The 52,426-nt window shown below is 42.8% G+C and carries 39 protein-coding genes (1 of these 39 cut by a window edge); 25 read left to right on the forward strand and 14 right to left on the reverse strand.

The genetic code is table 11. From position 1 onward, the window contains the following. From AS141_RS18320 to porN, 8 genes are all read left to right on the forward strand, one after another. Positions 1-208, forward strand: the 3' end of a protein-coding gene (locus AS141_RS18320; RefSeq protein WP_198293580.1) for a POTRA domain-containing protein. The gene continues 1,481 nt to the left of window position 1, outside the view; only the last 208 of its 1,689 coding nucleotides appear in the window; its start codon lies beyond the left edge, outside the window; its stop codon occupies positions 206-208. 2 nt (positions 209-210) lie between these two features. Next, on the forward strand, positions 211-1,332 hold the full coding sequence (locus tag AS141_RS18325) for a DUF4271 domain-containing protein (protein WP_057939147.1): 1,122 nt from the start codon (positions 211-213) through the stop codon (positions 1,330-1,332). Between the two features lie 32 nt (positions 1,333-1,364). Then, on the forward strand, positions 1,365-2,138 hold the full coding sequence (locus AS141_RS18330) for a uroporphyrinogen-III synthase (protein WP_057939148.1): 774 nt from the start codon (positions 1,365-1,367) through the stop codon (positions 2,136-2,138). Positions 2,139-2,215: 77 nt separating this feature from the next. Continuing rightward, the gene (locus tag AS141_RS18335) at positions 2,216-3,196 is read left to right on the forward strand and encodes a PorP/SprF family type IX secretion system membrane protein (protein ID WP_057939188.1); all 981 of its coding nucleotides are present in this window, start codon (positions 2,216-2,218) and stop codon (positions 3,194-3,196) included. A gap of 169 nt (positions 3,197-3,365) precedes the next feature. Continuing rightward, entirely contained in the window at positions 3,366-4,460 is a 1,095-nt protein-coding gene (porK, locus tag AS141_RS18340; protein WP_057939149.1) for a T9SS ring complex lipoprotein PorK/GldK, read from the forward strand. Positions 4,461-4,518: 58 nt separating this feature from the next. Beyond that, positions 4,519-5,322 (forward strand): type IX secretion system motor protein PorL/GldL, encoded by an 804-nt coding sequence (gene porL, locus AS141_RS18345; RefSeq protein WP_057939150.1) that lies wholly within the window; start codon positions 4,519-4,521, stop codon positions 5,320-5,322. Positions 5,323-5,363: 41 nt separating this feature from the next. Continuing rightward, a complete protein-coding gene (gene porM, locus AS141_RS18350; RefSeq protein ID WP_057939151.1) occupies positions 5,364-6,977 on the forward strand; it encodes a type IX secretion system motor protein PorM/GldM in 1,614 nt (537 codons plus the stop codon). A 33-nt stretch (positions 6,978-7,010) separates the two neighbouring features. Continuing rightward, positions 7,011-7,829 carry a type IX secretion system ring subunit PorN/GldN gene (gene porN, locus AS141_RS18355; protein WP_082632356.1) on the forward strand — a complete coding sequence of 273 codons (819 nt, stop codon included), beginning with the start codon at positions 7,011-7,013 and terminating at the stop codon, positions 7,827-7,829. 15 nt (positions 7,830-7,844) lie between these two features. Here the strand turns inward: porN and uvrC are convergent, their stop codons facing one another. From uvrC to porW, 3 genes are all read right to left on the reverse strand, one after another. After that, positions 7,845-9,650: an excinuclease ABC subunit UvrC gene (gene uvrC, locus AS141_RS18360; protein ID WP_057939152.1), complete on the reverse strand. Its 1,806-nt coding sequence runs from the start codon at positions 9,648-9,650 to the stop codon at positions 7,845-7,847. A 61-nt stretch (positions 9,651-9,711) separates the two neighbouring features. After that, positions 9,712-12,018: a penicillin-binding protein 1A gene (locus AS141_RS18365; RefSeq protein WP_057939153.1), complete on the reverse strand. Its 2,307-nt coding sequence runs from the start codon at positions 12,016-12,018 to the stop codon at positions 9,712-9,714. Between the two features lie 3 nt (positions 12,019-12,021). Next, positions 12,022-14,643, reverse strand: a complete 2,622-nt coding sequence (porW, locus tag AS141_RS18370) for a type IX secretion system periplasmic lipoprotein PorW/SprE (protein ID WP_057939154.1) — start codon at positions 14,641-14,643, stop codon at positions 12,022-12,024. Between the two features lie 147 nt (positions 14,644-14,790). Here porW and AS141_RS18375 point away from each other — a divergent pair, with 147 nt between their 5' ends. The 13 genes from AS141_RS18375 (at position 14,791) to AS141_RS18440 (ending at position 33,031) form a co-directional block, all read left to right on the forward strand. After that, positions 14,791-15,021, forward strand: a complete 231-nt coding sequence (locus AS141_RS18375; protein WP_057939155.1) for an AtpZ/AtpI family protein — start codon at positions 14,791-14,793, stop codon at positions 15,019-15,021. Positions 15,022-15,466: 445 nt separating this feature from the next. Further along, positions 15,467-16,492 (forward strand): F0F1 ATP synthase subunit A, encoded by a 1,026-nt coding sequence (atpB, locus tag AS141_RS18385; protein WP_057939157.1) that lies wholly within the window; start codon positions 15,467-15,469, stop codon positions 16,490-16,492. 39 nt (positions 16,493-16,531) lie between these two features. Further along, positions 16,532-16,789, forward strand: coding sequence for an ATP synthase F0 subunit C (atpE, locus tag AS141_RS18390; RefSeq protein WP_057939158.1), 258 nt, complete (start codon positions 16,532-16,534; stop codon positions 16,787-16,789). A gap of 79 nt (positions 16,790-16,868) precedes the next feature. Then, the gene (locus AS141_RS18395; protein ID WP_057939159.1) at positions 16,869-17,363 is read left to right on the forward strand and encodes a F0F1 ATP synthase subunit B; all 495 of its coding nucleotides are present in this window, start codon (positions 16,869-16,871) and stop codon (positions 17,361-17,363) included. A gap of 9 nt (positions 17,364-17,372) precedes the next feature. Next, entirely contained in the window at positions 17,373-17,933 is a 561-nt protein-coding gene (atpH, locus tag AS141_RS18400; protein WP_057939160.1) for an ATP synthase F1 subunit delta, read from the forward strand. Positions 17,934-17,956: 23 nt separating this feature from the next. Further along, positions 17,957-19,534, forward strand: coding sequence for a F0F1 ATP synthase subunit alpha (atpA, locus tag AS141_RS18405; RefSeq protein ID WP_057939161.1), 1,578 nt, complete (start codon positions 17,957-17,959; stop codon positions 19,532-19,534). 65 nt (positions 19,535-19,599) lie between these two features. Continuing rightward, positions 19,600-20,472 carry an ATP synthase F1 subunit gamma gene (atpG, locus tag AS141_RS18410; RefSeq protein ID WP_057939162.1) on the forward strand — a complete coding sequence of 291 codons (873 nt, stop codon included), beginning with the start codon at positions 19,600-19,602 and terminating at the stop codon, positions 20,470-20,472. A gap of 647 nt (positions 20,473-21,119) precedes the next feature. Continuing rightward, the gene (locus tag AS141_RS18415; protein WP_057939163.1) at positions 21,120-22,931 is read left to right on the forward strand and encodes an MSCRAMM family protein; all 1,812 of its coding nucleotides are present in this window, start codon (positions 21,120-21,122) and stop codon (positions 22,929-22,931) included. A gap of 34 nt (positions 22,932-22,965) precedes the next feature. Then, positions 22,966-24,396, forward strand: coding sequence for a glycoside hydrolase family 76 protein (locus AS141_RS18420; protein WP_232424959.1), 1,431 nt, complete (start codon positions 22,966-22,968; stop codon positions 24,394-24,396). Positions 24,397-24,493: 97 nt separating this feature from the next. Continuing rightward, positions 24,494-27,733, forward strand: a complete 3,240-nt coding sequence (locus AS141_RS18425) for a SusC/RagA family TonB-linked outer membrane protein (protein ID WP_057939165.1) — start codon at positions 24,494-24,496, stop codon at positions 27,731-27,733. A gap of 43 nt (positions 27,734-27,776) precedes the next feature. Continuing rightward, the gene (locus AS141_RS18430) at positions 27,777-29,834 is read left to right on the forward strand and encodes a RagB/SusD family nutrient uptake outer membrane protein (protein ID WP_057939190.1); all 2,058 of its coding nucleotides are present in this window, start codon (positions 27,777-27,779) and stop codon (positions 29,832-29,834) included. 30 nt (positions 29,835-29,864) lie between these two features. Next, complete coding sequence (locus AS141_RS18435) at positions 29,865-30,680, forward strand: DUF3823 domain-containing protein (RefSeq protein ID WP_057939166.1); 816 nt, start codon at positions 29,865-29,867, stop codon at positions 30,678-30,680. 146 nt (positions 30,681-30,826) lie between these two features. Further along, positions 30,827-33,031, forward strand: coding sequence for a hypothetical protein (locus tag AS141_RS18440; protein WP_057939191.1), 2,205 nt, complete (start codon positions 30,827-30,829; stop codon positions 33,029-33,031). 62 nt (positions 33,032-33,093) lie between these two features. Here the strand turns inward: AS141_RS18440 and AS141_RS18445 are convergent, their stop codons facing one another. Both AS141_RS18445 and AS141_RS18450 read right to left on the reverse strand, forming a co-directional pair. Then, entirely contained in the window at positions 33,094-35,601 is a 2,508-nt protein-coding gene (locus AS141_RS18445) for a Kelch repeat-containing protein (protein ID WP_057939167.1), read from the reverse strand. A 689-nt stretch (positions 35,602-36,290) separates the two neighbouring features. Further along, the gene (locus tag AS141_RS18450) at positions 36,291-36,929 is read right to left on the reverse strand and encodes a GDSL-type esterase/lipase family protein (RefSeq protein ID WP_057939168.1); all 639 of its coding nucleotides are present in this window, start codon (positions 36,927-36,929) and stop codon (positions 36,291-36,293) included. A gap of 117 nt (positions 36,930-37,046) precedes the next feature. On the opposite strand from AS141_RS18450, the gene AS141_RS18455 reads away from it, so the two are divergent. After that, entirely contained in the window at positions 37,047-37,886 is an 840-nt protein-coding gene (locus AS141_RS18455) for a hypothetical protein (protein ID WP_157243529.1), read from the forward strand. Here AS141_RS18455 and AS141_RS18460 read toward each other — a convergent pair. Next, positions 37,883-39,241 carry an acyl-CoA dehydrogenase family protein gene (locus tag AS141_RS18460; RefSeq protein ID WP_057939170.1) on the reverse strand — a complete coding sequence of 453 codons (1,359 nt, stop codon included), beginning with the start codon at positions 39,239-39,241 and terminating at the stop codon, positions 37,883-37,885. The genes AS141_RS18455 and AS141_RS18460 overlap by 4 nt on opposite strands. A 39-nt stretch (positions 39,242-39,280) precedes the next feature. Here AS141_RS18460 and AS141_RS18465 point away from each other — a divergent pair, with 39 nt between their 5' ends. Continuing rightward, positions 39,281-39,874, forward strand: a complete 594-nt coding sequence (locus AS141_RS18465) for a class I SAM-dependent methyltransferase (RefSeq protein WP_057939171.1) — start codon at positions 39,281-39,283, stop codon at positions 39,872-39,874. Here the strand turns inward: AS141_RS18465 and AS141_RS18470 are convergent. From AS141_RS18470 to AS141_RS18505, 8 genes are all read right to left on the reverse strand, one after another. After that, on the reverse strand, positions 39,866-40,756 hold the full coding sequence (locus AS141_RS18470) for an AraC family transcriptional regulator (protein ID WP_057939172.1): 891 nt from the start codon (positions 40,754-40,756) through the stop codon (positions 39,866-39,868). The two genes, AS141_RS18465 and AS141_RS18470, sit on opposite strands and share 9 nt — an antisense overlap. Before the next feature lie 62 nt (positions 40,757-40,818). Continuing rightward, on the reverse strand, positions 40,819-41,205 hold the full coding sequence (locus tag AS141_RS18475; protein ID WP_232424960.1) for a DUF983 domain-containing protein: 387 nt from the start codon (positions 41,203-41,205) through the stop codon (positions 40,819-40,821). Positions 41,206-41,288: 83 nt separating this feature from the next. Continuing rightward, positions 41,289-42,638, reverse strand: coding sequence for a neutral/alkaline non-lysosomal ceramidase N-terminal domain-containing protein (locus AS141_RS18480; RefSeq protein ID WP_057939173.1), 1,350 nt, complete (start codon positions 42,636-42,638; stop codon positions 41,289-41,291). Positions 42,639-42,644: 6 nt separating this feature from the next. Beyond that, positions 42,645-43,808, reverse strand: coding sequence for an AIR synthase related protein (locus tag AS141_RS18485; protein ID WP_057939174.1), 1,164 nt, complete (start codon positions 43,806-43,808; stop codon positions 42,645-42,647). Positions 43,809-44,101: 293 nt separating this feature from the next. Then, a complete protein-coding gene (gene hemH / locus AS141_RS18490; RefSeq protein ID WP_057939193.1) occupies positions 44,102-45,130 on the reverse strand; it encodes a ferrochelatase in 1,029 nt (342 codons plus the stop codon). A 157-nt stretch (positions 45,131-45,287) separates the two neighbouring features. Beyond that, entirely contained in the window at positions 45,288-45,782 is a 495-nt protein-coding gene (locus AS141_RS18495; protein ID WP_057939175.1) for a DUF4168 domain-containing protein, read from the reverse strand. A 303-nt stretch (positions 45,783-46,085) separates the two neighbouring features. Beyond that, entirely contained in the window at positions 46,086-47,321 is a 1,236-nt protein-coding gene (locus tag AS141_RS18500; protein ID WP_057939176.1) for a cation:proton antiporter, read from the reverse strand. A 6-nt stretch (positions 47,322-47,327) separates the two neighbouring features. Beyond that, positions 47,328-48,158 (reverse strand): universal stress protein, encoded by an 831-nt coding sequence (locus tag AS141_RS18505; protein WP_057939177.1) that lies wholly within the window; start codon positions 48,156-48,158, stop codon positions 47,328-47,330. Positions 48,159-48,460: 302 nt separating this feature from the next. Here AS141_RS18505 and AS141_RS18510 point away from each other — a divergent pair, with 302 nt between their 5' ends. Further along, a complete protein-coding gene (locus AS141_RS18510; RefSeq protein ID WP_057939178.1) occupies positions 48,461-50,068 on the forward strand; it encodes a M14 family metallopeptidase in 1,608 nt (535 codons plus the stop codon). A gap of 3 nt (positions 50,069-50,071) precedes the next feature. Beyond that, on the forward strand, positions 50,072-51,814 hold the full coding sequence (locus AS141_RS18515) for a M14 family metallopeptidase (RefSeq protein WP_082632358.1): 1,743 nt from the start codon (positions 50,072-50,074) through the stop codon (positions 51,812-51,814). Positions 51,815-52,426 lie beyond the last annotated feature (612 nt).

Raw genomic sequence — 52,426 nt, forward strand, 5'->3', positions numbered from 1 at the left:
ATTTCTCATGGGGTTTCTTGACTTTGGGATTCTGGAAAACCCGTACTTTGCAGCAGCTATTGATAAGCCCGTCTCTTTTGGCGCGGGAATCAATCTGGATACAGGCTCGGGAGTGTTTCGGTTTATCTACGGAGTCGGAAAATCTAATTTGCAACCTTTACAATTCTCCTATTCTAGGATACATTTTGGCTACCTAGCCAGATTTTGAATATGAAAAAATTGATCAGCAAGTCAATAATTACCCTATTTCTACTAGTTGGCCTCTGTCAGCCTGCCTTTTCTCAGGTTTTGGAAGATTATAATCCAAATTGGCAAGAGGGAGAGCGGGAGACATGGTTCAGCTCCAATGACCGACTGATGCTTGACTTAGATCTTGAAACGTTTCCATTGGCTTATTTTTCATTTAAGTTCCCAGATCATTCGGTCGTGTTTGTGGGGGAAAAGCTCTGGTTTTTCACTGACCAGGATACCGCATTTGTAGAGCGGGTGGAGGATTTCAAAAAAGAATTTTCAGGTGATAAGACGAATCTTACAGTTTTTAAAAATGGGATTTCTGCAGATCAGGCAGGGGTGAGGAAAATTTTGCAGGCTGAGTCCTCAGACAACAGTACAGGTGAGGTGGGATTCCCTATGGAAAAGCGGAAGTTTGACAGGCAAACTATCCGTGATTTCTTTGGGGTTGGATTGCTGATTTCCCTATTGCTAATAGGACTCTACAAACTGGCTTATCCTTTCATTTTCTCTATGATGATAAAGCCTATTTCGCTGCTGACTGCAGAAGATTTTTCTGAAATAGGGAGCTTGCAGAAGTTTTTTTCCGTAGATATTTTGTTTTATGTGTTTATAGTAAATATGCTTTTGTCGCTATCGCTGGTAACTGGTATGGTAGTCTTCCGCCAAGAATGGCTGGTATCAAGGATAGAGCTTAGCTTTACTGCGTTAATGGCATTATGGTTAGGGGGTGCTTTTTTTCTTTTATTGCTCACTATTCTCAAATTTACGGCTATTAAAATTTTGTCCTTCTTATTTGATTTGGGGAAATTAGAATTCCCTCATTTCTTTTATTTGCTACGCCTGGTTGCAATTGCAACTATTGGATTGATATTGGTATCCGCGTTTTTTTTGCTAAATGATTTCTACGCTATTAAAACGGCGTTAGAATTCTCATTTACAGCTTTTTTCTGGGTGTATATCCTAGGGGTTCTTGGGCTGTTTTTGATTATGGTGAATAAACTGGGTTTTAAGAAATACCATTTATTTACTTACCTTTGCATCGCGGAATTAGTGCCCTTTTTAATCTTGGCCAAATTGGTGCTTGATGTGGGGTATTAATCTCGGTAATCACCAAAAGGAATAATAGAAGCATGAGCACAGCTACCAAAGACAGGTTTAGACCAGTAAAAAGTATTCTAGTATCCCAGCCGGCCCCCGCGGGTGCCAATTCTCCCTACATCCAACTGGCAGAGAAATATAACCTGAAGATAGATTTTCGTCAGTTTATAAAGGTAGAACCAGTTGTGCCAAAGGAATTTCGCAAACAAAAGATCGATATTTTGAAGCATACTGCTGTGATTTTTACAAGCCGAAATGCTATTGATCACTTCTTTGCTATCTGCAAAGATTTCAAAATAGAGATGCCCGCTGATATGAAGTATTTTTGTATTTCAGATCAAACTGCCCATTATCTTCAGAAGTATATTGTAATCCGAAAGCGTAAATTATTCGTAGGTCAAAAGACTGCACAGGATTTATTTGACTATTTCAAAAAACATAAATCAGAAAAGTATTTATTTCCGTGCTCGGATATCCGTAAAGACGATATTCCTGAATATATGGAAAAGAATGGAATAGCCTTTACTGAAGCGATAATTTACCATACCTTGGAGGCAGACCTTTCTGATTTGGCTGATGTGAAATATGATATATTGGCATTTTTCAGCCCATCAGGAATCAAATCTCTTAAAATTAATTTTCCGAATTTTGAACAAGGAAATACAAGGATTGCCGCATTTGGACCTACTACAGCACAGGCGGTAAGGGATTTGAATTTGATTTTGGACATTGAGGCACCGATGCCAAATGCCCCAAGTATGACTGGTGCATTGGAACTTTATATTAAAAAAGCGAATAATTTGTAAAACAGAGAATCTAAATCTGTGGTTTTTCAGTTTAAAATTCTTAGAATAGTTTTTATGTTAGACGAAACCATTGTATGATGATTCAAAGAGGTCATTCGAAATACTTTTTGAGATGTTCTATTCTCATGCTTTTCTTTTTTGAGGTTTCTTCGCTGATGGCCCAGCAGGATCCTCAATTTACCCAATATATGTATAATGGCATGTATTATAATCCTGCGTTTGCCGGCAAGGATGACGGATTCAGGTTTTCTGCTTTGCACCGCTCCCAATGGTTAAATTATACTACTAATTCAGGGCAGGGTGGGGCACCGGTTACTCAGTTGTTAACCGCCCAAGGAAGACTTGAAGGAAAAAATATAGGCTACGGTCTTACGATTGTCAATGACCAGATAGGTGCTACAGGAAATTTGGAAATCAATCTTCAAGGCGCATACCACAAAAAGATCAACAGATCCACATTAAGCTTTGGTGGGTATGTGGGGATGTTTTCCAGCTCTTTGGATTATGGAGAACTAATTGTGGTGAATCCTGAACCTAATCTCCCGAATTCAGGTAAGGAGGGCCAGATTAATTTCAACGTAGGAGCAGGCCTATTGCTGGATGCAGGTAGTTACTATATAGGGCTCAGTAGTCGTCATATTAACGAGCCAAACTTTGATTTTGGAGATGGATCTTATTCAAATCAGCTGAAAAACCACTCCTATTTGCTGGTTGGATATAGGTTTAGACCGGTAGGTCAACTGGCGATCGAACCTAGTTTGCTTTTAAAATCAGTTTCTTTTAATAATTTTTCTTATGAAGCCAGCGTTATTGCTACGCATCAGAATAAGATAAGTGGAGGGATAGGTTTTAGAGGTGAAGAATCAGTGTCGCTTATTCTTGGATACAGCCTTTTAAAAGACAATTCTCTAAACTTAGGATATGCATTTGATCTGGTGTTTAGTGGCGTTGAGGCCAAATCTCCTACCAGTCATGAACTGATGCTCCGCTATACGCTGTCAAATGTGAGCAGAGAGGTGCAGCGCGTAATTCAAAGAACACCAAGATTTAGATTTTGAAATTCGCTGAAATAGTGGAGTTTTGCATATACGGAGTTTTAACTAGATGTTAACATTGCCCTTTAATTTGGCAGGTTATTTGCATTATTGAGCCAAATTCAGCTAAATTTCGAATCTTTGAAAATACTTTACACAGCGTAATTATTTGATGAACGAAAAAACGTCATTTATGTATAGAAAAATTAATGTCCGCTTTATGCCCCTTGCCTTAGGTTTGGCATTAGTGACACTTTTGCCGAGTTGCGGTCTTTTTAATAAAAAGGGTGCGGCTAGCGAAAAGATGAATAGAAGAGGAGAAGTGACGGGGGTTCCGAAGCGTTCAAATTGGCAGCAAAATCTTCCCTATGATATGGTGCCGGTTAAAGCAGGGACTTTTTGGATGGGGCAGGCTGATGAAGATATAGCTCATACCCAATCAGCTTTGAATAAGCAGATTACGATATCAGAATTTTTTATGGACAAATATGAAGTGTCTAATAACAAGTACCGTCAATTTTTAGAAGCTGTGAAAAGTGGGACCTATGAAACCGGCACACCTACCACATTGAAAGATCCTCCGCAATTGAATTATGATGAACTCAAGCCAGATACCACAGTTTGGTCGACGAGTTTTGCCTATCATTATGGGGATCCATTGATGGAATTTTATTTTGACCATCCTGCATTTGATAATTATCCTGTCGTTGGGGTTTCTTGGGATCAGGCAAAAAAATATTGTGAGTGGAGAACCTACCACATGAGGGCAAATGATGATAGCGAATTTGATGGGCCGGCATTTGAGCTTCCTTCAGAAGCTGAGTGGGAATATGCAGCCAAAGGAGGAAAAGATGTTGCCAAGTACCCTTGGGGTGGTCCATACCTGAAAAATAAGAGAGGTTGTCTAATGGCAAACTTTAAGCCTGGAAGAGGTAATTATATTGATGATGGATTTGCGTACACAGCACCCGTAGATGTGTTTGCACCAAATGGCTATGGATTATATAATATGTCCGGAAATGTAGCTGAATGGGTGCTTGATGCCTACGCGGCTACTTCTAGCACGATTATGTGGGATTTAAATCCGGTGTATGACGACCCAAATGAGCCAAGAAAAGTAGTAAGGGGTGGTAGCTGGAAGGATATCGCGCATTACCTTGAGACGAGTACAAGAACCTACGAATACGAAGATGTAGCTCAGGCCCACATCGGATTCAGAACAAAACTGACTTTCATTGGACGCTCTGGTTCTATGGATGTTAATAGTTCAACAAGAAGAAGAAGATAAGTAATCTCATACCAACACTAAAGAAAATCACCTTAAAACTTTAATTTCAATTTTACACATGGCTAGTAACAGCAACTCTTTCTCAGCTAAATTTTATTCTAGCATAATGCCAAAAATTTATGGTATTGGTGCGGCCGTCGTTATTCTGGGTGCGATGTTCAAGATTCTGGATTGGACGGGTGCCAATTGGATGATTGGTATTGGGCTTAGTACAGAGGCATTTATATTTTTCCTTTCTGCATTCGAGCCTCGCAATGAGGAGGTGGATTGGTCAAAAGTATATCCAGAACTTGCAGGTGATGCACCAGCAGCTCCAAGAGCCCAAAGAGTAGTGGCTGGAGGGGATCAGGTTTCCCAGAAACTTGATGAGATGCTTGCCAACGCCAAAGTAGGACCGGAATTAATTGAAAGCCTTGGAAAAGGAATGCAAAACCTGGCAACCTCCGCTGAGAAAATGGGAAACCTTTCTGATGCAGCTGTTGCTACAAATGAATATGCTACCAATGTAAAATCTGCCGCTAAGACGCTGGTAGATATGAACGCTTCCTACAGTAAAACTGCCGCTGCTCTTACCGAAATGTCTTCTGCATCGCAGGATGCCAAAGCTTATCACAATCAGGTAGTTACTGTTACAAAAAATCTTTCTGCTTTGAATTCAGTTTATGAGATGGAACTTCAGGACGCCAACAGCCACGTGAAGACATTGAATAAGTTTTATGCTAATATGACTGCTGCGATGGAAGGACTATCTGAAGCGGGCAAAGAAACCCAGGCATTTAAAACAGAATTATCAAAATTGAATCAGAACGTTAGTTCATTGAATAAAATCTATGGTGGAATGCTATCCGCTATGAAAGGTTAATTTCTCTTCAATTCATTTAAAAATTCCATTAAAACTTAAAAATGGCAGGAACTAAAGAGACACCTAGGCAGCGGATGATTGGTATGATGTACCTGGTTTTAACGGCCCTACTGGCCCTCCAGGTAAGTAATCAAATCCTCCAAAAATTTGTATTGATTAACGATGGGATGGAGCGAACCTCCAGAAACTTCATCAATAAGAACCAAAAAACCGTTGAATCTATCGCCTATACCGTAGAGCAACAAGGGAATAAAGAAGTGGATGTTCCTAAAGTGGAGGCAGCTAATCAAATCAGAGAGGCAACTAAAGAAACTTACGATTACCTAGAGCAGCTTAAGCAGGATTTGATTACCCAATCCAACGCAAAAAATGACGAAGGTAACTTTGTGAACGCCCAACTTAAGAATACAGAAATAACAGGAAACCTATTTGCCAACAATGGTAGAGGTGAGGAGATGAAGACAAGGCTAAATGCATATCCTGCTAAAATTTCCGAAATCTTGACTTCGGTTGGTCTTTCTGATATGACTTTTGGCGATATAGCGAAGGACGCTGCGGACATCGAGCTTTTTGCTAATGACAGAGAAGCTAGAAATAAAGATTTCGTTGCGTTGAACTTTGTCAAGTCTCCGGTTGGAGCGGTGATGGCTTTGATTTCCCAATACCAGAATGAGGTGTTGAATATTGAAAGTGAATCGTTAACTGCTGTGCAGAACACCATCGGTTCCTTCTTTTTCAAGGCGGACGTGACTGAAGCCAGGATAGCTGCGTTATCAAATGTAGTAGCTGCCGGTACGAAGTTTGAAGCGGATATGTTTATTGCATCCAGTTCTACATCTTCAGTACCTACAATGACCATAGATGGTCGTTCAGTGCCTGTAGATGCCAGTGGCTTTGGTAAAATCGAATTTAATGTGACTCCAGCTTCCGAGTACGATGATCGAGGATTGGCCAGAAGAGTGATCAATGGGGAGATTATAACCAATGTGGGTGGGGAGGATAAAGTACTTCCTGTGGAATATGAATATTTCGTAGCCCAGCCAGTCATTAAGGTTTCTTCTGAAGTAGTTCAGCAGCTTTATGCAGATTGTGCCAATGAACTGTTGATTGAAGTTCCTGCTTTGGGAAATACCTATTCTCCGGAGTTTGCAGTGAGCAATGGACAGTCTATTAAAGGAAGTAAGCCGGGCCAGTTGACTGTGATTCCAGGTGCTTCAGGAAAAGTAAATATTGGAGTTAGTAGTGGCGGGAATAAAATCGGTACTGTTGATTATGACATCAAGCCAGTGCCGGCACCTTCTTTAGTTGCGGCAACTTCAAACGGTTCAGAGCTGGATTTGAGCCAGGCTCACGCAATCAGTTCTCTGATGGGGCTGAAAATGCTTGCAAAGGCAGAGCCTACTTTTGCAAGAACTATGGCCAAGGATGCCAATTTCGAGGTGACCGGTGGTGAAATGAGATTGCTGAGAAATGAGGTGCCAAGACAAACAGTTCAGATCTCAAATGGTAATAGTCTGGCAATGCGTTCGTTATTAGAAAGCGCGAGAGCTGGAGATGTTGTGGTATTTGAAATCCGGCAAGTAACCAGGACAAATTTCAGAGGAAATAAGATTCCTTCAGAATTACGACAAGTTGTCCCTATTCGCGTTAAGTAACAAGTAATTAGGGATTAAGATAAACGAATGATTATGAAAAAGTTTCTTCCAAAATTAATCTTGTCCCTGCTTATTGCAGCAGGCATTGCACCTTTTACAAGTGAGGCGCAAATAGCCCCTACAAGTGTAAGCCCTTCGGGGTATGGTGATCGCCAGTTTGATATGGATACTGTTTTCTCTGCCAAAAGGATCAGAGAGGACGATAAAATGTATCAAATCGGAGTATGGAGAAGAATTGACCTTCGTGAAAAGTACAATAAACCGCTATATGGGGCAGGGGACACCAAAGAAAATGGCATTGTAAATCATATCTACAAAGCTATTGTAGAAGAGAATGCATTGGAGGTTTTCGCTGATGAAGAATTTACCCAACCGCTTTCTATTGCGGAATTTCAGGATAATTTCTGGCTAAATGCCACTGGTGACAGTATCTTTGCGAAGCAGCTTTATTACCTTGATTTTAGAGAGGATTTTGTTTTTGACAAGCATCATTCTGATATGGTATTTGATATCAAGTACCTTGAATTGGTTATGCCTTCAGAGACGAATTCAAATGCTGGTCAGAAAACAATCGCCTTCATCAGGTACAAGGATTTCTATGAGTACTTTAAAGATCATCCCGAAGCTAGATGGATTAATTTCCAAAACCTTTCCAAAAGCTTAACTTACGATGAGGCATTTGAGACGAGATTATTTAGGTCAGTTGTCAGGAAATTCACAAATTCGGAGGAGGCATTGATCGCAGATCTTGTGGCACTTGATCATCCGAATCCCGAGATGCAAGCCTACGTGGATGCACTGGAATTTGAATACAAACTATTAGAATACGAAAACTCCCTTTGGGAGTGGTAATACTAAAAGGGGCTTTTAAGCCCCTTTATTTTTTTGCTTCCATGCTATCAATTTCTTGGCTCGGCTTGCGCCTATTACCTCAGCTATTTCCTGCTCACTGGCCTCGCTTATTTTTTTCACTGATTTAAAGTGGCTCAGTAAACTGTCAGCTGTGTTTTTTCCTATTCCAGGAATTGCTGTCAGCTGGGTTCCAAAAGCATTTTTACTCCTTACGTTTCTATGGAATGTGATAGCAAAGCGGTGCGCTTCATCCCGGATTCTCTGTAATAGCCGGAGGCTCTCAGATTTCTTGTCAATGTGGACGGGATAGGAGTCTCCAGGAAAGTAGATTTCCTCCAGTCGTTTTGCAATACCAATAATCGGCATCTGTCCATAGACGCCCAGCTCTTTTAGAGCTTCCACGGCTGAGGATAGCTGTCCCTTACCTCCATCAATTACAATCAACTTAGGCATTGGTTTGCCCTCATCAAGCAAGCGCCTGTATCTCCTGCCCACTACCTCTTTCATACTGGCGTAGTCATCTGGTCCTACCACACTTTTGATATGATAGTGACGATATTCTTTCACTGCTGGTTTGCCGTTGAGGAAGCATACCATGCTGGCCACAGGATTTGTGCCTTGAATATTTGAATTATCGAAGCATTCGATATGATCTGGAATATCAGGTAAGTTTAAATCATGCTGTAACTGACGGATTACCCGATCTTTTTTATCCTGATTGACACCTTGAAGCAGTGCCTTCTCCTTTTTATAATAGTACGCATTTTTGAGGGAGAGCTCGATTAGTTTTTTCTTGTCTCCGATTTTTGGCATGAATACATTCAAACCTTCTATAGGTTCTGTCAATTCAATATTTAACAGAACCTCTTCAGCGTCGCTTTGGAATTGATCCTGAAGCCGGATCAGTGCAGTTAAAAGTAATTGCTCGTCAGATTCATCCAATTTCTTTTTTAGCTCCACATTCTTGGATGTGATCAGCGAACCGTTTTTTACTCGCATGTAATTAACATAGGAATTTTTCTCATCAGAGACGATGGTACACACATCAAGGTTATTAATCGAAGGACTTGCTACGAGCGATTTGGCCTGATAATTCTCCAGGGAAGCAAGTTTTTCTTTCATCCGCTGTGCCTTTTCAAACTCCAGATTCTCTGCATGATTTTGCATCTCTTGCTTGAAATGCGCCTTAGCTACACCTAGGTTTCCTTTTAAAATGTGTTTTGCCTGCTCTAAATCCTTCAGGTAGTCAGCTTCATGTTGATGGCCGACACAAGGTCCCTGGCAGTTCCCTATATGGTATTCTAAGCATACTTTGTATTTTCCCTCAGCTATTTGGTACGGTGATAGATCAAGCTTGCAAGTCCGGATGGTAAATAGTTCACGAATCAGATCGAGTACGGTATTCATCGCTCTTACACTTGCAAAAGGACCATAGTAGGTGCCTTTTCTGGGGATCATTTTTCTTGTAGGAAAAATTCGGGGAAAATTCTCTTTTGTTAACAAAAGGTAAGGATAGGTCTTGTCATCACGGAGAAGAATATTATACTTGGGATGAGACTTTTTTATAAGATTATTCTCAAGCAAAAGCGCATCAAATTCGCTGTCCACTAAAGTGATCTCTATTCTCCGGATCTCAGTGACCATTTTTCTGGTCTTCCGGTTGATACCGGAACTTTTATTAAAATAGCTGCTGACTCTTTTTTTGAGGCTTTTAGCCTTGCCTACATAGATCAATTCATTTTCCTCATTGAAATACTTATACACTCCTGGATGATCAGGGAGCGTAAGATGGTCAGTAGGTAAAAAGGAGGATGACTGCATGGGCTAAAATTAAAAAAACAGCCTTGGATTTGGGCTGTTTTTTAAGCTGAATTATGTTTTTCTAGAAATCGTTTTTCTTTGCATCGAAATCAAAATCAGCAAATCGCTGACTCTCTTTTTCATAGACATCGCAATCAATTTCTATGCTCAGCGGACGGTCAGGTCTTGGGAACGGGCCTTTGGTGTAGCCTAAGCTTTCATCGGCATATACTTTGGCCATATAATCTACCCAAATAGGTCTGGCAGTGCGTCCGCCCTGTCCTGCGACCCAACTTCTAAAGTGGATGGCTCTATCATCGCCTCCAACCCAAGTGCCGCTTACAAGGTCTTTGCTGATACCGATATACCATCCATCGGAAGCGTTTTGCGTAGTACCGGTCTTTCCTCCCAACTCATTCCCTTCACGTAAGGAATAGGGCACTCCCTGGCTGGTTCCTCCTCCTTCTTCAAAGCCACCTCGCAGCATGTAGGTCATCAGGTAGGCATGTTCTTCACTCATGGCCGGCCTTTTCTTTGCAGTGAATTGCTGGATAACATTGCCATTTTTATCCTCTATTCTATCTATATAGAAAGGGGTGGTATGCTCACCTTTATTCACAAAAGTCCCAAAGGCTCCTACCATCTCGAAAATCGATACATCATTTACCCCCAAAGCCAAAGATGGCACTTCCTCAAGGTCACTGGTTATGCCCAATCTTCGTGCAGTTTCCACTACTATTTTGGGACTCAATTTCTTCATCATATAGGCAGTGACGGAGTTAACTGACTGAGCCATAGCCTGACGAATAGTCATTTTTTCATAGGTGAATTTGCCGTCAGCATTGGAAGGACTCCAGGCCGGCTGGCCTGGGATATAGACTTCCACCGGCTGATCAATGACACTATAGCAGGGGCTATACCCATTTTCAATAGCGGCGGCATAGACAAAAGGTTTGAACGTTGAGCCTGGCTGTCTTTTTCCTCTCATCACGTGATCAAATTTAAAGTACTTATGATCCAGTCCCCCTACCCAAGCTTTGATCTGACCGGTATGGGGATCCATACTCATAAAACCTGCCTGAAGGAGCTTCTTATAATACCTAAGGGAATCCATCGAACTCATAAGTGTATCAACTTCTCCTTGTTCCCAGGAAAAAACCTTCATTTTCTTCTTCTCATTCAACTTAATATCGATGGAGTCTGTATCATCTCCATACCGCACTTTAAGCAATCGGTACGCTTCGGTCCTTCGTACCGCATCTTCGATGAAATTAGGAATGACCTGATTGTTTCCATCCACCCAGGGATCTCTAGTTCCCATCTCTTTATAAAAAAGAGATTGTAGACCTTTCATGTGATCAGCCACCGCTTCTTCTGCATAGCGCTGCATTCTGCTGTCAATGGTGGCATAAATCCTCAACCCATCACCGTACAAATCATAGGAGCTTCCATCTGATTTTAGATTTTCTTTAGTCCATTTTATCAAATCTGCTTTAACAATTTCCCGGAAATAGGTCGCCAGACCCTTATTCTGGTTTGCTACGCTATAGTTCAATTCAATAGGCAAACTGGACAGGGAGTCAAATTCTTCTCTTGTCAGGTAATCATTTCTCATCATTTGGGCAAGCACCGTGTTTCTTCTTCTTAAAGAATTATCAGGATTATACACCGGGCTATAGTAAGTAGGAGCTTTGAAAAGACCCACCAATACAGCCGCTTCCTGAGTGGCCAACTCAGAAGGTTTTTTATTGAAGAAAGTTTCTGAGGCTGTTTTAATCCCAAAGGCATTGGAACCGAAATCTGATGTATTTAAATACAGGGTAAGGATTTCATTTTTTGTGTAAGCCTTTTCCAATTGTGTAGCCACAATCCATTCTTTGGTTTTAATGATAAGCATCCTGAGGCCTGGCACAGAACTGAGAAGGCCATTACTGGCATCGGTTCTTGTCTTAAACAAATTTTTGGCTGTTTGCTGGCTAAGTGTCGATCCTCCTCCGGCATCTTGGCCGAGCAGAATGGATTTGACAAAAACCCGAATCATTGCCTTCATGTCAATTCCTGAATGATCTGCGAAGCGGACATCTTCGGTAGCTATGAGTGCTTCTACCAGCGTAGGGGAGAGTTCTTCAAAGGAGACTGGACTTCTGTTTTCCCGAATATATCTTCCCAATAGAAGCCCATCAGAGGAATAGAGCTCAGATGCTATTTGAGAGTCCGGGTTTTCTAAGGCTTTAAAATCCGGAAGTGACCCGAAAAGCCCCAGAAAATTGATACTAATCATCCAAACGAATAGAATGAAACCTAAAAAACAGGCGATAAATGCAATCCAAAGGAACTTAATAGTCTTGGATACCCAACTGGCTGTTTGGGGGGCTGCTTTGTTACTCATAGTTTACTTATATGCGGACTTAAAGTAAGTCCTGTATTCTTCTAAATTTTTGCTTTTGTTCAGCATCTGAAAGTTCTCAAGAGAGATCACAAATGAATCGGACTTTATTTCATCAGGGAGTCCATCGGAATTGAATTCTTTCTGAAACTTACTATAGTACTCTTTTGCCTTTTCGGCATTTTGAAAAGGGCTAATGATGTAAATCACATTTTCCCTATTCAAAGTCATATCCCCTATTCTTAGCCTTTGTTTGGAGAAATTTGCAGTGTGAAAATTATCCAAGTCTGCCAGAAGATTTTTCGCAGTTTCAGACTGCTTAGGATCCATTGCGATTACAAAGATATGTGTTGCGCTTTCACTGTATTTATAAGGAGAATCTGCCAAGGTCTCATTTCCTCCATTTTCCGCTGATTCACTGCTGTCAACCAGGGTGGAATCGGTTTGGTTTACCTCTTTCGGATTGAGTTCTGCAAGTTCGGCCTGGGATAGCATAGGTTTCAGCATATTCCTTGCCAATTCTACCAAATTCTTGTCTTGAGAATTCAGGATATAATTCTCAAGGCGTTCCCGGTATCTGGCACGGCTTTCAGTTTTCCCGGTAATCATGATATCCAGCAGTAGTAGCCGCTCAGTATTGCGTGTAAGCGGATATTCTTCCAATGCAGATTTTATGATAGTTTTACTTAATTGATATTGTCCTTCATAATATGCATTATAGGCCTGTTCGTATTTTTTTGAAGATTCCACATAAGCCAAATTGCCAGAAGCGGCGTCAGGATTGTTTACAGAAAATGTGTATTGGGACTCAGGAAACTCCCGGTTAAGGCGACTGACATACTGCTGTGAATTTCCTCCTAAGTCTTTTTGAGCCAAATACAATAAATAGTACGCTTCTGGCTTTCTGGCTGAAGTAGGATACTCACGGACTAATGTTTCTAGATTATCTACACTCTGCTCCGTTTCTTTTAGATCAAAATACAGCAGCTTGCCAAGCTCAAAGTAAGATTCTTCCAGTTCAAGGTTTAATGTTTGTACTTGCTCCGGGGAACTTGGGATTTCTGCCAATAACCCCTCCAGTGTTGGCAATTGGCTAACTACGCTTTCTGTTTCTGAAGCGGTGGAATCATTTTCTGAAGACTCAGAAATGGTCGGTTCGGTGCTTTGGAAACTCACATCACTTCTTCTCCAGTTGTCTTGCAATGGGCGGTTTCCCCAAGTCCGCCTGAAATCAATAGCACCTTGTTGCATCGCCACACTATTGTCAAAGTAAAACGAGGAACCGGAGCCTCTGTCGCTGAAGGCTAACAGATTGTCGAATATACTGGTGCTTTCGGGTTTTTGAAGCGCCGCTGCTTCCCGCATCAGTCTTTCTTCTTCCGATTTGATGTAATTTTCAGCGACTGATTTTTGTTCATCAGGAGTTAATCCTGCCAATGTCAGTAAGCTGTCATTGCTTTTGATTCGCTCAAAATGGAACACATACTGGTCGAGAGATTCTTTTTGGCTAGTGATATCCAGGGCGGCAGGATCTCTTTCATTTATGAATGTCAGTGCAGAATCCAGGTAGTACTTTGTGGCCCGGTAATCTTTAAATTCCCCAAGATTTATTTCTGCCAGTTTCTGATAAATGTAACCTTTCACCCTTGGATTACTGCCGGGCTCTTTTGCTGCCTGATGTAATAAATCGAGCGTAAGCACTGTATCTCCCTGTTTTTCCTCGAAAAGCGCACGTTCATAGATGACTACATCTTTTAAGTCTCTGTTTTTAGGATCCTCATAGAGATCGTCATAATACTTTCTTACTTTCTTCAGATCTTTTGAGGCATTAAGTTCTGCAACTTGCTGTGCATATAGTTGTGCGTAAAAGCTCCGCTCGTAAGGGGGATTTCCTTCTAAGGATTTTTCATAATATTCAAAGGCGAGTGCATCAAAACCTTCACGCTGGTACCGCTGTGCGAGAATGAAATTGATCCGGGAAGCTTCTTTTTTGTCCTGGGAATATTCTATCGCTTTGTCCAAAGCTCCGATTACCCCGCTTCTGTCTCCTCTTTTTTCGTAATAATACGCAAGGGTCCTATATAAATCGTACCGATTTTCCTTTGAAATCCCCGTCTCTTTAGAAAGATAGTCTATGGTGAAATTCGCGTTTTCGAATTCCGCTAGATCTACATAAAGGCGAAGCAAAGTGATCAGGGTTTGATGTCTCAGGTCTGCACTTTTTGAATTCACGTTGACATATTTGAAGGTATTCTGTGCATCGTCAAAGTGCGACTGGTAATAGTCGAGTTTACCTAGGATGTAGTAGCTGTCATCTACCCAATTGCTGATCTTGTGCCATTCGATTGCTTTGGAAGCCAATTCTCTGGAGGATTGGAGCTTTTCAGCATTAGCCTGAATAGTTGCAGAATCAAATGGGATAAAAACCGGAAGAATCTGTGTGTAATCTTCTTTGTAATTCTGAAAAACCTCAGTTTCTACCTCCTTCAATCTCACATCAGCAAGATAGTAAGCATTGAAATGCGCAGTGACATTATGGAATGTCCTGTTAGTAAAGGTGTTGCGCTCAGAAGAACACGCTCCGCTAAAAAGTAAAACGACTAACGCTAGTCTGGAAATTCTCCTCATGTGTTACATTGCCCAATTTCAAGTAGCAAAATAGGTTTTTTGGTTTACTTAGTGAACGAATTCGATGGTCTATTATTTGTATCAGGTGAACTCAGCATAGGTTCTCTAAGAAAAATTTTAATAAATTAAGGCTTTACACTTGTAATTATGATCCCAGAACGTAAAGATACCAAACCTAAGAGTACCCCAGTCTATGTGAAGTACATTGGCCTTTCCTTTCAGCTTTTTGGGATCATAGGTGCGGGAACTTGGTTTGGTTGGTGGCTTCAGCAGAAGAGCGACATGAAGTTCCCTGTATGGTTACTGCTGTTTTGCTTTCTTTCGATTATCCTTGCTTTCTATCAACTATGGATGTCCATGAAGCAGGATAGTAAATGAGTTAAAATAATGAGGTAATTTTGCAGGCAAAAGTCAAAAACTATGCGCTTGCCTAAAAATATGCACCTTCAATTCCTGCTTTTCTCAGCTGCTGTTGCGGGGTTGATCAGTTTATTTTGTGTTTTATTACCGGATATTGTACACGAAAAGATCTGGAGCATTTATTTTTTCATGATGATTCTGTCTTTTTTGATCAGCTTATTGAACAGGTTTCTCCTCAAATCATTTGCAGAAAATTTCTTCAATATCATGGTTTTAGCCATGATTCTCAGATTTATAGCCACAATTGTATTTATTGGAATAGCAGTCTGGCCAGGAATGGAGAATATTATTCTGTTTATAGCGGATTTCTTCGTGATTTTTTTGTTCTACTTAGTTTTTGATATCTACGCCTTTCTGTCTAACTTGCGCCCGATTTCAAAGTAGCCCTCAAAAAATAGAGTTAATGAAGCGTAAAATACTGGCCCTAAGTCTTTTAATTTCAGCATTTTTGCTTGTTTTTAATAGCAGCACTTTTGCCGCAGAGCAAGAAGAAGATAAGACTAGCTTCATCATGCACCACGTGAAGGATTCACATGAGTGGCATTTGGTTACGCTGGGACATACTCATGTAACGCTCCCTTTGCCGGTAATAGTTTATTCTGGGGACAGGGGTTTGGAGTTTTTTACATCAACGGATTTTCAAGACCACGAAACGCATCAATTTGGTGAGCAGTACGCTCATGAAGGGTATTATATAGATGAGCATGATCATTTGGGAAGAGTAGATCACGGTAGCTTTATCGAGTTTTCGATTACCAAAAACGTGGTGATGCTGTTTATCGTGTTGATCGTCGTTGCCTGGATGGCTCTTTCTGCGGCTTCATTCTATAAGAAAAACGGTGCTGTTGCCCCCAAGGGAGCTGCTGCTATCATTGAGCCTATTGTGATCTTTGTAAGAGACGATATTGCAAAAGAGGCTATCGGTCCTCAGTACAAGCGATTTGTGCCGTATTTGATTACACTTTTCCTTTTTGTATGGTTTGGCAACCTGCTTGGACTTATCCCCGGGGCTGCGAACATGACTGGGAATATTGCAGTAACCTTGGTGTTGGCAGTGTTGACCTTTATTATTACCAACGTGAATGGAAATAAGGATTACTGGAAGCACGTCTTTATGACACCGGGAGTTCCTCCTTTGATGTTGTTGATCATCGTTCCTGTAGAGATTATCGGTTTGTTTACCAAGCCTTTTGCTTTGATGGTTCGACTTTTTGTGGCGATCACAGCAGGACACATCGTAATCCTTGGCTTTATAGCTTTAGCCTTCATCTTCGAATCGTATACTATCGGTGTGGCAAGTACACTGATGGTTACCTTTATAAATCTAATTGAGTTGTTGGTCGCCACGATCCAGGCTTATGTATTCACGTTGTTCTCAGCGATGTATATAGGTTCTGCGGTAGCTGAGCATACGCATGCAGATCATTAATTTTAGTAATTTCTTTGTTCAATTTATAAATTCAAACTTATGTTAACTATTATCTTGTTGACTGCTGGTTATGCTCTAATGGGAGCTGGTATCGGTGCAGGTATTGTTGCGATTGGCGCAGGCCTAGGTATCGGTCGTATTGGTGGTCAGGCGATGGAAGCTATTGCTCGTCAGCCTGAAGCTGCTGGTAAAATCCAAGGTGCAATGTTGATTATTGCAGCTTTGATTGAGGTGGTTTCCCTGTTCGCAGCGGTAATCTGTTTGTTGATCGCGCTAAACATCGCGGGCATCAGCTAATCAAATTTTGAAAGGGGATTGGCGTTAGGCCTTTCCCTTTTCTTTATTATATTGAACAATTTGAAATAAAACATATCCCATGGATTTAATCACACCAGGTACCGGTCTTATTTTCTGGCAATTATTCGGCTTTCTAGGCTTGCTTTTCATTCTGATCAAGTTTGCATGGAAGCCTATGCTAGCTGCTTTGGATGAAAGGGAAAGCAGCATCGAAAATGCGTTGAAAGCTGCAGAAACTGCCAGAAATGAAATGGCAAATCTGAAAGCCGAGAATGAGAAACTTCTTGCTGATGCCAGACTTGAAAGAGATACTATCTTAAAGAAAGCGCAAGATGCTTCTGTAAAAATGGTCGATGATGCAAAAGCAGATGCTGCAAAAGTAGGTGCTCAAATGATAGAGAATGCAAAAGCAGTGATCGAAACTGAGAAGAAAGCTGCTTTGGCAGATGTGAAAAACCAGGTTGCGACACTTTCTTTGGAGATTACAGAGAAATTATTGAGAGCAAATCTATCAGATACCAAGTCCCAGAAAGATTTGGTGGAAGGATTTGTCAACGATTTAAAGCTTAACTAATACACCTCCATGTCAAACCAGAGAGTAGCATCCCGCTATGCCAAGTCAATCATGGAACTTTCTTTGGAAAAAGGAAGACTCGAGGAGGTGCACACAGATTTTCTAAGACTGGCTGCTTTGGCAGCTAGTGAACACGAATTGGAAGTGGTTCTTAGGAATCCAGTCATCAATTCCGATAAAAAGCTGAATATACTTAAGGCACTTTTTGCTAAAGAATCTGATCCACTTACGATGACTTTCTTTGAGATCGTCTCCCGTAAGAATAGGGAGGGGATTCTTCTTGATGTAGCAAAAGAGTTTGAAAACCAATACAATCTACACGAGTCTATTCAGGTAGCTGAAGTGACTACTACTTTCCCTATCGATGACAAACTTCGCAAGCAGTTTGCTGATGTAGTGAAAGAGATTTCCGGAAAGGAGAAGGTACAGTTGGTAGAGAAAATTAATCCAGACTTGATAGGTGGATATATTTTGACAGTAAATGATCGTCAGCTTGACGATTCATTGAGTAGCAAACTGAGACAATTGAAAACTCAGTTTACCCAAAATCATTACGAAAGTAAAATCTAACAAAAAGCATTAATCTATATATCATGGCAGAAGTAAGACCTGATGAAGTTTCGGCAATTTTAAGAGAACAACTCTCTGGTGCAAGAACCGAGGCGGAACTCGAAGAAGTGGGTACAGTCCTTCAAGTGGGGGATGGTGTAGCTCGTATCTATGGACTTTCTAAGGCTCAGTCCGGGGAATTGCTGGAATTTGACAATGGTCTGAAAGCAATGGTACTTAACCTTGAGGAAGACAATGTAGGAGCGGTACTTTTCGGTGATTCCAAGTCTGTAAAAGAGGGAGATACTGTAAAGAGAACGAAGAGAATTGCTTCTATCCAGGTAGGTGAAGGAATGCTTGGCCGTGTGGTGGATACCTTGGGTAATCCTATCGACGGTAAAGGCCCGATTGCCGGTGACTTGTATGAGATGCCTTTGGAGCGCAAAGCGCCAGGTGTAATCTATCGTCAGCCAGTAACTGAGCCACTTCAGACAGGTATTAAGTCTATCGATGCGATGATTCCAATCGGTAGAGGTCAGAGAGAATTGGTAATCGGTGACCGTCAAACTGGTAAAACAGCGGTAGTGATCGATGCTATCTTGAACCAAAAGGAATTTTACGATAAAGGTGAGCCGGTTTTCTGTATTTATGTTGCAATCGGACAGAAAGCATCTACCGTAGCGGGTGTAGTGGCAGCTTTGGAAAAAGGTGGCGCACTTCCTTATACAGTAATAGTTGCAGCTCCAGCATCTGAACCTGCACCAATGCAGTTCTTTGCGCCATTTACCGGTGCATCCATTGGCGAATTCTTCCGTGATACAGGCCGTCCTGCCCTGGTAGTATATGATGATCTTTCTAAGCAAGCTGTAGCTTACCGTGAAGTCTCTCTTCTATTGAGAAGACCTCCGGGACGTGAAGCATATCCAGGTGATGTATTCTACCTTCACTCAAGATTGCTTGAAAGAGCTGCGAAAATCAATAAATCTGATAAAATCGCCCAGGAGATGAACGATTTGCCAGATTCTATCAAGCATCTGGTAAAAGGAGGCGGGTCTTTGACTGCACTTCCGATTATCGAAACCCAAGCCGGTGACGTTTCTGCATATATCCCTACCAATGTAATTTCAATTACTGACGGTCAGATCTTCTTGGAAACCAACCTTTTCAACTCTGGTATCCGTCCCGCGATTAACGTAGGTATCTCAGTATCACGCGTAGGTGGTAACGCACAGATCAAATCAATGAAGAAAATTGCCGGTACCTTGAAATTGGATCAGGCAGCTTTTCGGGAATTGGAAGCATTCTCTAAGTTTGGTTCTGACCTGGATGCGACTACTAAGCGTACGATCGAAAGAGGTAGAAGAAACCAGGAGATCTTGAAGCAAGCCCAATACTCACCGGTATCTGTAGCTCATCAGGTAGCGATCATCTATGCTTCTACCAAAGGCTTGATGGATGCAGTTCCTGTGGAAAAAGCCAGGGCTTTTGAGAAGGAGTTCTACACACTTTTGGATACTTCTTATCCTGAAGCACTAGAGTTGATTCTCAAAGGTGACGTGGATGGAGCTGGTAAAGTTCTTTCTAAGGCAGCTGCTGAATTAGCACCTAAGTATTCTAAATAATTGATTTGAATTCCGGAAGGCGAAAGTCTTCCGGGTAGTTAATACCCTAGCACAACGCAAGCAAGATGGCTAATCTTAAGGAAGTAAAGGAACGGATCACCTCAGTAGTCTCTACCCAGCAGATTACCAAGGCCATGAAAATGGTTTCCGCTGCCAAACTTAGAAGAGCTCAGGACAAAATCATTCAGATGCGTCCTTACTCTCAGAAGTTGACCCAAATCCTGAATAATGTATCAGCTGCTTCAGATGGAGCTGCGGATATTGTATTTGCCGAAAAAAGAGAGGTGAGAAGTGTATTGATCATCCCGGTTACTTCTGACAAGGGACTTTGCGGTGCTTTTAACTCGAATATCATCAAGGCGGTGAATCTTGCTGTATCAAGACAGTTTGCCGGTAAGGATATCACCATTCTTCCTGTTGGGAAAAAGGCGTTTGAGGCATTTAAAAAGCAAGATTTTAGAATGGTGTCTGATTTCTATCAGGTATTTCAGGATCTTACCTTCGACAATGTCAGAAATGCGGCAGAATTCGCAATGAATTCATTTGTAGCTGGGGACTATGATCAGGTGGTTTTGGTGTTCAATGAATTCAAAAACGTAGCAACTCAGGAGGTTCGTGTAGAGCAGTTCCTGCCTATGGCAAATGAAGATTCTGCTGAGGAGAAAACTCCCGACACAGATTACATTTTGGAGCCGTCGAGAGCATACATTATTGAAGAGTTGGTCCCCACTTCCTTGAAAATCCAATTCTACAAAGCTGTACTGGAAAGCAATGCTTCTGAGCATGGCGCCAGGATGACTGCGATGGATAAGGCAACTGAAAATGCCGGTGAATTGCTGAAAGAGCTACGATTAATGTACAACAGAACAAGGCAGGCAGCAATTACCAATGAAATACTAGAAATAGTCTCCGGTGCAAATGCACTTGGCGGTAAGTAATAACGATAGCCCTACTTTCCAAAACCACAGCTCGCAAGGGTTGTGGTTTTTTTTTGCAACCACACACAAAGAAAGCGGAAAGGTCACCATTTATTGTTGTCCTGTTTTTCTGCCCTACCTATAGCATTGTGGATATTTCAATATTTTTTGAGTGATAGCCAATCATTATTTTTCTATTTACTGGCTGAGGGTGTGATCTAGGTACGCGATATTGTTACCTACTGTCAGCGAGCATGTAGTTTCATCTGTTTATAATTGTTTTAAGATGGTCAGATGGAATCTTTGACGATTAAAATAATCATTGCCCTGTGTGTTTTAATGATGATTTTAATCGTATCGATTTCATATGATTTCAATTTGTCTTTTAAAGTCCATATGGAATCTCGTATGCATTATAATTATCCCTGTGTAAGAGGATTGAGCCAGGCTCGATCATGTACTTTTTGTTCCGGTTGTTCAGCATTTGTTAACGTTTGAAGGCAAGCACAATTGCCAGATTAATAGATTTTTCTTGGGCATTAACCCTGATTTAACCAATATTTTAACCTTACCTCTTCTATTTTTCCTCCACGCCAATTTGTGAGATTATAGGGCAATTTGCCCAATTGGCGATTAATTATTCTATCAAACCCATAATAGCCAACAGAATGAGTAAGAAATTACGTGCGATTATTTACGTTGCGTTGCTAAGTACTTTTATCGCTTCGGCAACCTCATGCGTCAATGAAGACGAACCCATCGAGGAGCATCGAGGAACTATTACAGGCACTGTTACAGACGGGGAAGGCCAACCTATTTCAGATGTAGAAGTAACGCTTGCAGGTATAGGTGAAGAAGAAGTGTCTGTGACTACCGGAGGAGACGGGACCTATTCCTTCGAGAATGTAACCTTGAAAACAAGAGCAGTTAAATTTTCCAAAGCGGGCTGGCTTGCTGTCAGTGTAACTGTAAATCCTGAAAAATTTGATGCTAATCGGGTTGCGACCGCAGACATGACCATGATCTTTGCCTCCGCGAAAATCATCGGAGTGATTACGGATGCACAAAGCAATAATGCCGGGCTCGAAGGTGTGAATGTTAGTGTAGGGGTAGCAGGCACAGTAACCAGTGGAAGCGACGGTGCATTCGTTTTAGAGAATCTGATCGTTGACACATACACGGTTACCTTTACCAAAGCAAACTATAAGACAGTAACACGGACGGTAGGTAAGTCTGATTTTGTCAATGGTGTAGCTACTTTAGAAATAGGAATGGGGAGCAATGAAATTCTCCGGGGCCTTACTACTGCGGATCTGTTAGATGCCGATAAATGGTATTACAACGAGTACCGGGGTGGGAGAAATGCTGACGTTTATCCTCGTTGGGATTGGGCTTGCAACTATATGTCGGCACTTGACTTCCAGGGAGCATGGCAAGAGCAAAACGAAGGTACTACTTTGCAGATTCGCAACAACGAAGAGGATCGCAGCAACCCGGCGGATCTTAACGTTTTTGATTCCTATGTTTACGGCAGCAAGCTGATTACGGAAGAAAACAAGATTTTATCACTGAGACTAAGCACACACAATGCGGACGAGGCAAATCCCGCATATTTTGGTGTTCAGGTAGTTGACCTTACTGCAGCTCAACCTACTGCTGTTAAAGTTGGTGAGAATAGAACTTACGGATCGGGAAGTTATGCAGACTTTGAGTTTGACCTGGGTGAATATGTAGGTAAAGAGGTGGTTATTGCCATTGGTATTTACCGCCAATCTACCGGGGATTATTGGAAGCAGCTGGTGCTCCGTGCTATTCGCTTTGCCGATACCAAGGTGGAAAACTGGGATTGGCTGCCCGGTACAGAAGTTATCGAAGGATGGAAGCTGACCCAGGAGACGGTACGCTCTACTATGCCGCATACCAAAAATTCTTTCACGGGAATAAGCCCAATAAATGGCAACCGGGATAATTATGTAGATGCTTACCGTGCTTGGCGTGAGGTTGATCATGTGGCCGCAGAGTGGTTTTTTGTTCCCCTTAAGAAAGATCCTGAAGTCTTCCCTTCCGAAGGCTATCTGATAAAAACCCGTAATACACCTGAAGTTGATACCAAGGTACCGGAGGCCTATCTGTATTCCAAGTTCTCCATAAATGCAGGTAGCAATCAGCTGACTCTGAGTACGCGAAATTTCGGCGACAATTTCACCTACTTCAAGCTTACCGCTATTGCCGACGATGGTACGATCACGCATTTAGATCCTAAGTCAACTACTGCTGATGAAGCCAGTGCCGCAGAAGATGGTTGCTGGAAGTTTAAGCATGGCGACGGCGGTGCCGGAAATCCTGAGGGCTATGCCTCATTTGTGTATGACTTGGCACAGTTTAATGGCCAAAATGTAACGCTTGCCTTGGGCGTGTATAACGGGGAAGCCGAATCGGGAGAAAACAAACTGGTCATCCATCAGATTGATTTGAACTAAAACAATAAACCTTATTATGACAATATACCGCTCTATGATCACTATATATAGTCTACTGCTGCTGTTCATGACAGCATGTGCTGAAAATGTATCTGACACGAACCCAACGGATCCTCCTTTGGAAGAGATTTCTCTCTCTGAGCAAAACCTTCTTCGGGCAATGGAGCTCACGGACGAAGCAGTCTCTGCCCATTTCACCGGAGCAGGGATGGCTATGGCCAGATATTATAATCCTTACACTGATGTCCGTTCGGATGAAATTGGCAGCGTATGGATGTACTCTGCAGCTATAGAGGCAGTAAATGCTGTTCTTCACGCGCTTCACACCCAAAAAGAAAAGGGAAATCCTGCCCTTTACGACGAACATTTCAATAGGTACTCAGAATTACTGGGGAAGCTGTATGATAATGTGGATTATTATCAGGGAACCTTCGAATTGGTTTCTTACACCCAAACCAAGGAATGGTCAGTTTACGGTGTGAACAGAGGAAATGCCAAAGGAACTGCCAAGGTAGAGGGAATCGAAAATGTCTATGATGATCAGATGTGGCTCGTACGTGAACTGCTCGAATCTTATAAAGTGACTGGCACCCAGGCCTATTTGGATAAAGCGGAATATTTAACCGCCTATGTTTTGGACGGATGGGACAGCACCCGCAATCCAGATGGCACAGAGCGTGGCGGAATACCATGGGGTCCCGGCTATGTAACCAAACACGCATGCAGCAATGGGCCGATGGTGAGTCCGCTGGTATGGTTGCATGAATTGTACAAAGACAAAAATGATGAAATAACCTACAGGTACATTGACGAAGCGGATAGAGAAACACGTAAGACTATGGAGGTTAAGAAGAGTGACTATTACGCAGATTTTGCCAAGAAGGTATACGCATGGCAAAAGAGTCAATTGCTCCGCACAGATGGGGTGTATGATGATATGAGAGGAGGTTGCTCCCCAGGTAGTCCCCAGACAGAAACCATTGATGGAACCGTATACCGCAGAGGGATTACGTGTCAGGATCGTGTAGGTCCGGCAATTTCTTATAACAGCGGTACCATGCTTTCTGGAGCAGCTGATCTATACAGAATCACAGGCGACAGTGAGTTCCTCGAAGATGCAATGCAATTGTCTGATGCAAGTTTTGCCTACTTCGCAAAACTTGGACAAAACAAGCCTGGATATTATACATACGATATAAGCGGATTCAGAAACTGGTTTAACGGCGTATTGATGCGCGGCTATGTAGATGTATATCCTACCTATGCCGCTACTTCCGACTACATCGATTCTTTCCAAAAGAACCTTGACTACGGATATGATAATTTCCTTTATGAAGGTTTCCTTCCTACCAATTTGCTGGTAGGATGGAGCCTTGACACGAATAATAACAGAACAGAAGGAATGTTCAACTTCACTTTTGCTGCAGAATATGCTGTGTTGTCACGGTATGAGCTGGAAAAATGATTTTAGGTTTTGGTGTCCGGTATCTATCGGACACCATTGCTTTAGATAGGATAAATACCTCAATGGGGTAATGGTTAAATAAATTATTGTTGAACTTATGCATAATATATACAAGAAGTTTTCTGGAAAACCGATAAAGTATTCCGTATTCGGGATAGTATTACAGTGCTTTATTTTTGCCTCCGTTCTTGCTTCAGGAGTAAAGAAAGAGATCAATTCACCTGCATATCATTCCTTTAGTACGGAGGCGCAGCGTGAGATTACAGTGACAGGGAATGTCACGTTTTCAGAGGATGGTACCCCGATGCCTGGAGTGAACGTGGTAATTAAGGGGACTACTATCGGTACCACTACAGATATTGATGGAAACTATAGACTAACAGTCCCAGACGGGAATTCTATTTTAACCTTTTCATTTATTGGGTATGTGCCCCAGGAGGTAGAAGTAGGAGCCCAGTCGGTGATTGATATCGCGATGGTGCCAGATACCCAGCAGCTTGGAGAAGTCGTAGTGGTGGGTTATGGAATGCAGGAGAAAGTAACATTGACCGGCTCTGTGGCCAGTATTAAGGGTGATGAAATGCTCCGGACGAAGAATGAAAACCCTCAAAACATGCTTACAGGCAGGGTTGCGGGTGTTCGGGTATGGCAAAAAAGTGCCGAGCCGGGCACATTCAATGCGAGCTTTGATATCCGGGGCTTAGGTTCTCCGTTGGTAGTTATCGATGGTATCCAACGTACGATGGGGGATTTTCAGCGCTTAAATCCCAGCGATATTGAAGATCTGTCTGTATTAAAGGATGCTTCGGCAGCGATATATGGAGCGCGGGCAGCAAATGGGGTAGTGCTGGTGACGACTAAAAAAGGAACAACCAATGGAAGGGCAACAGTAGTTTACAATGGATCCTACACCCTACAATCTCCGGCTGGTTTTCCTGAGCTAGCCGACCCTTACCAGACCATGACACTCTATAATGAGATGGCCATGAATAATATAAATGGGGGGAATCTAATTTATCAGGAAAGTGATTTTGAGGCATTTCGGACAGGAGAACGCCGTACTACGGACTGGAATTCCTTGTTGATCAATGCGTATTCCCCTCAAAGCCAACATGACATAAGTATTACCGGCGGGACAGAAAAAACCCAGTACTACATAGCCGGGGGGTATCTCTATCAGGAAGGTTTCTTTAAATCCGGGGATATGAACTATAATAAGGTCAACCTGAGATCTAATATTACCACAGAGATAGTCAGGGGATTGAAGTTTAATCTAAACCTAAGTGGTGTCGCCGATCAGCGTAATACCCCTTACTCAAGTGCAGTGGATATTATTAGAAATTATTGGAGACAAGGGGTCTTATTCCCTGCTTATGCCGATCCGGAAAATACCATGCTGAACTATGAAGGACTGGATCTGGAGCAGAATACAGTAGCTATGATGCAATCAGATGTGTCAGGCTATAGAAAATTCCGTCAAAAATATTTCCAGTCTTCGGCCTCGCTTGATTACGATTTCGGAACCGTATCCCGCTTATTGGAAGGATTAACCGCCAAAGCGTTGATCAGTTACGATTACCGTGGCGATGATAATGATATTTATCGCCGGGAGTATTACCAATACATGTACGAACCCTTGACGGATTCCTATACGTCGAAACTGTACAACAATAGCTCCCCAAATCAAATCAGGCGTGAAATCTTCAGCAAGCAGCAGGTACTAGGACAATTCCTTCTTAATTATAAACGGGAATTTGGTACCAAGCATGATGTATCGGGATTGCTTGGATTTGAGACACAAAGCCGGAAGGGTGATAATTTTTATGCACAGCGAGATCTTGCATTCGCCATGGAATATCTTATAGGAGGGATGAATGAAAACCAACAGGGTGGAATGCAGGGTGGCTCAGGAGATCTCTATGAGATTACCAATTCAGCTATGTTCGGCAGGTTAAATTATGCCTTTTCCGACCGCTACATTGCAGAAGTGCAGTTTAGATATGATGGTTCTTCAAAATTCGTCCAAGACAACCGCTGGGGTTGGTTTCCCTCTGCATCAGTAGGGTGGCGTTTATCAGAGGAGTCTTTCTTCAAATCAATTTCTGCTCTTTCGTTTGTTAGCCAGCTTAAATTCAGAGCCAGCTATGGTATGACTGCGGATGACGGTTCACTCCAATACGACTGGTACCCAGGATATATCTACCCTGCAACTAGCGGAAATGCACAGGGAGGATATTACAATCAATATGCCCCGGGGTATATGTTAGGGGATGAGTTCGTCTATGGGGCATCTTTGGTTGTTCCCAACGAGAATATCACCTGGTGGACAGCAAAGACATTTAACGTAGGAGTGGATTTTGAAGCTTGGAACGGCCTGTTTGGTTTTTCTGCGGATTATTTTGACCGTCGCAGGGAGGGGCTTTTTTCTACCCGCTCTGGGGAGGTGCCAACTGTAGTAGGTACAGGTGCTCCGAGAGAAAACACCAATAGCGACCGGCAGTTTGGGATCGATCTTGAACTTTCTCACCGCAACACAGTAGGGCTGTTTTCTTACGGGTTAAAAGGCATAGCCACAATTACCCGTAGGCAGCATTTGATAGCAGCAGAAAAGGGCCCTTATGGAAATTCCTATGATCGCTGGCGTAATGATAATCTGAGCAACAGATATCAAGGAGTGCAATTCGGATATGAATCGGCAGGGCGCTATGAAGACTGGGAAGATATTTGGTCATTTCCTATTTACAAAGACAGGGGCATCCTCCCTGGGAATTATAAATACGAGGATTGGAACGGAGATGGCGAAATCAATGGCTTAGATGAGCACCCGTTTGCCTATGATCAAACGCCTTGGTTAAACTTCAGTTTGGCGTTCGATGCCAACTACAAGAATTTTGACCTGAGCATGTTGTTGCAAGGATCAGCTCTTGGTTCCATGCAGTATCAAGAACCTTTGTATTCGATATGGGGAAGCAATGGGGGAGGTGCCTTGGAACAGTATCTTGACCGCTGGCACCCAGTAGATCCATTGGCAGATCCTTACGATCCGGCTACCGAATGGGTAAGTGGCTACTATGGATATACCGGTAATTATCCCTTTGGAAATTCTGATTTTAACAGAGTAAGTACTGATTATCTCCGTCTCAAGAGCATAGAAGTTGGGTATACCTTAAAACCACTGAATAACCCCACAACGAGCATCCGGTTCTTTGCCAACGCTTATAATCTGTTGACTTTCACCGGAGTGAAATTTGTCGATCCGGAGCATCCCGGTGATGAGCTTGGACGGATGTATCCGCTTACCAAAACCTATACGGTGGGCATATCCGCAAGATTTTAACTAGCGCTGGTTGATAATTAGGAACATTAAAATGAATTATACTATGAAAATAAGAAACATATTAGTGCTGATCGGCTTAATGTATTTTTCAGGATGCACCGATTTGGATGTCCCGCCTCCAAATGTCATTGGCGATGAGACGCTCATGACAAGTGAATCCGGTATGGACGTCTATATCGCAGGCATGTATAGTAAGATGCCTTTTGAGGACTTCAAATACATGGCGCAATGGGGCGTGGAGTACAACTCATGGCTTGGAGCATTGGGAATAGAGGGTACTGGTGAGGCGCTGAACCGGGATGGAATAAGCGCGGCTTTTACAGGAGAAAGAACTCCCTATTGGGGACGTGCCCTTTCTTTGTTGCGGGAAGCCAATTACCTGTTGGAAAAACTGCCTGAATATAAAAGTGTTTTTCCCGAGGTTACCTACAATCATTATTTGGGAGAAGCCTATTTTGTACGTGCTACCGTATTTTCAGCAATGGCACGACGATTTGGAGGAGTACCCCTTGTGACAAGCGTGCTCCGTTATCCTGCAGAGGAAGGAAGTTTGGAAATTCCACGTTCCTCTGAGGAAGAGACATGGGACCAGGTGCTTGCAGATTATGACAGGGCAGCTGAGCTGCTTCAGCCGACCAGCCCCAAAACTGGATATTCAAACAAGTATGTAGCCTTATCCTTCAAATCCGAGGCCATGCTCTATGCAGGTAGTGTCGCCAAATACAACGAAACAGTTCCAGGAAGGCTTACTGGAATGGGCTTGAAAACAGGTGTGCGTGTCATAGGATTTTCTGAAGAAAGTGCTCAGTCGGCCTCTGTAAGGTATTTCAAAGAAGCGTATCTGGCCGCAAATGAAGTGATTGCAAGTGGCCAATACGCGCTATATAGGAAAAAATGGGCCGCAAATGATCCTGAAGCCCAATACCAGAATATGGTGGATATGTTCAGTGATCCCACAAGTCCTGAGAATATCTATGTTAAGCAGTACGATTTTCCGGTGGCGACCCACGGGTATGATGCCTATAGTGCCCCGTTTATTTTCAAAGCTCCATTGGCTTCGGGTACTTGTCCTACGTTGGATTTTATAGAACTGTTCGAAGGCTTTGATCGGTATCCTGATGGTACTATCAAGGTCACCACAGGTTCTACAAATAGAGAAGGGAATTACCTGATGTATGATACTCCCATGGATTTTTTCAAAGATGCTGAGCCACGTCTTCGGGCATATGTGATATTTCCTGGTGATCAGTTCAAAAATACAGAAATTGAAATCAGAGCTGGTGTATATACTGGAGCTGAGCCAATTAAGCCGCTATTCAATGATTATTCCTATGCCACAGCGGAAACAAGGTATCAGCAATTACCTGCCTACACGCAGTCACCCAAGACCCTTTTTCTTAGTGCAAGGGAAGGAGGTAGCCAGGAGCTTGTGCCTTTCCAAGGTGGAGAGATTACTGCTGCGGGAGCCAATGGCCCGTTTTATAACAATGGGGAAAGTTCCCTCACCGGACTGTATGGCCGTAAGTGGCTGAACCCTGATCCTTCCTTCGAAGCAGGGGAAGGTAGATCGGCGCAGCATTTTATTCTGATGCGTTATGCTGACGTATTACTTAATGCAGCGGAGGCGGCAGTGGAGCTTGCGTTGGCTGGAGAAGCTTCTCCGGATGGATCTGATATGCTGCAGGTTGCCACTGCTGGTATAAACGAAATCCGTGAAAGGGCAGGGGCAACTTTGCTATCCGGTGGGATTTCCCCGGATATTGAAGGGCGAAATACAGTACGGAAAGAACGCCGAAAGGAACTTGCGCTGGAACACAAGACCAAATGGGATCTGCGCAGATGGAGAGTACAGCACTACGAAGAAAGGGATGGTTTCTGGGGTGAACAGCGGGATAAGGAAGATTTCAGTATGAATTCACGCTATCGATTCCGTGGCCTGTATCCGTTTTTGTCTGCCGAAAGCGGAAAATACTTCTTCGATGCCCGCTTTCAGTGGGTGAGCTTGAAGACCTTTGAGTACAATATAATCGACTATTACTTTGCCATCCCAAGTGGGGAGGTATCCAAGAGTCCTGTAATAGATCAGCAACCCAACAGGTAAGAAATTATCAATAACCAAGATTTCTAGAAGATGAAGAATATATTAATCTACTTAGCACTATTCGCATTGTTTTCCCTTAATTCCTGCAGCATGTTTGAGCTGGACAATTATGACCTACCAGACGAAACGCTTATAGGAGAAGTGGTGGATGTCGAAACTGGCCAGCCGATACTTACCGATCAGGGAAGTGAAGGCATACGTGTGAGGCTGACTGAAGTGAGCTGGGGGGACAATGTTGTTCCCAACCCGGATTTCTTTTGTATGCCTGATGGTACGTTCCAGAATACCAAGCTGTTTGCCGGAACCTATAATGTCAGAATTGACGGCCCCTTTATTCCCTTGGTTCGGGAGGATGACCGTGGGGTTCCGATAGCGGACGATACGCAGACAATAGCTATCAATGGGCAGGCCAGCGTCAGTTTCGAAGTCCAGCCCTTCTTGAATGTGGAGTGGGTAAAAGAACCGGAAGTGATCAACGGCAAAGTGAGAGCGCAGGTGCGTGTCACCCGTGGCATAACCGAAGAGGATTTTCGCTCCAAGATTGAACCTATGGGTGGGTATAGCAACAGTTTTACCAATGTTACAGACATTCAGCTGTTTGTGAGCTATTCTTCCACAGTAGGCTATCGGGCACGTGACGAGCGATGGTCCAGTCAGATGGAATTTTCCGGTTCTTCATTCAATTCCATGCTGGGTGAGACAGTTACTATTGAGTCCAATGGTACCATTCCTGAAGGAAGGATGGTTTTTGTGCGCGCAGCTGCACGGATCAATTACGATACGCCTAGAGGTAGTGGTACAAGACGATGGAACTACAATGAGCCCCGACAAGTATTGGTCTACTGATAGTTTACAACGTTTAAAGCCATTTCATAGGAAGTGGCTTTAAACTTTTACCCTTTCAAAAGATTACCCTATTAAAATTGTCAGCCGAAAATGTTCCCTAGCCCGTTTATTTCTGATTTACCAGTTTTCAATGAACTTTTATGCCCATGCGACAAACAACTCTATTATTTCTACTGTTAGCCCTATTCTTTCAAGGATGTTCTATATCCCAGAAGAATGGCAGAAAGCCAACAGAAAGGAAAGGTGAAAAGACCGCCTTTCAGACATCAAATCCCTGGAAGCCCGTGACCGATGTGCGGGCGGACGTGGCGTTAGTTTACAGTGTGAAAGACCATCATAGGCAAGGAAGTTTGACTTTTGAGGAGCGCGTTCAGACCTGGCGTGACAGAGGCTATACCACGCATTTTATGAGTGGGATCGCATGGGGGGAATACCAGGATTATTTCACCGGAGAATGGGATGGGGAGTGGCATCTCGATGAAGGACAGGTTACCCAAAAGGGTGATACAATCTGGCACGGTCGCATGGTTCCTTACATCGTCCCTTCCAACAACTTCATAAAGTACATGAAAGAAAAAGTGATCAAACGGGCAATTGACGCCGGAATTGATGCCATTTACCTTGAGGAGCCTGAGTTTTGGGCGCGGGCTGGTTATAGCGAAGCTTTCAAAAGGGAGTGGAAGGCATACTATGGGTTTGACTGGAGGGCGCAGCACGAATCTCCGGAAAATACCTACCTGTCAAACAAACTGAAATACCATCTTTACTATCGGGCTGTAGAAGAGTGCTTTTCTTATGCAAAGGAATACGGTAAAAGCATAGGTCTGGATGTAAGGTGTTATGTCCCTACGCATTCGCTTGTGAATTATTCTCAGTGGATGATCGTAAGCCCCGAGGCAAGTCTGGCGTCTTTACCGAGTGTTGATGGCTATATTGCCCAAGTTTGGACGGGGACTTCCCGCGAGCCCAATTATTATAACGGGCAGGAAAAAGAGCGCGTATTTGAAACCGCTTTCCTGGAATATGGATCTATGGAGTCTATGACCGCGCCTACCGGGAGAAAGATGTATTTCCTGACTGATCCAATAGAAGATTGGCCACGGGATTGGGCAGATTATAAGAAAAACTACCAGGCTACTTTTGCAGCACAACTGCTCTATCCCAGGATCGCTGACTATGAAGTGATGCCGTGGCCGGACAGGATATATGAAGGCACCTATCGTACGAGCGCAGACAGTGAGGAGAAGGAGCGGATTCCCCGTTTTTATTCCACCCAGATGCAGGTTATGATCAATACGCTAAACGATATGCCTTTATCTGAAAATAAAGTGAGCGGATCCCAGGGAATAGGGATTCTCATGTCCAATTCACTTATGTTTCAGCGATTTCCTACCCATCAGGGATACGATGACCCGCAGTTGTCAAACTTCTATGGACAAGCTTTGCCGTTATTAAAGCGCGGTGTCCCTGTGAAAACAGTCCATATAGAAAATGTTTCATTCACGCAGACTTTGGAGGATATAAAAATACTGATCATGTCTTATTCCAATATGAAACCTATGGAGCAGACAGCGCATGATTACCTTGCAAAGTGGGTAAAGAACGGGGGCATTCTGGTGTATTGCGGTAGGGACAATGATCCCTTTCAAACTGTACAGGAATGGTGGAATACCAATGGAAATAATTTCAAGGCTCCTTCGGAAGATTTGTTTCAGGAACTTGGGATGAAAGCACCGTTTGGTGAAGGTGAATATTCCTATGGAAAGGGGAAGGTGGTGATTTTGCGAAAAGATCCGAAAGAGTTTGTCCTGGAAGCAAATAGTGATACGGAATTTGTCAATACCGTAAAAAAATTAGTTGAATCAAGATCGAATGCTGAAAAACTAAAATTCAAGAATCACTTCTCTCTTACCAGGGGGCCCTATGAAATTATTTCTGTAGTTAATGAAAACGTCGATCAGACCCCTTATACTATTGAGGGAAAGTTGATAGATCTGTTTGACCCTACCATTCCAGTTCTGGATGTAAAACAGGTGAACCCGGGAGAGCAGGCATTTCTTTACAATATTGCAAACGTAAAAAACCCGGAGATACCGCAGGTTTTGGCAACGGCAGCGAGAATCTATGAAGAAGAAATAACAAAGGAATCCTATGCTTTTGTAGCCAAAAGCCCGTTAAACACAACCAATGTAATGCGGGTACTTCTACCCGGAGAAGCCCAGGTAATAGCCGTGCAGGATAAAGACGGTAACCCAGTGGAATCAACGAGTTCATGGGATGAAGCTAGCAAAACCTGTTTTCTGGGTTTTGAAAACAATCCTGATGGAGTCCATGTAAAGCTGGGTTGGTGATTTTCAAGGTCGATTGTTGAGAATTCCAGTCTGGCGATTCGTCTTTAGGATTGTACTGTTACTCAATTGCTTAAACTCGTGAACGTGCGGGAATATTCGTTTCCTGTTACTTTCTTGTATTCAATGGCAAATGCCCGGTATTTAATCTTAGCTTCTTCATGCGCTTTCAGCTTCAGCATTGCCTTAATTTCGTAGGCCAAAGCCACCTCATTTAGGGGGTCAATATTGAATATGGCTTTTGCCAGGTCAATGGTTGTCTGAAAGGCCCCTGTAACAAAACTGTTTTCAAGCTCGACTAAAAGTACGGGTTCAAGTTTAGCTTCCGCTTCTTCTTTAAATTCATCAAACAAATAATCATCTGCCAGATACAAAAATTTACCGCGGCTTACTATTTCCGCAAATTCATCTCTGACTACATCCATTTCATGTGAGGAAGCTATTTCCAGACATCTCATGTAATCGCAATAGGCTTCTTGGTGAAAGATTATTTTGTAATGGCCCTTCTCATGGATTAATTCTATTCCATCAAGCTCACTTAAAGTTTTGCGCAGGTTATTAATAGTGACACCCCTTGAGTTTTTTACCTTATCCGCTGGTCTGTCCGGCCATATCAAATTGCTGAGGTGCTGGGAGGTAATTCCGTCTTCAGTGCTGCTGTATTGTAATATTAGGCAAAAAACCTGTTTCAGTTGGGCGCTGAACATATAGGTGATGTCCCTGTTTTTCCTGTCTCTCACCGTGAAGTTGCCAAAAAGATAGATAGAATTCTCACGTGATGTCTTTTCTGTCCTCGGGGTAGCTTCTATGCTGATTTGCTCAGCAGTATAATTCTCAACTGGCTTTTTCTTTTTGAGCAATAGATATCCAATACCAATCGCTGATGCACATAAAAGGAGAATTTGCCACAATTTCGTGTCGCTTTTATCCATCGGAAAATCTGACAGTTCAGCTGATGTAATGGCAGGAAATGCGAGAGAATAAACCTTTAATTCGGAGGAAATATCATCTTCAAACTCCTGAACGACAGCATATAAATTATTAAGCCCAGCGTCAAAATACAGATTGGCATTTGTGGTGATCTTATCCGAGATAATCGGGATGGAATCGCCAAGTATTTTATAGGTGCCGTCCTTGAGGGAAAACCTATAGAGCTTAAGTTTTGATTGGGAGAAATGTTCAGGGTATAGCAACGTGAATAAAGTGGAATCATTGGAAAGTACCATCCCTCTCACCGGGACCACATTGTCATTTTCCCAAGGAATTTCCCAAAGTTTTGTGACCTGGTTCGTGCCCAGAGCAACCTGATATAAATCGTAATAATATTTTCTACCCACTGCCTGTTCACCGGATTCATTGCCCATACCACCAAAAATGTAAAGTGAATTATTCTCCTGTTGATAGCCTAAGGAAGAAAAGTATCGGGGGGATAAAAAATCACCTGTAAAGTCTTCCGGTTTAGCCCATTCTCTTTTAGTTAGATCGAAAGAAAAGAAACTCTTACTGTACTTCATATTCCCAAAGCCCCCGAATAGGGTGTATTCTGAAGTAGTCTTGTTTATATATGAACCGTGATGGTGAAGCTGGGTAGGAAGTTGCTCATAGCTTTCAACAGTCCATTCGAACGTGTCCAGATCAAGACTTGCTACTGTGGGGCCATCGTAGGGAGTGTCGTAATATACCTCATAAGTGTATAGTTTGTTTCGTGCTGTATCTATGAAATTTGTGCCCAATATCAGCTCTACAGGACATTTTTGCCTAAAGACTTCAATTTTGGTTTCACCGGATCTAACGTTATATAGGTGTATGGAGTCTCTATTATAATAGTATATTTCTTTTTTTTTGGGATTAAAACCTGAACCTGCTATAGCTTGTGATTTAAAGGAAACCTGATGTTTCCAGTGGTATGCATAGTTCTTAAGCCAGTCAGGATTTGACACCTTGCCTACGGGGTTTCCGTGGATGTCATGGACGAGGTTGCCTTCGTTTTCCAGTAAGGGGAAACTGTAGGTTTCTGTACTTTCTACAGTAAGATTTTTAATAGCGAAAGATGGAACGTCGATGACATGATCGCTTTTACCAAATAAAATGATGGGATAATAAGTGCTTCCGAGCTTTTGATCTCCCACCGAAAAGAGCTGGTCGTTTATTGCCAGACTTATAGAATCGCTCTTTAGGTCAAATAAAATTTTCATTTTAAACCACTGCCTATTGAGCAATTCATCCTTGTTCATCTGCGCAACTATCAGGTTGTCTTTGCCTTCTTCGTTGAATTTAAAAACCAGATTGTTGCCTTGACCATCGTAGAAAAGATTAAATATTCTGTTGCTTTCCCTGTTTTTGATACGGAGGATGTATCCAATTTCCGTTGTCGGGTACAAAGATAAGCTGCACTCAATGGCAAAATGGTCTGAAAATTCTTTGGTATTGTCTCCAAAGATAGTGTAGGATGTCCGCTGATTTATCGCTTGCTCACTTCCATGGAATTTTAATCCTCCGGGTAAAGATGATTGAGGAGGCGTAAAGCCAAAAATTAAGGAAATAAGACTATATATAGTTATAATTAAAGGCATGGATTAGGTAAAGAAAAATAGCCTTCGGCCTAGGCAAATGGATTTATTCAACAAGATTTTAGGTAAGTGGGCCGCGATGCGTTGAATTTCAATAGCTTGGTTACCTTGTGCATAAAGCCCACAGTACCCATGCGTTAGAAGGAAAATCATCTGGCCATTTAAGCTCACTTAAATGTTTCTTAAATTCAGGTATGATTGGAATCGCTCATCACAATCCAGAATACCCTGTTCTGTTAGAATAATCATTTTTTGGGTTTTTGACTGACTAAATATATGAATTCAGTAGTGACAGGCAAATAGAAGAAAATAAGATTGCTAGTTCTTTCTGATTGAACAAAAAATGTTAGAATATCCCCGGTTGGATTTTCGGTAGTGGAGGTTTGGTAATTTGCTAAAGGTAAATTGAAACTTCCAGTCAATTTAGTGAAACTTGATGCAGGAAATCTTGAGTTAAACTGTAATGCTAAAAGAGAGGGTGAGTGAAGCGATTTCAGGAGGGTGTGAACTGTTCAGAGGGATTGCAAATCCTTAAAAATAGAAAAGCGGAGTTGCAAACTCCTCTTAGTGGGAGGATGTAATATCTTCATCTGTTTCACACTAACTACCGAAGAGAACAAAAGCCTCCAAGCTTAAAAAACCTGGAGGGTAAGAAACATCTATCGGTCATTTCATACCGGACATCCAAGATTCTACAATCGTATCGCCCTTGCAATCACACTGGCCATAATCCCCAATCCTTCAGTATTTGGATGAACCCCATCAGGAAGCAATTCAGTTTTATTCATTAAAGGAGTGTAGAGATCAATCAGTTCGGAACCTGAATCTCTGGCGATATCCATGATCATCATGCGCTGCTCATTGTTCATTACCTCAGGAGTGATTCCAAAGTTTTCACGGGTTACCGGCACCGGCATGATCACATATACTTTACCATCTGCGGGCATGGTTTTCTTAAACTCTGCGATCATATCCAGGTAATCCTGTCTGAATTCTGAAGCATACTGCCAGTTTTGGGGTTTAGAATCATTTGTTCCCAACATGATGATTAGTATGTCAGCTTTGAAATCCTTCACTTGCTGGAACTGTGGCTCGTTCCAATACGGATAATCTCCCTTACGTAATAAAGTTCTACCACTTACCCCAAAATTGACTACTTCATATGCTTCACCCAAAATGCCCTGCATCTGAAGGGGGTAACTATCAGGGTTGTCCCTGCCCGGGCCTTGGGTGATACTGTTGCCTACGCAGGCTATTTTGATGGGAGATTGCGCCAAAGAAATACCGGCGAAAGCGAGAAGAGCGACTAAAAGCAAGTTCAGTTTTTTCATAATTAAGGATTTAATTTTAGGTTTATCTATTTGAGAACTGGCCGTTAAAATACCAATTATAGCTAACATCATTGCGATCAACTATGGACTTTTGCCTATTCACCTTATCTTTAATCCGTGCAGTTTCTCTTTAAACTTTATCAGCGCATTACGTGGCTTTCCATTGATGTAGTCCTAGGGGCTATGGCCGGGATGCTGTTTTTTGCAAGCGTCCTGAGAGTGGAGTTGGTCTGGCAAGAATATGCGCTGCTAGGAATGGCTGTTTGGTGTATTTATACCGCTGATCACCTGCTGGATGCCAGAAAACTCACCTCAGTTCATAGAGAGGACAGGCATCATTTTCATCTGATCTATCAAAAACCATTGCTGATGATACTGGGAATAGTTGGTGTCATTGGGCTGATTGGGGCAATAGGGTTCTTCGGTTTTTCGAATGAGCTGTTTTTTGGTGCTGGGTTGGCAATCATGATTTTATTGATCATGCTTGCAATAAGGAAGCTGGCAGACAAGCAGACCCGATTGAAAGAATTGAGCTCCGCAATCTTTTATGTGATCGGAATTTCCTGGCTTCCATGGTATGAAACGCCTGAAATAGATTATACCTGGACGGCTTTTGGATTGATTATTCTATACATGGGACTGGCTTATTTGAACCTGATCATGCTTTCCAGCTTGGATGCCGAATATGACAAAGAGGCTGGCTTTGCATCAATAGCTACCAAAATACCCCAAGAGAAACTTATCAATAGAATCCGACAACTCGTGACTGGTTTGATTTTGTGCTCCTTTTTAGGGGTAATACTTGTGAATTCTTTCTATAGGATCTTTCCGAGCTTACTAGTAGTCATGCTCCTTTTACATTACCTGAGTTTTTTCAGATCAAACTTAAAAGCAGAACAAATCCGTATGCGGATGGAAGCTGCCTTTCTGGTTCCTGCGCTTTTGCTTTTGCTTTAGACAAACGCACTATGCCCGGTAATAGCTCTGCCTACAATCAATGAATTGATTTCCTTGGTTCCTTCATAGCTATATACTGCCTCTGCATCTGCGACAAACCGGGCGATATCGTGTCTGAGCAAAATACCATTTCCTCCAAATAACTCCCGGGAATGATCCACAATGGAGCGCATCCTAAGCGTACAGAATACTTTAGCCAATGAAGCATGCTCATCTTTCAATAAGTCACTGTCCTGCATTTCCGAGAGTCTGAATACCATGGTCTGCATAGCTGTGAGATCGCCGAGCATAGTCACCAAAAGATCCTGTACAAGCTGGAAAGATGCAATGGGTCTTCCAAATTGCTTACGCTCATTGGTATAAGCCAGTGCCAGTTCATAAGCTCCCCGTGCACATCCTACCGCTTGCCACGCCACGCCAGCTCTGGTCATGCGCAGGACTTTCGACGTGTCACGGAATGAATTGGCTTCCTGCAAGCGATCTGATTCAGGTACTTCACAATTGGTCATTGTGATCAGCGCATTCTGCACCGTCCGCAATGCCATTTTATCCTCTAGCTTTTCTGCTTTGAATCCGGGATTGTCTTTTCTTACAATAAAGCCTTTCACCTGCTGATCTTCCAAGTCTCTGGCCCAGATGATCGTCATATCTGAGAAGGTGGCATTACCTATCCACTTCTTCTGTCCATTGAGTACCCAGGCATCACCTTCTCGTTTGCAGGTAGTGGTTAATCCTCCTGCTACACCCGATCCCACCTCCGGCTCTGTCAAGCCAAATGCGCCTATTTTTTCCAGCTTTTGCATGGGAGGAAGCCATTCCTGTTTCTGCTCTTCGGATCCGCACAAATAAATAGATCCCATGGCCAAGCCACTTTGAACGCCAAAGAAAGTAGAAATGGACGTGTCTATTCTTGCCATTTCCATTGCAATAAACCCTTCCAACAGAGCAGAATGTCCTGGGCAGCCATACCCCTGATAGGTCAGTCCGGCAATATCGAGTTCTGCCATTTTTGGAATGATCTGCATGGGAAACTCTCCTCTGTTCCAGTAATCATTGGCAATAGGCTTAATCTCCCGCTCCATAAATTCCCGCACCCGAAGCTGTATCTCCCGCTCATGATGGGGAAGAGTCTTTCCCAGCTCATAAAAATCCCCATTGATCGGTGGAATTGCTTTAGGTTTGCTGCCACCTTTGAGCATCCCCATCATTTTTGAAAGATCTTCTTCGCTCATTTGGGACACTAGCCCGACCATTTTAGAAAGATCTACTTTCTGGGAGAGTTTGGAGATTTGATCGAGATCGACACTGGATAAAAGTTGGCGTAATCCGCCGATGGTTTTAAATAGATTCTTCATAAAAGGCTATTTTGGCAGTTAATTTATTTCCTTAAACTAGTGAAAGATAAGTATAGTTTGCTTACAGCGTGGTATTCTTCGCTGGTGAAGCTCATTTTTGGTGAAAAGCTGAAGGAGTCAAAATTATGTTTGCTAGAAGATACGGAGTCAAAGCGTGTGTTGATTATTGGGGGAGGAGACGGGCTGGACTATAGGGAAATTGCACCTGATATTTCCGGGGAATATTGGGAATTGTCCAGCAGCATGCTGAAGAAAGCAAAGGAAAATCTCAAATTGAGCCAATTGGATTTTTACCTCGGAAATTTCAAGGCTGGGGAGAAGTTTGATGAAGTCTGGCTCCATTTCTTGCTGGATACCATGCCTGACGAAGCAATAGAGCTACTTTTAGAAGAAATCAAGTTAGTACTGGATACAAACGGGAGGATTGTATTTTCAGATTTTTTTCATCCAAAAAGCCATAGGCAACAATTCTTAAACCAGGTAATGATCACTTTCTTTCGGGTAGTCGTTGGTCATCATCGCAATGATCTTCCTGAATATGAAAAACTTTTCTTTAAAAGGGGTTTTGTGAAAACAGATGAGAGACTTTTCATGGAAGGCTGGGTCAAAGCCCAGGTTTGGAGGTCAAAGTGAATTGGTTGCCATTTTATTTCTGAATTGCTCAGGGGTATGTCCTGTTTTCTTCTTGAACAATCTGCTGAAATAGGAAGAGTCATCGAATGCCAGTTCATAGGCAATTTCCGATACGTTCAAATCCGAGTGCGTCAAAAGTCTCTGAGCTTCCAAGATAACTCTGCCCAGAATCAGTTGAGAGCTAGTTTTAGAGACTGTGTTTTTACAGAGTGTATTGAGTTGTTTCATACTCATGCTCATCTGATCCGCATAAAAACTAGCCTCTCTATGCTTTTTAAAATGCGTATCAATTAGTAGCTCTAATTCCTGAAATTGATTGTGGATCAATTTCTCTTGTTTGGAAAAAGAACCTTTGCTCACCTTGAACCTATACAAAAGGACGAGGAGGATATCAATGTAATTTCTCAATAGATCTTTTGTGAACAGGGTAGGTTGACTGTTTTCCTGATCAATTTTCTCAAAAAAAGAAGTGATCTCTTTTGCCTGAGCGGAGTCAGTTTCCAGTCTGGGATAGGCTAAAATGGAGTTGAAAAGGGAATATTCGTTCAGCCTTTTCCGGGAAAAAGCAGCAGTATAGAAGTCAGCACTGAAGAAAAGGATATATCCATCCGAATCTGCCGAAAGTTTCCAGGAATGAACCTGTCCCGGACTTAAGAAAAACACATCCCCCGGCTCAACGGGGAAAGTTTTGAAATCTATGGTATGACTTCCTTTACCTTGGGTGAAAACCACAATAATGTAAAAATCATGCTTGTGCGGTTTTTGAATAAACTTGTGCGTAGCCAGGTGATTTTTCAGCTGGGCAAAATAAAAATGGGAGGAGTCCAGTGTGTCCGGGGAAAAGTCTGGAATATGAAATATAGGAAGGGGACTACTCGGCATAATCAGGATATCTTCAAAACGCTGGATACCCCAAATATACGCACTTCATCTAAAGGAAAGAGTCAGGATGAACTGGGTATATCTTCACCTTTGTACGAAATAAAAATCGCTATCCATATAGCTCTGCTAACCCTATAAATAAAGGGTAAAAAAATCAGTACCGTGATTCCGAGCAAGGAAAGAAGGAGGCTAAGGGAGTAGTCAGGTTTTAGTACAGATAGCGCTACCCATGCAGTAATGAACAACGCAGTGTTGATCCCATAGCTGACGAACATGGCTCCGAAGTAATACCCAGGCTCTGGTTCAAAAGACTGTCCACAATGCGCACAGGATTTATTCATGATAGAAAACTTAGCTGGATTGAATAGTTTGCCACGCAAAAACATATCTCCTTTATGGCAGCGCGGGCACTTGCATTGATAGATACTTTTCAGTGTGGAGGATCTCATAGCATTTAAGTTTTCACAAAATTAACGTGGAAGGCGCTTTTTCAACTGGATAAAAACTACCTATGTGGGGACTTTTCGAACCTTTAAGGGGCAGACTTCTTAATGATTGTCATAATCATATCATCAAAGTATTTTCCGTTTCCCGGGCCATACCAGTTCATTTCACGCACTTCATGGAATTTTTCGTCATATAACTCGTCGGGAGTAATGTAGCCGATGTAGCCACCATTGAACGTAGTAATAATCAGGTTCAGTCCTTTGCTTTGTGCCAGCTTTTCCCATTTTTCATAGAAAACCCCCGAGAGCTCTCCGCTGGAAGCAATCATTAGCGTGTTGCCGATCTGGGTGATGTCCAAATGCGCATTGGTATCACCTAGCAGGTAATTGAATAACCATGGGCGGAGCCGAAGATTATCCGTAACCCGAAGATGTGGCGCCCGAAGTGAGATGGGAAGAGTGCCTGTAATTACTTTCGGGGTTTTGACAGCATCAAAATAGGTCATGTTTAGATTCAGTGCAGAATCCAGTTGATGCGCATATAGCTCTACCATTTCCGGAGTATTTCCTGGCCGCAGTGGCCTATGGCTCCCAACTGCTCCAGCTGCATACATAGCAAAGTCAAACCCACCGGCTTCCAGATCCTTGGTGAGGTAATAAGGATAGTCACCGGATAAGCCCATGAATTTGGTGCTTAAGGTGGTTGCATGTGCGGAATAGGTAAGGAAAGTGGCTTTTTTTCCAGACTTTTTGCTAAGAATAAGTTGACGTACAAATGGATCTGTGGAGCCGTCCTTGACAAATCTATTGGCTACCAGATCACCTGCATCTGACTTGCGATAGGTAATAGAAACCGTGTCTTGGATAGCAATTGCATTTTGCAACGCAGAAATACTGCGCGAAACCATCAGCTCCACAATGCTCTGGTCGTAACCTCCAAAAGCCATTTCCCCCATGGGGCCGGGCATATAGCCTCCCATTCCTGAGTGCGTATGTGTGGCGGTGAAAATCAGTTGGTCAATCGGAAGGTTTGCTTGGTGGACAGCATCTTGAACTTGTTTGGCCAAGTCAGGATGAACAATCAGCAATTCATAATTCAACCAAGCTACTCTCGTTTTACCATTGGAAAGAGCCAATGCCTTGACATAACTGCTGTCCTGTACGAATTCATATTTTCCTCTGGGTGCATAGCCGACCAAGTCTGCCGGCTCGTTTGGAGTCATATTGACGCTAGACCAGCCGGCAAGCCAGGCTTCCCCTTTTGATTTAGAAAATGTAGTGTTGTTTAATCGTGTAAAAGTTTCCTTGTAAAAGTCCTGATCCTGAATCGAAGAGCGATCTACTTTAGTCAACACGATCAGGGCAATTGCCACCAAAACAACAAAAGTCCAGCATAGGACTTTTGTTGTTTTTAATAAGATACTTTTAACGCTCATGCTGTCTTAATATTCAAACGTACCGTGAGGGCTATGGATAGTCACCTTTTTGCCTTGATAAGGTTCTACCCGACCGATGATCTGAGCTTCTACGCCATAGGATTCGGCGATGTCAATAATCTCTTCAGCATAACGCTCATCAAGATAAACTTCCATTCGATGGCCCATGTTGAAAACTTTATACATTTCCTTCCAGTCGGTACCGCTTTCCTCCTGGATAATTTGGAAAAGTGGAGGCGTCTCAAAAAGATTGTCTTTGATCACATGCAGGTCATCCACAAAGTGAAGCACTTTGGTCTGAGCCCCACCACTGCAATGAACCAGCCCATGAATTCTAGGTCTCATGTAATTCAGCACGTCCACCATAATAGGAGCATAAGTTCTGGTAGGGGAGAGAACAAGCTTTCCAATATTCACAGGTGCTCCGGGAGCTGGATCAGTAAGGTTATATTTGCCTGAGTAAACGAGGTCTTCCGGTACTGAAGAATCAAAGCTCTCCGGGTATTTTGTTTTTAATACTTTGCTGAACACATCATGACGGGCAGAAGTCAGTCCATTGCTTCCCATTCCGCCGTTGTAGGATGATTCATATTTTGCCTGACCAAAAGAAGCCAATCCTACGATCACATCCCCACCTTGAATCTGGTCATTGGAGATCACTTCATCGCGACGCATTCTACACGTTACGGTACTGTCCACTATTATTGTCCGTACCAAATCCCCGACATCGGCAGTTTCTCCACCGGTCAGCACAGCATTTACTCCGTTGTCCCGCAACATCTGAAGTACCTCTTCTGTGCCTTCAATGATGGCAGAGATCACTTCGCCAGGGATAAGGTTTTTATTTCTGCCTATGGTAGAAGAAACAAGGATATTGTTGATGGCGCCTACGCAAAGCAGGTCATCGGTATTCATGATAATGGCATCTTGGGCGATACCTTTCCATACACTCACATCACCAGTCTCTTTCCAGTAGGAATAAGCCAGGGAAGATTTGGTGCCGGCACCGTCCGCATGCATGATATTGCAGTATTCAGGATCGTTGCCAAGTGTGTCTTCCACGATCTTACAGAATGCCTTGGGATAAAGTCCCTTATCAAGATTGGAAATGGCCTGATGCACATCTTCTTTGGAGGCGGAAACTCCGCGCTGCATATATCGCTCGTTCATGGGGCAAAGTTAATAGGTTCTCTGCAAATTGGATGTATAAGAGGGGTAAAGTTGAATTGTCAGCCGAGGAGAATGAATTAACCGCAAAGATTCTGTTTCCGCAGGAGTGCAACTGAATATCATCAGAGAATTCGGTTCAAATTGAGATTAGTTTAAGTCTCATAGCTTGGACTTAAATTATCGCAGTCTTCAGACTGCTTTATGCTTTTTGATATAAAAGCCCAGCTTCTGGAGAAGCTGGGCAACCGTGTTCTCCGAGAAAAACGCTGCGCCTCCTGAGGTTAAAAAGCCGCTCAGGAATGCTCCAACACCATTGCCTTCACACATTCCACCCAGGTGTCTTCCGAGTTCAGGCTTGGCACTAAATCCCATTCTTCGCCGCCCAGCTCAAGAAATTTGTCCCGGTATTCACCTGCTACTTCAACAGTGGTTTCTAAACAATCAGCGACAAAAGCGGGAGAAAATGCAAGTACTTTTTTCACTCCCTGTGCAGCCAATTCAGAAATCACTTCATCCGTGTATGGCTTCACCCAAGGATCTTTTCCTAATCTAGACTGGAAACAATTTACTGTTTTCTCTTCTGGAATTCCTAATTTGCCGGCAATCAGCCGTGTCGTCTGAAAGCATTGTGCGCGATAGCAGTAGTGGTTTTTTGCACCATATTTGTTGCAACAAGAGCCTAGTTGACAATAGCCATCCACTGAGCCTTTGAGGATCTGCCGCTCAGGAAGTCCATGGTAAGAGAATAGAATCTTATCGTATGCTTTGCCTTCCAGCATAGCTCTGCCGCGCTCGGCCCAGGCTTCCACAAATAATGGATGCTCGATGAAATTACTTATAAATGAAATATCCGGGATGATTTGCCACGTACTTGCTATTCCCATTACTTTCTCCTGAACAGAGCCAGTTGAAGCAGAGGCATATTGGGGGAAAAGTGGCAGCACAATGATTTTGGTCACATGGGCTTTTCGCAATTCTTCCAGACCAGCTTCTATTGACGGACTTTGGTAGCGCATTGCAATAGCTACTTTATATTGCTTGGGATCGAGTTTTTCCAATAATCTGTCTCTGAGATCTTCGGTGTGGAAAAGTAGGGGAGAGCCACGATCTGTCCAGAGTTTACGGTATTCGTGTGCTGATTTGGGCGCACGAAAAGGTGCTATGATCAGGTTGATCAGCAACCATCTGTTGATATATGGGATGTCGATCACACGACCGTCCATTAGAAATTCGCGAAGGTATTTTCTTACATCGCCGGTAGCGGTACTGTCTGGAGTTCCCAGGTTCACTAGCAAAATTCCGGTTTTTCCGGTTTTAGTCATGAATGCGTTTGTTGTGAGGATTTCCGATTGAGAACCCAAAAGTAGCGCTTTGGTTCTGTTTTTTTCCATTGAATTGGCCAAATCCTCATTGAAAGTTTCAACCATAAAAAAAACCCGACATCAGCCGGGCTTCTTCAGAATTCCTCATTTATACATCTCAGGTGTCTCCAGAGAATAACTTATCTACTTTTTGCTTGATTTCCGGATTGCTATTATAGGCCATATAAATTGCCTCAAATTTTTCCGTAGACATTTTGTTGTTATCGATCACCTTTTCGATTTCTCCTTGAAGGTTTTCCTGCAATTTCATTATCTTTTGACCTGCGGCATTGAACTTCTCCAATTCTTTTGGGTCTTTAGAAACTTCCTGCAACTTGCCTCCCTGCTGTGCCTGGGCGAGCTCTTGGAATCTTGGCACTTCCATTCCTTCTTTCTCAATTGTGTTGACCATATCGGTCTGTATGTTTTCCTGCAGAGGCATGATCTCTTTATTGATTTTCACGAAGGTCTCAATCTCTTTTTCAGAGAAATTTTCGGTGGATTCGGTTGGAGTTTCAGGTGGAGTTACTTGCTGAGCCATCGATACGGTTGCCATCAGGCATAAAGTCATCAGGGCTAACGAGGAGATTTTTAATTTTTTCAGGTATTTCATGTGGTTGTCGTTTTGGTTAGTAAAACCTAAGCCACAAACTCAAATCCACCCCGATCTATTAATTTCCGTTTCAGTGTCTTTTAACTTGGATTAACTTTTGATAGTGCCTGAATGGCTTTAATGCAGCTTTTTATCAACTCTGGTTTTTAATTTCCTGAAGTGCATGAATAGATGATTAAGGGTAAAGAATGCCCCAAGTAACTATAAATTGGCGAAGACTTCCCCGATTAGTTAGTACTCACCTGACGAAGGAAGTCAGCTGGAAGATGAGCTGAGATATGAATTTTTGCTGATACTCATTTTCTAAACCTTCAGATTTCTCGCCCAACCAATCAATGGCCCGGCACTCATACTGGCTATAATAGCCAATATTACAAGACCTATGAAAAGTGGCTCAGTCACCAGGCCGTTCTCGAGCCCTATCAGTCCCAGCACTATATCCATGCTCCCTCTTGTACTCATACCAAAGCCTGCGATGATAGATTCTTTACGCGGAACTCCCGCCAATCGTCCCCCAAAATAAGCTCCATAATATTTGGTCAGCAGTCCCACGATTATCACAACTCCTACTATCCCCGGATCAAATCCCGAGATAAAGTCCAACTTTAATCCAATGGATACAAAGAAGATAGGGGCGAAAATATTATTGATAAACTGGTGTAAAATCTCCTTGGCTTTTTCTGTCAAATACTCCGAATCACCCAGTGCTACACCTATTATAAAAGCACCATACATAGCATGGATTCCAATAAATTCTGTAAAAGATGCCGCCAGAAAACATAGGGCCAGAGAAAGGGAAAGCAGACCACCTGGCCAAGCCAGCTTTTTATTGATCCATGGCAAGACTTTGTTAATCAGTCCCTTGCCAATAGTCAGCATCACCAACGTAAACAGGAACGTCAGCCCGATTGTAGGCCAAACCCCCAAGCCATCATTGCTGGATTCAGATAGGGATAAAATCACGGAAAAAATAAGCCATCCCAAGACGTCCACGATCATAGCTCCTGCAATGATTAGAAGGCCTGATGAAGTTTTGAATAGGTTCAGATCCATGAGAATCCTGGCTACAATAGCCAATCCCGTGATGGAAATGGCAAGTCCAAAAAAGGTGGAGGCAATTATTCTGTCATTAATATTCACTCCCAGAAACTCAGGAAATGCATAGGCGACCACGAAACCTGCCATAATCGGTAAAACCATGGAGGCTACCGCAATATAGAGGGGCTTTTTACCCTGACTCCACACAATGTGCAGTTCTACTTCCAGACCTGCAATGAAGAGCAATAGCACAACCGAAATCTGCACAAAGCCATCAAAGGCAATATTAGTCATCTCATGAGCACCGAATAAATACTCGTGGGCTCCGGGAAAGAAATTTCCAAGTATGGTAGGTCCTAGTATAATCCCCGCAAATATTTCACCTACTACAGCAGGTTGTTTAAATTTACGTGCAAGTTCGGCAAAGATTCTGGCCAGAATTAGAATGGATGCTAGCTGGAGGAGTAAATTAATTACCTCCTTATGGTCTAATGTTTCCATGGAGGTTTAATTTTTTACGATTAACAAATTACAAGGCAAAGTGCTCAATAGGTCTTCCAAATCATGGGGAAAAATCCTATCGAAAAAATTCAACTTATAATCATCACCAACCACCAGCAAGTCAGCATCTATTTTTTCGCAGAATCGTGCCAGCTCAACAGCCCATCTTCCTCCAGTAACCTTAATATTTGTCTTCAGATTGCCCTGATCAATTTTCTGTAGAATACCCTCCACATACGTCACTTCGTCCTGTACAAGCTGGCGCCGGGTCTGGGAAGCTTCGTCCTCGGAGTCTTCGCAGGCAGTCCCCATCTGCAGTCCATACATTTTTATTTCATTTAGGATATGGACTTGATCAGCTTTCACCTGTTTAGAAAAATCGATCCCTACTTTGATCACATGCGGGGTAATGTCGAGCTGGCTTCCGTTAATTACTATTTTCTCGAAACTGGTTGATTCCACCTTTGGCTCGATCAGGGTCAAAACAGAGCAAGGAGCTTTTCTAATGATTTTCCTTCCAACCGAGCCCATGTAATAGGTCAACAAACCCTCACGCTTAAGCGCTCCTGCTATCAGCAAATCGGCTTTTTGCTCTTTACATGCCTCAAGGATCATTTTCACAGGCTTTCCCTCTTTCCAGATTAGCTCGGTTTTAAGTTTGTCCAAACCGGTTTTGAAGATGATCTCCTCGAGTTTGGCCTCCAGTTCATCAGTCTTTTTACCAATATGGATTAGGATCAGGTCCGAGCCGAAAAGTAACACGAGTCGCTTGGTTTCAGAAATTAAAGCTTCCATCCTGGGGGAAAAAGCTATGGCAAGGGCTACTTTTTGATACATTTTGAAAAGGTGATGCCCTTAAATAAGCGAATTTTTCCCACCTGTCCAACACTTGTATCATAACTCCATTTATCACAAGCAATTCCCATTCAAGTGACATTTCCCCAGACACAAAAAGGAACAATGATTTTATCTCTGATTTTTTGTAAAATTTAAGTACTGGTCTTTTTGAAAAATCGACCGGTCAGAAAACTAAATCCCAAACGATTTATGAAATCGAGCGTGTTACATGAAGCACACATAGGAATGATTAGCTACCATGCGAGATTCCATATGGACTTTAAAAGACAAATAGAAAGCTTATGAAAAAAACATTACTCAGTTGGTTGCTGATCGGCGGAATGGGTATATCGGGAGCAGCTCTTGCTCAGTCTGACTATCCAACACTTGCCCAGCTCAATCAGCGACTGCAGCGTGTGGCCTCCAATGCCTCTGCTGAACTCACTTCACTCACCAAAACGGACGGAGGGAAAGATATTTGGGTATTGAAAGTAGGTGCCGGACAACTGGACGAAAAGCCTGCTATAGCAGTGGTCGGTGGAGTAGAAGGTTATACCGTTTTGAGCGTAGAACTTGCTGTTCAATTTGCCGAAAAGCTGGTATCAGATCATGCAGATGCGCTAGAGACCACTACTTTTTACATTTTTCCGAATATGTCCCCCGATGCATACGAGCAGTATCATGCTTCGCTGAAATATGAAAGAAGGGGAAATGCTGTATCTGTAGATCATGATAGAGATGGAACCCCAGGCGGCAACGGCTATACCGATCTTAATAATGACGGCATGATCACTATGATGCGTATAGAGGATCCTATGGGTGATTATATCGTTTCAAAGGAAGATGAAAGAGTTCTTGTGAAAGCTGACAAATCGAAGGGTGAAGCTGGAAAGTACTTGCTGTATAAAGAGTCCAAAGACGATGACAAAGACGGGGAATTTGCAGAAGATCTGAAAGAAGGAATTGCATTCAATAAGTCCCTGACTTATAAATTCCCTGTCTTTGAGCCTTTGGCTGGAGATATGCCGGTGACACAAAAGGAATCAAGAGCTTTGTTGGACTATTTGTTTGAGCAGTGGAATATTTTTGCATTTGTCACATTTTCCCCTGCCAATAACTTATCCTCACCGCTTAAGTACAATGCAGGTAATGCCGGCAAACGGGTTGTGACATCCATTTTGGAGAAAGACCAGGCAATCAATGCGATGGTTTCAGAAGTTTATAAGGAGACTGTGGATCAAAAAGCATATCGGCAAGACAACCAAGGGACAGACGGCGACTTTTTTCAATGGGCTTACTTTCACTTTGGAAGGTTAAGCTTTGGAACTCCAGGTTATTGGACCCCGGAATTCCAGGATTCTACGGACAAGGGAAAATCAAATGCTGAGGCCAATTTCCTTGCCCGGGCGGATTCTCTTGGTAGAAACGATGTATTTGTCCCATGGGCACAGGTTCAGCACCCTGATTTTCCAGGCAAAAAAGTGGAAGTCGGAGGTATCAAACCTTTTGTAATGACAAACCCTCCTTTTGAAGAGGTAGCGGAAATCGCGGATCAGCATACGGAGTTCATCCTAAAACTGGCAGAGATGCACCCAAAATTGGAAATCCATAATGTAAAAACTGAACCACTGGGAAATGGGCTTAGTAGAGTGACGCTAGATCTTTTCAATAATTCTAGCCTTCCTACACATTCGGAAATGGGGGAGAAATCCAGATGGCTACGCAAAATCAGAATAGATATAGATGCTGATCCTGAAAATATTGTCTCGGGGAATAAAATCGAGCTCATGAATTCTATTGGAGCATATGAGAAAGCCAGTCTGAGCTGGATCATAAAGGGAGGAGGAAATGTAACGGTAAAAGCGGGTGCTTCACATGCCGGATTCACTTCCCAAACTATAAAACTCTAAGCCATGAAAAAGATAAAAACAATAAAAATTTTCTTTGCTCTGGCTGTAAGTGGACTTAGCCTGAGCAGTAACGATGCAGACGCGCAAGAGAAGTTTTTCCGTGCCATAGGTACCCCGCATAATCCTAAAGTAGAAATTGCTTTCAACAGGTACTATACCTATGAGGGGCTGGTGGATAATATGAAGAAAATAGCAGCAGCACATCCTAATCTGGCCAAGTTAGAGTCTATCGGCAAATCATATGAGGGACGTGATATTATGACGCTGACTATTACGGACTTTTCTACCGGAAAAGATGCTGACAAGCCGGGAATGTGGATCGATGGGAATATACATTCCAACGAAGTTCAGGGTGGAGAATTCTCCCTTTACGGTGCTTGGTATCTTACAGAAATGTACGCTGACAATGAATTTATTCGGCAGCTTTTGAAAGATAAAGCTTTTTACATTACCCCCACAATCAATCCAGATGCAAGGAATGATTATTTCCTCAGTCCAAATACTGCGCATTCTCCCCGGTCTGGGATGATGATCCTGGACAACGACGGTGATGGAGTTGCCGGTGAGGATGGAATGGATGATCTGGATGGGGATGGTCACATCACTATGATGATCAGAAAGTCTCCCACCGGGCGATATATAAAAGATCCCCAAGATCCCCGTAAGCTGATTATGGTGGGATCTGATAAAATAGGCGTGTATGAAATGCTCGGTCAGGAAGGAACAGATGGTGATGGAGATGGCCGTGTAAATGATGACGGAGTGGGTTATTATGATCCAAATAGAGATTGGGGATGGAACTGGCAGCCTGACTACATACAGCGCGGTGCATTGAAGTATCCCTTTACTCTACCGGAAAACCGCTCAGTGATGGAATTTGTAATGAAACACCCGAATATCGCCGGAGCTCAAAGTTTTCATAATTCCGGTGGCATGATACTTCGGGGTCCGGGAGCGGAAGAAGATGTGAGTACTTATAATCGTGACGATATCCGAATCTATGACGCACTGGGACACAAAGGAGAACAAATGATTCCAGGCTATCGCTACCTGACCGTTTACAAAGATCTCTACTCTGTTTTCGGCGGTGAGCTTGATTGGTTTTATGGGGTGCGGGGAGTATTTACCTTTTCCAATGAATTGATGGTGCCGTATCTATATTTTAATAAAGAGTCTGGAGGGCAAAATGAGCAGTTTGAAGTAGATGAGTTTCTGACTATGGGTGATGCCTTTGTGAACTGGCATGAATTTGAGCATCCGCAATTCGGAACTGTGGAAATAGGAGGGTTTAAAAAGAATTTTGGACGCGCACATCCAGGCTTTTTGCTTGAGCAAGATGCTCATCGGAATATTGCTTTCACGATCTATCATGCCTATCATACTCCAAAATTGTCCGTATTGGATGTGAAGGAAGAAGAGTTGGGTGGAGGATTGAAATCTATTACGGCGACTATCTTCAATGAACGACTGATGCCTACACACGCAAGTCAGGATCTAAAGTATAAAATAGAAAGACCTGATTATGTTACGCTTTCGGGAGCCAAAGTGCTTGCAGGTTTTGTGGTGGAAGATGAAGATTTTAACAGAGTAAAGGAGCAGAAAAACTCACCTGAGAAAATCGCTGTGGATAACATCCCAGGGATGACCGGGGTAAAAGTAAAGTGGATTGTGTCTTCAGGATCCAATTATTCCATTACTGTTGATTCTGCCAAAGGCGGAAGAGCGAGCTGGAAAAAGGGAAAGTAGCGTGACAGTGATCAGTCTCAACCGCGGTTGTTCGTTGGGAACTGATTCGCTCACTAAAAGTGTAGAAAAATGCGGAGCAGAGGATGTTCCGCATTTTTTTAACTGTGGAAACCGAGGTTTTCATACAACTCTGGGTAGTGGTATCAATCGCTTCTATTTTGGTAGTGCGGGTTGTTTTTTTCTGAAAAACTAGGTTAATCACAGGGGGCTCGGCGGGTATGGCGATGTCCACGATTTTTTGATTTGGGCTACATTTCCAGTAATGGTATAGCTGTTTGCCCTTCAGGGGTGAACTATGGGTATAAAAGTAAATGCATGCACATTAGCCGTTTCTTTAGGTACAGTTCTATAGTTTGGGAACAAAAGTGCGATCCATGGTGAGATGCTATATTCTTCTTCTCTAGGGAAGTTGGGTGAATTACCCTCCCAGGGCAGGGGTCGATGGGTTGGGCTTCGGGGGTCATAGACTCGTCCAATGGCAACGCCTCATCCCGTTTTTGTTTTGTGTCCGACTGCATCCCACAACCAGACAATACTTTTATGCCCTGTGTTAAGATGTTCTCCTATGTTGAAAACCAAGAAAAACAGCTAAAATTTCACATACTTTTTCAT

It is taken from the genome of Algoriphagus resistens, assembly GCF_001442615.1.
GTDB lineage: Bacteria > Bacteroidota > Bacteroidia > Cytophagales > Cyclobacteriaceae > Algoriphagus > Algoriphagus resistens.

Excerpts from the sequence above, each read along its gene's own strand:
- atpE (WP_057939158.1), top strand. The coding sequence starts at position 16,532 with ATGTTAACTATTATCTTGTTGACTGCTGGTTATGCTCTAATGGGAGCT.
- AS141_RS18440 (WP_057939191.1), top strand. The coding sequence starts at position 30,827 with ATGCGACAAACAACTCTATTATTTCTACTGTTAGCCCTATTCTTTCAA.
- AS141_RS18335 (WP_057939188.1), top strand. The coding sequence starts at position 2,216 with ATGATTCAAAGAGGTCATTCGAAATACTTTTTGAGATGTTCTATTCTC.
- AS141_RS18445 (WP_057939167.1), bottom strand. The coding sequence starts at position 35,601 with ATGCCTTTAATTATAACTATATATAGTCTTATTTCCTTAATTTTTGGC.
- atpG (WP_057939162.1), top strand. The coding sequence starts at position 19,600 with ATGGCTAATCTTAAGGAAGTAAAGGAACGGATCACCTCAGTAGTCTCT.
- AS141_RS18495 (WP_057939175.1), bottom strand. The coding sequence starts at position 45,782 with ATGAAATACCTGAAAAAATTAAAAATCTCCTCGTTAGCCCTGATGACT.
- AS141_RS18450 (WP_057939168.1), bottom strand. The coding sequence starts at position 36,929 with ATGAAAAAACTGAACTTGCTTTTAGTCGCTCTTCTCGCTTTCGCCGGT.
- AS141_RS18365 (WP_057939153.1), bottom strand. The coding sequence starts at position 12,018 with ATGAGTAACAAAGCAGCCCCCCAAACAGCCAGTTGGGTATCCAAGACT.
- AS141_RS18325 (WP_057939147.1), top strand. The coding sequence starts at position 211 with ATGAAAAAATTGATCAGCAAGTCAATAATTACCCTATTTCTACTAGTT.
- uvrC (WP_057939152.1), bottom strand. The coding sequence starts at position 9,650 with ATGCAGTCATCCTCCTTTTTACCTACTGACCATCTTACGCTCCCTGAT.
- atpH (WP_057939160.1), top strand. The coding sequence starts at position 17,373 with ATGTCAAACCAGAGAGTAGCATCCCGCTATGCCAAGTCAATCATGGAA.
- porL (WP_057939150.1), top strand. The coding sequence starts at position 4,519 with ATGGCTAGTAACAGCAACTCTTTCTCAGCTAAATTTTATTCTAGCATA.
- porW (WP_057939154.1), bottom strand. The coding sequence starts at position 14,643 with ATGAGGAGAATTTCCAGACTAGCGTTAGTCGTTTTACTTTTTAGCGGA.
- atpB (WP_057939157.1), top strand. The coding sequence starts at position 15,467 with ATGAAGCGTAAAATACTGGCCCTAAGTCTTTTAATTTCAGCATTTTTG.
- AS141_RS18415 (WP_057939163.1), top strand. The coding sequence starts at position 21,120 with ATGAGTAAGAAATTACGTGCGATTATTTACGTTGCGTTGCTAAGTACT.
- hemH (WP_057939193.1), bottom strand. The coding sequence starts at position 45,130 with ATGACTAAAACCGGAAAAACCGGAATTTTGCTAGTGAACCTGGGAACT.
- AS141_RS18375 (WP_057939155.1), top strand. The coding sequence starts at position 14,791 with ATGATCCCAGAACGTAAAGATACCAAACCTAAGAGTACCCCAGTCTAT.
- AS141_RS18470 (WP_057939172.1), bottom strand. The coding sequence starts at position 40,756 with ATGCCGAGTAGTCCCCTTCCTATATTTCATATTCCAGACTTTTCCCCG.
- porN (WP_082632356.1), top strand. The coding sequence starts at position 7,011 with ATGAAAAAGTTTCTTCCAAAATTAATCTTGTCCCTGCTTATTGCAGCA.
- AS141_RS18510 (WP_057939178.1), top strand. The coding sequence starts at position 48,461 with ATGAAAAAAACATTACTCAGTTGGTTGCTGATCGGCGGAATGGGTATA.
- AS141_RS18435 (WP_057939166.1), top strand. The coding sequence starts at position 29,865 with ATGAAGAATATATTAATCTACTTAGCACTATTCGCATTGTTTTCCCTT.
- porK (WP_057939149.1), top strand. The coding sequence starts at position 3,366 with ATGTATAGAAAAATTAATGTCCGCTTTATGCCCCTTGCCTTAGGTTTG.
- AS141_RS18330 (WP_057939148.1), top strand. The coding sequence starts at position 1,365 with ATGAGCACAGCTACCAAAGACAGGTTTAGACCAGTAAAAAGTATTCTA.
- AS141_RS18485 (WP_057939174.1), bottom strand. The coding sequence starts at position 43,808 with ATGAACGAGCGATATATGCAGCGCGGAGTTTCCGCCTCCAAAGAAGAT.
- AS141_RS18505 (WP_057939177.1), bottom strand. The coding sequence starts at position 48,158 with ATGTATCAAAAAGTAGCCCTTGCCATAGCTTTTTCCCCCAGGATGGAA.
- AS141_RS18460 (WP_057939170.1), bottom strand. The coding sequence starts at position 39,241 with ATGAAGAATCTATTTAAAACCATCGGCGGATTACGCCAACTTTTATCC.
- atpA (WP_057939161.1), top strand. The coding sequence starts at position 17,957 with ATGGCAGAAGTAAGACCTGATGAAGTTTCGGCAATTTTAAGAGAACAA.
- AS141_RS18420 (WP_232424959.1), top strand. The coding sequence starts at position 22,966 with ATGATCACTATATATAGTCTACTGCTGCTGTTCATGACAGCATGTGCT.
- AS141_RS18430 (WP_057939190.1), top strand. The coding sequence starts at position 27,777 with ATGAAAATAAGAAACATATTAGTGCTGATCGGCTTAATGTATTTTTCA.
- AS141_RS18425 (WP_057939165.1), top strand. The coding sequence starts at position 24,494 with ATGCATAATATATACAAGAAGTTTTCTGGAAAACCGATAAAGTATTCC.
- porM (WP_057939151.1), top strand. The coding sequence starts at position 5,364 with ATGGCAGGAACTAAAGAGACACCTAGGCAGCGGATGATTGGTATGATG.
- AS141_RS18395 (WP_057939159.1), top strand. The coding sequence starts at position 16,869 with ATGGATTTAATCACACCAGGTACCGGTCTTATTTTCTGGCAATTATTC.
- AS141_RS18500 (WP_057939176.1), bottom strand. The coding sequence starts at position 47,321 with ATGGAAACATTAGACCATAAGGAGGTAATTAATTTACTCCTCCAGCTA.
- AS141_RS18515 (WP_082632358.1), top strand. The coding sequence starts at position 50,072 with ATGAAAAAGATAAAAACAATAAAAATTTTCTTTGCTCTGGCTGTAAGT.
- AS141_RS18475 (WP_232424960.1), bottom strand. The coding sequence starts at position 41,205 with ATGAGATCCTCCACACTGAAAAGTATCTATCAATGCAAGTGCCCGCGC.
- AS141_RS18480 (WP_057939173.1), bottom strand. The coding sequence starts at position 42,638 with ATGAGCGTTAAAAGTATCTTATTAAAAACAACAAAAGTCCTATGCTGG.